This window comes from Microcoleus sp. Pol8_D6, assembly GCF_036700965.1.
Taxonomy (GTDB): domain Bacteria; phylum Cyanobacteriota; class Cyanobacteriia; order Cyanobacteriales; family Microcoleaceae; genus Microcoleus.
In genome coordinates, this window is the sequence record NZ_JAUBPW010000011.1 from 57,672 (window position 1) to 113,706 (window position 56,035).

Sequence of the window (56,035 nt, forward strand, 5' to 3'; positions counted from 1 at the left end):
GGGACTTGGATTGCTCAATACAAATAGGCGCTAATTTCGGGCTATTAACCGAACACAATCTCAGATCGTATTTTGTAAACCAACGGTAATTTTCGTAAGTTAGTAATAATACCATTATGAAAAAAATAATGCCACTTTAGGCAAGCTGGACACGGCTATTTAAAATCTAAAGTTTCAAAGGCTATCAGCAATGCGAATCCTGATTACTCCGCGCTCTTTTGACTTGCCTCTTGCTATTCCCCTGCCAAAGGTTGTAAATTAAAACATAGTTGAGTTGCAATATTGGTAAGAGTATGATATTTTTGGGCCACTAGGTTTGGGGCGAGGCGGAAAACTTGCAGCGAACAACTCAATTCTACAAAAAAATATGCGGGGTCGGCAAGCACACAGCGCACTCTCAAGCGTGGGGTTCAAGTTACCCAATCATGAGATAGGTAGCTGCATCTGCTGCTGAGATTTTATAATTAGTAAAAAATAGCAAAAGGATAGCAGCAGTAAAAAAATGTCACTGTACGCAAGAACCAAACTGCTATAGTCATCAGTCATTCCAAATCTCAAATATAAAATATAAAATATAAAATGGTATGACATCTGTTTTTGAGTCAACTTTAAGGCGTGCTTGTTTAAAAATTCTTTTAGTAGAAGACTCTGCAGAAGATGCAGAACTCATTCAAGAACTGCTGTCTGACCGCCAACTAGGACAATCAATTGATGTCACCAGTGTAGTCCGCCTCCGGGAAGCGATAGAAATTTTAAGCGACAAAATTTTTGATGTAATTTTATTAGATCTTTCACTTCCTGACAGCCCAAAATTTAATACTTTTTTCCGACTTCAAGATTGCGGTATAAATACTCCGATTGTCATTCTGACAGCCGCCGATGACGAAGAACTGGCTGTCGAGCTAATTGCCGCCGGCGCCCAAGATTATCTGGTGAAAAGACAGGTAGACAGCCGGCTGCTGGTACGGACGCTCAGGTGCGCGATCGCCCGCCAGAAACGGCAAGCAGAATGGCAAAAAAGTCAAGAAAAATACCAGCAGGTTGTTGGCAATATCAAAGAAGTCGTTTTTGAAACGAATACTGTTGGAAATTGGACTTTTCTCAATCCGGCTTGGACGGAAATTACCGGATTTACCGTTGATGAAAGCTTAGGAACTTCCTGTTTGAGTTACATTCATTCTGAGGATCAACACCAATATTTAAATTCGTTTAGAGGTCGGAGACCAAACCAACAAATATCCTGTTGTTATCAAAGCCGATATGTTACCAAAAATGGGGAAATTCGGTGGGTGGAAGTGCAAGAATTTTTTATTTTTGGCAGGAACGGCGAAGCGCAGGGGACGACAGGAACTATCAATGATATTACAGATAAGATTTTAGCACTTTCCGAACTAGAAGCTAGTAAAAAGTTTTTGAATTATACAATCGATGCAGTTGCAGACCCACTTTTTGTCAAGGATGAACAGCACCGCTGGATACTGTTAAATGATGCTTTTTGCAAGCTGATCGGGAAGCAGCGCGAGGAACTGCTGGGCAAATCGGATTATGACTTTTTCCCAAAACAAGAAGCTGAGATTTTTTGGCATACTGACCAACAAGTGTTTAGGACGGGGAAAGAAAACGAGAGTGAGGAAATATTTACTGACGCCCACGGTGCAAAACATATTCTGTCTACTAAAAAAACAGTCTTTGAAAATACCGACGGCAGTAAAATTCTCGTCGGGATAATTCGAGATCTCACTGAGGATAGGCGCAAACAATTAGCCCAGCAAGAAAGCGAAGCTAGACTGCGGCAACTTGCTGCCAATTTACCGGGAATAATTTATCAATTTCGTCTCTCAACCGACCGCAAAAAAAGTTTTCCTTATATTTCGTCGGGCAGCCGCGATTTATATGAATTGGAACCAGAAATTATTCAGCAGAATCCTCAATTACTTTTTGATTTGATTCATCCAGATGACCGTCAAAAATTTGAAGAATCTATTGCTGTTTCTGTGGCAAATATGCAGCCCTGGCAGCAGGAATGGCGCACCATTGTACCGTCGGGAAAACTTAAGTGGATGCAAGGCGGTTCGTCGAGACCGGAACGAGTTGATTGTCCCACAGAAATAGGGCAGGAAGGGGATATAGTTTGGGAAGGCATGGTGCTAGATATTACTGATTTAAAACAGGCCGAGGCAGCTTTGCGGGAGAGCGAAGCCAGATTTCGATCGCTCGTTGAGAATATCCCAGGCGCTATCTGCCGCAGCTTGTACGATGCTGAGTGGACGATGGTATTTATTAGTGATGAAATTGAGGTCATTAGTGGGTATCCTGCTGGGGATTTTACTGGCAACAACAGCTTGAGTTTTGCCAGCATTGTCCATGAGGCAGACAAGGAAATGGTCGATCGACAAATCAGCGCAGCAGTAGAGTCGAAACAGCCGTACAATCTAGAATACCGGATTGTTCGCGATGACGGGACGGTGCGGTGGATGTCGGAAAGAGGTAGGCCAACTTACAATCTAGAAGGGCTTGTTTTGTGGCTCGACAGAGCGATTTTTGATATTACCGATCGCAAACAAGCCGAAATGACTCTGTGCCTGGTAACTCAAGCTGTAGACAGCGCTAGTGATGCGATCGCGATCGCCGATTTGGATGGTTATTCCGTTTATCACAATCAAGCATTTATTCAGCGCTACGGCTATACAGTTGATGAACTAAATAATGCCGGAGGCCCAGCAGTAATGTACCCCAAATCTCAAGATTTGAGAAAGTTATTTAGGGTACTGCGGAAAGGTTTTTCTTGGGAAAGTGAAATTGAAGTTAAGAGTAAAAATGGCAATATTATAGAAACTTTCTTGCGAGCCAACTGCATTAAAGATAGCGCTAGTCAACCGATAGGAATGATAGCCATAATTGCTGACCTCACAGAAATAAAACGCACCGAATCGGCATTAAAACTCAGTCAAGAGCGATTGCAGTTGGCGGTTTCAGGCAGCTCTTTGGGGCTGTGGGATTGGAATATAGCTACTGGCGAAACTTATTTCGACTTTTATTGGAAATCAATGCTAGGCTATGCAGAAACCGAAATTGAAAATAACCTCAAAGGTTGGGAAAGTTTGGTGCATCCCGAAGACCGAGTGAAGGTAATGGAATGTTTAAATGCCTATGTGGAAGGTGAGACTGATATTTATGAATTTGAATTTCGGATGCTCAACAAAGCGGGCAATTGGCAGTGGATTCTGGCGATGGGCAAGGTAGTTGAGTACGACGAATGGGGTGCGCCGTTGCGGATAACAGGCACTCACAAAGATATTAGTGCCCGCGTTGCAGCAGAAGCCGAAAAAACTCAGTTGATCGCATCTTTGCAACAACTTGCCGAACAGTTGCAAGCAGCGCAAAAAATAGCCCGCATCGGCAATTGGGAATTCGATAGGGAGGCAGGAGTTATTACTTGGTCGGAAGAACTGTTTCGAGTTTACGGCCGAGAAGTGAATCGGCCGCCGACAATGGAAGAACTTTTAGAGCAAATTCATCCCGATGACAAAGAAAGGTTTTCAGAAGTTGTGCAAAACGCAGTGACTGAAGGGACAGCTTACGACATCGACCACCGCATCTATGTTCCATCAGGAGAAATCAGGCACGTTAACGCTAAAGGACAATCTGTTAAAAATGAGTTGGGTCAGGTGGTGCGGCTGTTTGGCACGGCAATGGACATTAGCCATCGCAAAAAAGCAGAAATTGCTTTACAAGAAAGCGAACAGCGATTTCGCGCTGTATTTGAACAAGCGGCTATCGGCATTGTGAAAGTGTGGCCAGACGGTCAATTTTTGAATGCCAATCAAGGGTTTTGCAATATTGTCGGATACTCAGAATTGGAGCTGAAATCACGAAATGTTGGGGATATTTCTCACCCAGAAGATGTAGTAGCCGATGTCGAGTCGCGCGACAGACTTTTAGCTGGGGAAATTTTTAATTATTCCCTTGAAAAACGCTTTATTCGCAAAGATGGTTCATTTGTTTGGACTAATATGACTGTATCTTTAGTGCGGGAGGGGTTTGGGGAACCTAGCTATGTAATTGGTGTGATTGAAGATATTAGCACTCGCAAACTTGCCGAGGCTATATTGCGCCAGCAATTAAAGCGAGAACGCCTGGTGGTAGGAATACTGGAACGCATTCGCTCTTCTCTCAATTTAGCAGAAATTTTGACAAAAACTGTTGCTGAAGTACGGCAATTTTTACAGACAGATCGGACTATTATTTATCAGTTTAATCCCGATTGGAGCGGTTTTGTAAATGTCGAGTCGGTGGGCAAAAATTGGCTGGCTATTCAGGGAATAACTATTGACGATTCCTGCTTTGAAGACAGCTATGCTTCTGCTTACGAACAAGGTCGTACTGTAGCTGTGGATGATATTTACCAAGCTGATCTTTCCGAGTGCTACATTAATTTATTAAGTCAATTTCAGGTGCGAGCTAATTTGGTAGTGCCAGTTTTGCAAGGCGAGAAGTTGTGGGGGCTATTGATTGCTCACGAGTGTGCGGGCCCCCGTCACTGGCTGGAAATTGAGGTCGAGTGTCTCAAACAAATTAGCGTGCAGTTGGCGATCGCGATCCAGCAATCAATGCTGTTTGAGCAAGCACAAAGTGAAATTGCCGATCGCAAACAAGCCGAGTCAGCTTTGCAGGAATCGGAAGCGCGAGAACGTTCAAAAGCGCTAGAGTTAGAAACCGCTATTAACAAACTCCGAACGACTCAAGCTCAGCTCGTTCAAAATGAAAAAATGGTGAGCTTGGGTCAGTTAGTTGCTGGTGTTGCTCACGAAATTAATAACCCTGTTAGCTTTATTCACGGCAATCTCAATCCGGCTCGCAATTACACTTTAGATTTGCTGGAATTGATTAAAGTTTACCAGCATTACTGTCCTCATCCTCCCGCCCAAGTCTTGCAGAAAATTGAGGAAATAGACTTGGATTATATTGCTGAGGATTTCCCGAAATTGTTTAATTCGATGCAAGTAGGAACCGAGCGAATTGTCGAGATCGTGAAATCGTTGCGTAATTTTTCCCGATTGGACGAGTCCGCAGGGAAGTCGGTTAACATTCACGAGGGAATTGATAGCACTTTGATGATTTTGCAAAATCGGTTAAAATCTCACAGCAGTCCAGGAGAAATTCTGATAGTTAAAGATTACCAAATATTGCCACAAATTGAATGTTTTCCGGGCGAGTTAAATCAGGTATTTATGAATATTTTAATTAATGCGATCGATGCTTTGGAAGAACGGGACAAGCAGCGTTCGATCGAGGAGTGCGATCAGCATCCCAGCACGATCACTATTTGCAGTTATCAGGCTGGTGCGGGCTTCGTAGCAGTATCGATTGCGGACAACGGGCGGGGGATGCCGGAGTCAGTGCGATCGAGGCTGTTTGACCCGTTTTTCACGACTAAACCTGTGGGCAAGGGCACGGGTTTGGGATTGTCGATTTCTCACTCGATTATCGTCGATCGCCACGGCGGCAGATTGAGCTGTATTTCGACACCGGGCGAGGGAGCGGAGTTTTTGATTGAAATTCCAGTGCGGCCGAATTTAGCTGGTAGAAATTCAAATTTGGGGCAATAAATTAGCAATTGGTAATTGGAAATTGGGAAGCGGAAATGGGTAATATCTCACATCTTGCACCATCCTTAAGAACAGGCAAGATGCCTGTTCCACAAGAAAATTCACTCTTTGTGGAACAGGCATCTTGCCTGTTCCTAAACAAGTAATTGAGAATGGTGCAACATCTCAGTAATATCAAATACCGTAGCATCGGAATTCTACCCTGAAAGCGAGCATTATCCTTGCTCCGGGTCACTGGATCGCATCCCGCTCGCACTGCCATCGGAAAATTATTATTCCAATGGAAAGGTCAACAATATGAGTTATTAATTATGAATTATGAGTAAAAAAATAAACACGATATTACTAATTATAATTTACTAATTACCTTGAATTATTACATAAAAATCGGAGAAGATTCCGAGTTACTGCTGGCGTGACAAATGCGATTTTTGCCTTCGGTTTTGGCTTGAAAAAGGGCGCTGTCAGCGCTGCGAATTAGGGTGTGGGGAGATTCTTGGGCAGAAGGAATCGCTGTCGCAATGCCGCAACTGAGAGTAACGTAGGGGCAGATCGACGATCGCGCGTGGGGCAGTTTCAAGCTGGCGATGCCATCGCAAATTTTCCGGGCGACAGCGTTTGCCCCTTCGGCGCTGGTGTTGGGCAGCACTAGGGCAAATTCTTCGCCACCGTAGCGGGCAGTCAAATCCCCAGCCCGGTTGGTGGCGCTGGCGATCGCCCCCGCCACTTGGCGCAAACAATCGTCCCCGCCGAGATGCCCATAAAACTCGTTGTAAAGTTTAAAAAAGTCGATGTCAAACATAATTAAAGACAGCGGCAGTTCCTCTCTTGCCAATCTACGCCACTCTAAGCTCAAAACGCGATCGAACTGGCGACGATTGGCAATGCCAGTCAGTCCGTCAGTAGTTGCCAGTTGCTGCAATTTTTGATTGGCTATTGCTAGCTTGCGGTAAAGTTGAGATTGCTCGATCGCGATCGCCACTTGATTTGCCAAGTGCTGTAAAAAATCTATTTCCCACTGCTGCCATTCCCTGACACCGCTACAATTGTATGCTGTCAGCATTCCCCACAAACTATTGCCATTTTCTGCGATCGAATCCGGCAAATTTTTACCCTGCGCCTGCGGTTTGCCACTCGCGTGGTGCCAGATATAATTTTCCGCTGCATCTTGATTGTTCTCGACTTCCCAAACAGTTGCTTCTTGTGTTTCTTTTGCTGTTTCCCAGTCGCCTGATTGCCAAATTGGCACGCTGATAACTGCTGCAATTTCACAATCTGTCAACAATTCTTTGCAACTGCCAGCCAAGGGGGCCGTGTTAACATCTGCTATTGCTTGTACCGACTGGGATTCGACTAAAACAAAGCATGACACCGCCAAAGCAGCATTAATATTTTGGTTTTCAATATAACCTTCTGGCAAACCGTCACCTGCGATGATCGCACCTTTTTGCTCTTCCCCGTCCAATTGAGACACCCAATCCTGACAGCGATAAATTAAAACGCGGTCTGTTTGGAGAAATTGGCGCACTTCTGCAACGGTACTTTGGAGAATGCTTGCCGGATCTATTGACGATCGAATATGTTCGATCATTTTGCCCAACAGCCGCTGTCGCAGAGCCTGCTGCCGCAATTGTTCTTCGATTTCCTGGCGTTCGATCGCGTAATGGATTGCCCGCACCAGCAGAGTTCGGTGAAATCTTCCCTTTACCAAACAATCTTGAGCGCCCCAGCGCAATACTGACCGGGCAATATTTTCATCGTTGATATCTGTTAGCACCACAATTGGCAATGTGGGCCATCGCCCTTTCAAAACTGCGATCGCCTCGCTTCCCTTCAAGCTGTCTGACAGTGACAAATCTAATAGTACGGCGTCAAACTTGTCTACTTCCAGACGCCCAACTCCTATCTCCAGAGACTTAACAGTTTGGAGAAGAAATAGAGACTCGCTGAATGACCCTAGAAGGTCTTCGATCATTGTCGGATCTCCGAGGTCATCCTCAACCAACAAAATTTTCAGACATTGGTTACGTGTTAACACAACTATAGCGTTCGGAGCGAGTCGAAGGCAACTTTTTTGTTTTGATAGCGATACTTGCGATCGGCAAATATTTCAGCTTATCAAATTCACTATACACTCAAACTAGGCATTTAGCGCTCCATTAAAGCTCACATATCTGGTGGGAGTGAAACGATCTCAAACCAATACTCACATAAAGTCTTCATGACTTCCAGCAATCCTTCAAAAGTTACTGGTTTGGATATGAAAGAATTTGCTCCCAAGCGGTAGCAAAGTAAGACATCTCCTCTGCGGTGGGAAGTTGTGAGCATTACAACCGGAATTTGTTGCAAATGGGGGTCAGCTCTGATCAAAATTAGTGTTTCTCGCCCGTCCAGCCTCGGCATATTCAGATCCAAAAGTATCAAATCTGGCTGATGCCAATTGCTGGTACCAAGATATTGACCGCGACGGTACAAGTAGTCTAGCACTTGTTCTCCATTTTCCACAAATTCGCTCGTAATTGCTAATGAAAGTTCTCGCAGTGCTTCCTTTACTAAAAAGCGCGTGTCCTCGTCATCGTTTGCTATTAAAAGAGTAAATTTTTTCTTTTGATAATTCACGGCTTTGTCTCACTACGAATGTCTTTTGTGAGGTTGCGGGACTTTGAGCCGTGTCTGAGTACCTGCAAAGAATCTCTTCCCATCATCCGGTAAATCTGGCTGAGAACACTGAAATTGTGTTGCAGTAATTTACCGTTTTTCTCTATTTGCAAAGGTTTGCGAATCATGCTTGTTTCACTTGGCAGTCTGTCCGAGAACCTGCAAACTGCCAACACATCACAAATCCTTCTGGGCGAACTACTAGGGAAACTATTGCATCCCAAAGCAAGATGCTCTGGATACACTTGAAAAAAATTAACAAGTCTTGCGCGCACCGCTGATTTATAAGTTGTGTAAGGATAGAGCTAATAGATTTATATTGATAGATTTATAGCTCGATGTCATCAGTGAATATGCTACACTTTATAAGCATTTTTGTAAAGGACAGATAAAGATATTTAAAGCTTAAGTAAAGGACGGCTGACAATCAAGCAATTTGCTCACAAGCCTCCGGATTCATCCCTGGGGTCGCTTTCTTAAAATCTCAAATCTCAAATCTCAAATCTCAAATCGATTGACTGATTCAGGCGGACTGCTGACTTCACTTTGGTATAGGAATAGAAAAATAAAAAGTCGAGCCTCGATTGGGTTCTGATTCTACCCACAGGTTGCCGCCATGCCGATCGACAATTCTTTGACAAATCGCTAAACCGATACCGGTTCCCGAATACTGTTTTTGGGTGTGCAAGCGCTGAAAAATCTGAAAAATTCGCGGATGGTGCTGTGAGGCAATCCCAATACCATTATCCTGCACGGAAAACACCCAGCTATCCCCCTGACGCGAAGCGTCCACCTGCACCACCGGCGCCTCACTGCTGCGGTACTTAATGGCGTTACCAATTAAATTTTGAAACAGTTGCAGCAGTTGAAAACAGTCACCTGTTACCCTTGGCAAATCCCCCCTAGTAACAGAAGCTTGATTCTCGCGGATAGCCAACTGCAAATTAGCACAAGCATCCTCAAAAACCAGATTGCAATCTATGACATCAAAAGGTTTCTGACTGCGACCGACCCGCGAATACTCCAGCAAGTCATCAATCAGCGCCTGCATCCGCCCGCAAGAATTAACAATATTGCGGATAAATTTATTTCCTTGGGCATCAAGTTGGTTGGAAGAGCGTTTTTCTAATAGTTGAGCGTAGCCAGCAATCGTGCTCAAAGGCGCTTGCAAATCGTGAGAAGCCACGTAAGCAAACTGTTCTAGTTCGGCATTAGAACGAGTTAATTCTTGAGCGTAGCGGGTTTGAGTCTCTAAACTCTCTTGCAGCAATTCTTGTACCAGCTTGCGTTCGGAAATATCCTCGATCGCACAAATCAAATACTGCAGCGTCCCCTTGACATCGCGCATTGCCGAAACAGTAACATTTGCCCAGCGCACAGCTTCATCTTTGCATACCAAACGCTTTTCCACAGAAAAAGTTTGAATCTTCCCGGATAACAGCGAGCGCAGGTATTCTCGGTCCGCTTCTCTGTCATCTGGGTGAGTAATTGCCTCCCAATTTTGCTGTAACAATTCGGATTGTGCATAGCGGACAATTTGACAAAAGCCAGGATTTACCCGCATAAATTTACCACAAAGTGCGGTTTTAGCTATGCCTACCGCAGCTTGCTCGAATATCGCGCGGAAGCGTTCTTCGCTGTCTCGTAGGGCAATTTCTGCTCGTTTGCGATCGGTAATATTGCGAAATGTTACTGCCAGACCGTCGTTTAATTTCACAGCCACAATGTGCAGCCAAACAATAGTATCTCGCTCCTGTTCGTAATAAAATTCTTGGTCTAGAGTTTCTCCTGTTTCTACTACAGAGATATACAAATCAAATAACCCGTTATTGCTAACTTGGGAAACTTTGGCTAACAAATTCTTGCCAACTATGTCATGTAATAGCAGACCATAAAATTTTTCAGCGGCCGGGTTGATCAAGAGCCACTGGAAATCTACAATATTTCCCTCACTGTTGCGGACTGCAGAATAAGCCACCACACAGTCTAAGGAACTATTTAATATGCTAGCAAGCAGCGACTGTGACTGTTGCAGTTGATAATTTTGTTCTTTTAATTGCTGTTGCAGTTTTTGCAAGCGGACTTGCTTGTCGATGCGTGCTAAAACTTCTTCAACTTGAAATGGTTTAGTAATATAGTCAGAACCTCCTACTCGAAAAGCTTGTAATTTATCGTTCATTTCATCTAATACGCTTAAAAAAATTACCGGAATTTGTTCAGTTTCTGGTGTCGCTTTCAGTCTCCGACAAACTTCATAACCGTTCATTTCTGGCATTCTAATGTCGAGCAAAATTAAATCCGGGCAATGGGCGATCGCAACATTCAACGCCAGTTGACCGCTAATAGCTCGGTAAACTTGATAGCCCTGGGATATTAGCAGTTTGGATAAGAACCGCAGATTGCTTGGTTGGTCATCAACCACCAATACTTTAATTTCGCTATTATCCATTTATTTTAAACTCGATTGAGTTAAATCCATTATCTTGTCGAGTCGGTAATCGGCAAGCAAATCTTTTAAAGCCTCAGCTAAGGTTGGATGACTTTCCCAGATGCGATCGACAAGTTGAATCGCCAGCTCTTCATTAACATCATTAGCTGCGTCATGGAGTTCCTTCACCCAGCTTTGAGGCATCTGAGCCAGCAGCCCTCCGAAAAATGAATCGGGTTTTTCGTTCACGCAATAACGCCGTAAAGCCCCAACTGGGAGCCGGGGCAACTCTTGATAAAGATAGCGCACTCCCAAGTAGTAAGCCATCTTATCAAAGAGGATTTGTTCTTGAAAAGGTTTCCGCACAAAATCGTCGCAACCTGCGGCGATAATTTCGCCTTTTCTTTCCTCAAAAGTGCTAGCAGTCAGAGCAATAATTACAGTTCGTCGCTGACTTTGTTTCTCTTTAGCTCTAATTTGTCTGACAGTTTCAAAACCGTCCATTACTGGCATTCGCGTATCCAGCCAAATTAAATGAGGCTGCCAACTTTCCCAAATTTCAACCGCTTGGTAGCCATTTTCCGCTTCTCGGACTTCAAAACCAATTGGTTGCAACACTTTAACCAGCAGGAGCCGATTGTCTTGATTGTCGTCAACTGCTAAAATCCGATAAACCGGTTGATCTGCTTCTAGTGCGATCACCCGCTGCAATGTCGCCATTGTTATTTCAGACGAAATAGCGGCAAATACTCGGATATTAAATTTAAAACTTGTTCCCTCACCTAAAACACTTTTTACTCCAATATCCCCACCCATTATCTGCACGTATTTTTTAGTAATTGTCAAACCCAACCCTGTACCATCAGCCGCTTTTCTCCCCGCTTGTGTTTGGACGAAAGCATCAAATAAAGTATCAATTTCTGCTGCTGCTATGCCAATTCCCGTGTCTTCAACTTCAAACAAAATTAACAATGGCTCCACTGAGGTAGAGTTAGGATGGCTTTCAGATGCTGCCGGCTGTTGCTGGTTGCTTTCCACGCTCACGCGCAGCCAAATACGGCCCCCGTCCTCAGTAAATTTCATGGCATTTGCCAGCAGGTTAATTAAGCAAACGCGCAGCTTTTTTTCGTCAGTTTTTATATATTGGGGAACATTAGCCTCGACCGAAAATCTCAGTTGCATTTTTTTTGTTTCAGCTTTGATTTGAAACATTTCTTCGAGAGTGTCGAGGAGTTGATAGAGGTCAAAGCTGCGTTGATCTAAGCCAATTATCCCTGCTTCTATTTTCGACAAGTCTAAAACATCGTTAATTAGTTCCAGCAAATGTTGACCGCTGCGGTTAATAATTCGGAGATTTTCGAGATTTTCGTGGCTGAGCAAAGAGTCGCGGCTCATGACTTGGGTAAAACCAAGGATGGCGTTCAGGGGAGTCCGCAATTCGTGGCTCATGTTGGCAACGAATTGACTTTTTGCGAGCGATGCAGCGGCCGCTGCTTCTTCGGCTTTTTTGCGTTCTATTATTTCTTCTTGCAGTTCTTTATTGCGATCGAGCAATTGTTTTTTTAGCCTCTGGATAGTCAGTTGGTGTTCGATTCGCGCTAAAACTTCTGCTACATGAAACGGTTTTGTGACATAATCTACCCCTCCCACTTGAAAGGCGGTTAGTTTGTCCAATACTTCATCTAAAGCGCTGATAAAAATAACTGGAATTTCGGATGTCTTAGAATCTTCCTTGAGCTGGGTGCAGACTTCGTAGCCGTCCATTTCCGGCATTTTGATGTCGAGCAAAATTAAATCGGGACAACCAGAGCGCGCGGCCCTGATTGCCATTTTGCCGTTAATTACGCCGCGGACTTTGTAGCCCCGATCGCACAGTGTTGCTGATAAAACTTGCAAATTTTCTGGAGTATCGTCAACAATTAATATGTTGCCTTTATTTTCTTCTATTTGATTGTTGGTCATCGCTGGCTATTTTTTGTTAATTTAAGAAGTGTTGAAATTAGAAAAACTTGTTAAATAGTCACTATAGCACTCCCTCTTCAATCAACTGCTTTGATATTTACATAACTTATCGTAGTTGAGATTTTAGATTTGATATGTGAGATTAAAGAATTGGGAATGACTGATGATTAGCAGGGTGTGGAGCTTGGCTACAGGTAAATTAGTCTATCGCCCGCAGGCGAGTTTACAAATAGGCGATCGACCTACACGATCAATAATCCTGAACCTGCCCCTATTATCCCTTCTTCTTTCATCCTTCAACAATTTCTAAACTCATCAATCAAATCGATAATCCGATCGCACCGGAAGTTATTCGCCAAATCGGCGATCGCGCTGCGGAAACTAGAATTAATAGGAGGAATCGACAACAACAGCCGAAAAATCTCCTCGTTATCAACCGCATCTGCCGCAGAATATAATTCATCAACCCATTCAGCAGGCATAGCTTCCAAAAATGAAGTATTGAGCGTAAAAGCCAAATCAGCCGTTTCAGTTACCGTGGAAACCTCCGCGGACACCGCAGCATCAGAACTTAGCGAAGCTTCTCGATCATAAACATAGCGGACTCCCAGATACTTAGCCATCTTTTCCAGAATCACTTGCTCCCGAAAAGGCTTCGCTACAAAATCATCGCAACCAGCAGACAAAATCAGAGATCGCTCCTCATCAAAAGCACTTGCAGTCAGAGCAATAATCACCGTTGCTTGACCTTTCAAATGCGCTTTAATCTGTTTAGTAGCTTCGTAACCATCCATCACCGGCATCCGCATATCCATCCAAATCAAATGAGGTTCCCAACTCGACCACATTTCCACAGCTTGAACGCCATTTTCAGCTTCCTGCACCGCAAAGCCAAGGGATGTCAGCATTCTGACCAACAGCAAGCGGCTTTCCAGGCGATCATCAACAGCTAAAATCCGGTATTCTGGCTGTCCGGGTTCCAGACCCACCACTCGGCGAGCTGTTTGAGCCACCTGAATTTCCACGGCATTAGGGAGCGAAACTTTAACATCAAATCTAAAAATGCTGCCGCGACCGAGGGTGCTTGTTACCGTCATCTTCCCTCCCATTAACTGCACAAACTGTTTGCTGATTGGCAAGCCCAAACCTGTTCCTTCTTGAGCTTTTTTGCCGCTTTCTGTTTGCGCGAAAGGTTTAAACAAATTGTTCATTTCTTCGGCAGAAATTCCTGAACCAGTGTCTTCCACTTCAAATAGCAAAGAGCAATTCTCACTTGGCGAAATTCCTGGGGAAGTTTTATTTTTTACCAGTTCATGCTTGAGTCTCAAATTAACACCACCTTCCGCAGTAAATTTAATAGCATTTCCCACTACATTTATCAATACTTGTCGCAACTTACTTTCGTCAGTTTCTATATATTGAGGTAGATCTGCTGGGCAATCAAAAATTAACTGCAACCCTTTTTTTTCCGCTTGCAGCTTCAGCATATTTTCAGTATTTTTTAGCATTTTGTGCAAGTTGAAGGTGCTGTTATTAAGTGTCACCAGCCCAACTTCAATTTTTGACATTTGCAGAATATTGTTGATTAGAACGAGCAAATGTTCCCCGCTCTGGATAATAATTCCTAAGTATTGCTGTTGGTCGGCACCGAGGTCTGGGTCGCGGGCCAGCAGTTGGCTGAAACCGAGAATTGCGTTGAGGGGAGTTCGCAATTCGTGGCTCATATTCGAGAGAAATTCGCTTTTTGCCCTGTTCGCTCTGTCGGCTTCTTCTTTGGCTTTTTGCAGGACTATTTCAGCTTGTTTACGTTCAGTAATATCGCTAGCAGTGCCTGTTGTGCCGATGATATTTCCTTCAGCGTCCATGCGCGCGATCGCCTTCGTATTTACATCAATCTTTCTGCCGTCTTTTCCTAATACTATGTTTTCGTACTGAAACACAGTTTTGCCCGTCAGCAAGCGCTGCTGAAGTTCCCATTTCCAGTCTATTTCTCCTGGGGCTAAGAAATCGCTAAAAGAACAGCCTAGCATTTCTTCAGGCTCGTAACCGTAGATTTGTTTAACTGCTTGGTTCACAAAAGTAAGGTGTCCTTCAGCATCGCAAGACCAGATAATATCTTGGGAAGTTTCAACTAAATGACGGTATTTTTCTTCGCTCTCTGCTAGGGCTATTTCTGCCCGCTTGCGGGGGGTAATGTCCATCAACGTTGTGAATAGTTTTGTCACTTTACCTTGTTGATTGACAACTGCTTCTCCTCTGGCTTCGATGTAGCGGATGAAGCCGGCTTCACTTGTTTGTGACTGGCAATTATCCGCACCCCTTGTCGGTTCCAGCCGCAGGATTCGATATTCCAAACTGTAGGATTGCCCATTAGCAATAGCAGCGTCGATCGTTGTTTGCCACTTTTGTCGATCGTCCGGATGCACGTATTGCGAAAACTCAGTTAGTGTTGGCGCAGGTTGGGTTGGCTCGATCCCAAAAATCCGAGATAACTCTTCCGACCAAGTAGTTGTGTTGGCAGAGAAATCGCATTCCCAATTACCCACACGGGCGATTCTTTGCGCTGCTGCTAAAGAAGCCGCTACAGATCGGAGTTTTTCTTCGGCTAATTTGCGATCGCTAATATCTTGAATCACAGAAATCACGCAGGTTTCGCCATGAATGTCAATGATTTCTGCTGACAGCAGCCCGGTTCTGAGTCCCCCTGTTTTAGTGCGAAAATCAAATTCATAGTTGAGAACAATTTTTTTTTCGTCTAACATTTTAAACAACTCAGCGCGGGCTTGTATATTTTGCCAAAGATTCAAATCAAGCGCCGTGCGATCGAGGATTTCTGCGGCAGAATAACCGATTGTCTGGCAAAAAGCCTCATTAATTTCTAAATAACGACCGTCATTAAGTCGGGTAATAGTAATCGGGTTGGGAGAAGAACGAAAAGCTTTAGCAAACTTTTCCTCAGACAAGCGCAGTTGTGCAGTCCGCTCCTCGACTAAAGTTTCCAATTCTTGATTTAGCTTTTGGAGTTGAGTATTTTGTTGGGCTAATTGCTTCTCCCTAAAATAGCTATTAATCGCTTCTTTTACCGTCAACTTCAAATCTTCTGACTGCCAAGGTTTCGATATGTATCGGTACAATTTAGCATATTTAATAGTATTCGCCACTGCTTCTAGGTCTGCTTGCCCTGTCAGCATGATTTTGATAGTTTTTGGCGATATTCTGTGAATCTGCTTCAGTAATTCGTCCCCTTTGATATTCGGCATCAGATAGTCGGAAATCACTGCTACGATTTCGCAGCCATCTGCCAGTAATTCCTCGATTAACTCTAAAGCATCTTCACCGCCTTCAGCGGTTTCTAATAAGTGTTCTTCCCCCAGGGTTTTTTTTAACTCAATTTTCAAACTTTCAAGAATTATCGGTTCGTCATCCACACAAATAATCACAGGTTTATTGTTCATATTTTTGTCCAACCAGATTTTATAGTTTCTACTAATTCTTTGCGTTCCCACGGCTTGTACAAACAACGGTGCAAGTTTGCTTGCTCTTTCACCCGTGCTATTGCTACTTCGTCTGCTTGCCCGGTCAGCATAACTTTCACAATTTTAGGATATTTTTGGTGAACCATAATCAAAAAATCATCTCCTTTAATCCCTGGCATTAACCAGTCAGATACTATGACTAAAATATCACTTTCATCTTCTTTTTGAATTTCCTCCATAATTTCCAGAGCTTCCTCTGCATTTTCTGCTACTTCATAGAGGTAAGCATCCCCAAATTCTTTTTTAAGTTGAATTTTTAAACTATTTAAGACTACAACTTCATCGTCAACGCACAAAATTACTGGTTTAGACATAAAACTTTACTTCTATTAAATTTTAACAATTGGGGCATTTCCCTCTTTTTTTTATTGCTATCAAGGGATTCCGACGGGCAAGAATATAGTAAATTTTGTTTGACCAGGCACGCTTTCTACTTGCAGTTCACCTTGGTGTTTTTCTAGAATTTTTTGAACTATATCTAATCCCAAACCGCTACCTTCCCCTGGAGGTTTAGTTGTGAAAAACGGCTCAAAAATTCTCGGCATAATCTCTGGAGGAATGCCGGGACCACTGTCGGTAATACTGACTGATATTGCGTTCGCTTGGTGTTTGACATCAATTTTTAACACGCCTTTATTGCCCATCGCTTGTAAAGCATTGTGAACTAAATTTGTCCAAACTTGACTGAGTTCATCAGGATAGCATAGCACAGAGGGCAAATTAGTACCATAGTTTCTGACTACTTCCACACCGTGTTTGATTTGGTAGTGGTAAAGCGTTAAAACAGTATCAATACCGTCGGTGATATTAGCGATTACTTTGGTACCCGACTGGTCGTAACGAGAGTAGCTTTTCAAAGCAAAAACGATTTTGGCTGCCCTATCTGTGGCGGTAGCAATATTTTTAGTGCTTTTTTGTACTGTAGCAAATTGGTAGGCGGTTTGTACAATATTTCGACTTTGGCTGTCTTTCAACAAAGGTAAAAAAGGTTCTACATTATTGCCGATGCCGATATCTAATAAAGTACAGGCAAGACTGGCAGCGTCGTCAATCTTTTCTGATTCTAATTGCCCCTGCAAAAGTTTTTTTAACTGACGTTTTTCTTTACTAGATAATGTATCTGTTTCTTGGCTGGACTTGTGTAGCAAAGCCAAGAAATCCTGCCGCCGTTCCGGGGATAGTTGTTGAAAAAATATCGGCAACTGCTGCAATTGTTCCGTCCAGAAGTCGGCGATGTTCTGCACAGAAGAGCGAATCGCCCCTAAAGGAGAATTTATTTCATGAGCAACTCCGGCAATTAACTGTCCGAGGGCTGCCATTTTTTCTGATTGAATGAGTTCTTTTTGAGTCCGCTTCAGTTCTTCTAAGGTATGAGATAACTCTGCATTTTTTTTGCACAGCGCTGACTCGGCTATTTTGCGGGCATTGATGTTGCGGGCAACCCAAATGACTGCATCTTTTGAGAACAGAGAAATGCAGGCGGAAAACCAAATTTCCCGGTCACAAACTGTTAAGCTGTAGTCAAAATTGAGAGTTTGTTGTGTTTCTAACACTTGCTGAACTAACACCCACCAATCATCCGGGTTGTCGTCGTCAAAAAAATGTTCTATAGTCAAGCTGACTATATCACAATCTGGTTCAGAAGCGGCTGCCACATTCGTTGGCAAAACTTCTATGTTCCGCTGAATGTCTAGCACGAGAACGATGTCGGTCATCGCTTCAAAAACGGCGCGCACTTTCCTTTCAGAAAAGTGCAATTTTTCTTCGAGCAACTTTCTACCACTAATTTGTTGCTGCAATTCTTCGTTACTGGCTGCTAGTTGAACCGTGCGGTCTAGAACTCGCTGTTCGAGTTCGGTGTTCAGGCGGCGAACTTCAGCTTCAGCGGTAGTGCGGTCTTGTATTTCCTTTTTTAACTGACTGTTGGCATTAATTAATTCTAAAGTTCGCTGTTTGATTTGTTCTTCCAAATTATCATTTAATATTCGCAATTTTTCTTCTATTTCTGTTCTCCGCAACGCTTCTTTTTGCAATTCTTCGTTCATTTTGTTCAACTCCTGAATTTTGTCGGCAACTGTTTCCTGCAAAAGCTCGACATTTGCGTGCATTTCTACCGGATCTAAGGCCTGCAGCAGGCTAATTTCAGTCACAATTCCAGCTAAATATCCTTCCTCGTCCACCACCACCAAGCGCCGGATGCGGTGCTGCTGCATTAACTGGTGAGCCTGCCACAAGGTGGCTTTTACCTGCAACGGTATCAGCGGAAAACTCATCGCGGCGGTGACGGGAGTACCTGCGAAATCTAGTCCAGAAGCTTGGAATTTAACAATGTCGCGTTCTGTAATTATGCCCACAGGTTTCTGATTTTTGTTGTCGCTGTCAGTGCAAATGACTATGCAGCTTTTTCGCTGGGTTCTCATCTGTTTTGCGACTTCTAAAACTGAGGCGCTGCTTGAGGTAACTATTAATTGTCTAGTCATAATTTCTTCGGCACGCCACATTTTCAGCAAGTCTGCCGGTTTGAGGATTTTACGGATGCTTTCGCAGGTGATGGCGCCTAGTAAGTTCCCACCTTCGTCTAGGAGGGGTAAATGACGGATTCTTTTCGATCGCAATATGCTCAATACCTTGAAGATATTCCCCGCTTTATCGACGGAAATGGCGATCGGGTTTTCAGTCATCACCTCAGAAATTGCTACCCCTGCTAGCGGTATTTCGCTAGCAGTTATTTTCACAACATCGCGTTCTGTAAAAATTCCGAGCAATTGCTGCTCAAACGCGATTAAAATACAACTGGCACTCGCCTCAGTCATGGCAGCAATTGCGACTTTCACAGGTGTGTCTGGAGGCAGCACTGGTGGTTTGGGGTCGATCGCCTGTTCTAGCAAGCTTTGGGTATCAGAAACTATTGTTGACATGGGCAAATCAAGGGGGATAGATGCAGGCGGAACCGGCACTTAATACCATTTTAGATTTCCGATTTTACAGTCGCGGTAGGCTAACCGCCATCCTGGTTTGACATCGGTCTAGAGGTGCATTTTTAGTCGCGCATTGGTATAATTTTTAGTGCGATCGCGCTAAACGGCGATCGGAATTGACACCATACACGTCCTTTGACCGATAACTGATGTTACTTCTATGTTACCCGAATGTTTTTCCACACTTTTTTTAATAATCTCCCGTCCCCACCCGCTGCCTTCGTCGGCGGGTTTTGTGGTAAAAAACGGATTACAGATTCGTGGTAAAATTTCCACGTAATTCAATTCCCACTGACGAGCAGGCTATGATTTTCTGCTCTGACCTTTACTTTTAAAACTCCGCAATTCTCTATCGCTTGTAAACCATTGTGCATCCTATTTAGGGAAACTTGTTTGAGTTCGTCTGGATTACACAACAATTTAGGCAGTGTAGCTTGAGATTCTCTGACAATTTCTACTCGGTGTTGTAGTTTTTTAATCAAAATTTAATCGAGTTTCAAGGGGTCATTAATAGTGGCAATTACTGTTCTACCATACAGTTACATCGAGAATATTTTTGAAACTAAAAATTACTTTTTTGGCTCTCTGTATACCAGATGCTTTTCTTGGCAAGCTGTGAATAAATGGCAGAGACTATCTGACTGACTCAGCAAGTTAAGCACGCTTTGATGAAATATGTGATTGCAGGGCAAATTTGTGGATTCCTTATGTTGAGCAAGCAGGATGCTCGATTCAGAAGTTTCGCGTTTTATTTTTGTAAGTTCTTGCCCTGAAAAATAGGAATATTGCGAGTTTTGGCACAATAACCGACAACTTCAAACTCAGCGTTTTGGAGAACACTTTAATAGCTTTCTCGGAACATTGGGCGACTTTCCCTGAGATGAAACTTGCTGTGAGCGATACGGGAGCATCCCGGTTTTGTAAATATCCCCAAATCAGCATAAAATGAGTAAAATCCAAAAAAACGTTAAAAAAGAGTGGAGAGAAAGAGCCATGACCCCTGAAGAACTAGAGCGATTGGAAAGCTGTACGTCAGAAATTGCTAAAATTTTTTATAACAATACACCCCCCAGTGAACTGACAAGTTTGGAAAATATCGAAAAGCATCTCAGGCAGCAATGGCTGGTTCATGTAGGTCCCCAAATAGGTTTTTTTTTATCAAACAGGCAACGGGAACAGAACAAGGACGACCCCGGACAGTAAAAAGCTGTATTGGTGAACTAATAATTACTGAAAAACAGGCAGAAAAATTAGAGGTCAAGAAATCCACCCGATTATCTCCATTATTTGAAAAATGCTGTCTCCGTCAAATCGCTAATATTTCCTACTCCAAGGCTGCCCAAGAAATGGAAGTTCAGACAGGAGTAAAGATGGGACACACTTGTTTACATCGATTGGTAGAAAAACAAGAATGGTCAGAACCGATAGCCTTCTTGGAGGTTGAGGAAACTAGCATAGATGGAGGGAAAGTCCGTCTGAGAGGGAAGTTGGGAGAAGGGTCTCATTGGCAAGATTATAAGGCCGTGCGGTTACATGAAAGTTATTATGGGGCTTTTTATCAAGATAATGAAGCGTTAATTAACTATATAAACCATCAGCCTTTAGCCGATATATTAACTTGTCGCTTGTGATGGACATGAGGGAATATGGAACATTATTAGCCAGTTGAATCCTGGTAAAACCAGACGCGAAATTTTAGATTGGTATCATTTAATTGAAAATCTATATAAAGTGGGAGGGTCGTTGAAACGTCTAGTCCAAGCCAAGGAATTTTTGTGGCAAGGCCGGGTCGAGTCCACTCTAGATTTATTTAAGTATGCTCGCAAAAAAACCGCCCAAAACTTTTGTAAGTATCTAGAAAAGCATCGCTCTCGAATTGTTAACTATGAGCAATTATCACAAGACAAGATTTGTTCCATCGGCTCGGGAGCGGTGGAATCGACGGTCAAACAAATAGATAGAAGGTTGAAAATTTCTGGCGCTCAATGGTTGAAAAAAAATGTCAATCAAATGCTCAAACTTCGTTGTGCCTACCTCAACGACCTCTTAGCCATTTGAGGCTTTTGCAAAACCGGGATGCTCCCGAGCGATACAAGCTGCTACTAAGTAGCATATCCTGCCTCAGAGGCTGTTGGCATTGAACATCGATAACTTTAGCTATGTGTTGCAGTAACTAGCAGCCAAAAAAATCACGGTGCCCGCAATTATAAATAATAACCCTGCCTTTGCGCGCAAGCATTCAAGGCAGGGTTATTATTGAGTATTCCGAATTCTCAAGGGTGAAGGGAGGACGCTGCTGCCGACTTCGGCTGCCCAGCAGTGCACTACTCGCCCAATCGAGTTATTTTAGCGCTGCGTTCGGCCAACATCAGCACTACATAAATAGTCATTACATAGCCGGCGGCCAGAATGGGAATAATTAGAGGAATATCGCGATAAATCATAATTAGAACCAAAAGTCAAGGACGAGGAGGAGCAGGACAAGTTCAAGACCTACTACATTAAGTCAGCACGCAAGACCATGCCTTGGTTCTGAAGGCTGTTTTTCCATATCAAGCCTGCGGGAACATTTAGGCGTTCCCGGTCATCAATAATGATTTACTGCTTTACAGATGCTTAAACAGCCTAAAACCATCCACTTTAGCTGCTTTGAGCTACCGTGCACATAAGATGCGCTACTCTTAACTTCTGATAACTTTTAGCCGCGAGGAACTAAAAATCTGTACCAGAAATTTTGGCTGCGATCGACTAACAAGGCTGGCTCTACGAAACTTTTACAGGCACCTAAAAGCTACCTGCCAGTCTGGCTGTACTTAATGTATAGAATTGTTTAAATCCTTAATACCCATAATAACACAGGGTTTTTGGGATTTAGAGATTTTTTGGCAGTGTCCTTAACAATTCGATACAATAGGGGCAACCCCTCTGAGAGTCGGCAACTCGCCGATGGCAGTCGGGTGACTCCCATCAGGCGGCAGATGACAAATAACTGCCGATCACCTAGATTTTTCTTTTCTATTGCAGAGAATTACCTTAAAATAAAGATATGATATGTAAAATTTTGTTACTTTACGGCTTGAGTCGGCGTATCCATGATCTCTAGCACTCTCCTATTTTCCTCGGTTGAAGAAGACCTGCGACTGTTGACAGAAAACTTAAAACAGTTAGTGGGTGCCCGTCATCCCATCTTGTACGCGGCTGCAGAATACTTATTCGGCACAAAGGGAAAACGAGTGAGACCCGCAATCGTTCTGTTGATGGCCAAGGCGACTATGCCCGATCGGGAAATCACGGAAAAACACCGCCGCCTCGCTGAAATTACGGAAATGATCCACACAGCTAGTCTAGTCCACGACGACGTGGTGGACGAGTCGGATCTGCGGCGGGGAGTGCCGACGGTTCACAGTCGGTTTAACAACCGAGTGGCAGTATTGGCGGGAGACTTTCTGTTTGCTCAATCTTCCTGGCATTTGGCAAATCTCGACAACCTGCCAGTAGTCAAACTGCTTTCAGAAGTGATTATGGATTTAGCTGAGGGGGAAATTCAACAGGGACTAAATGGATTTGACACCAGCTTGTCGATCGAAGCGTACCTCGAAAAAAGTTATTACAAAACAGCGTCTTTAATTGCCAACAGTTCCAAAGCAGCGGGCTGTTTGAGCGAGGTTTCAGCGGAAATAGCAGACGATTTGTACAACTACGGTCGGGACATTGGTTTGGCATTCCAAATAGTAGATGATATATTAGATTTCACCGCTTCAACGGAAACTTTGGGGAAACCGGCAGGCTCGGATCTCAGAAGCGGTAATCTGACAGCACCCGCACTATTTGCCCTAGAAGAAAAACCTTACTTGGAAGTTCTCATAGAACGCGAATTTGCCCAAGAAGGAGATCTAGAGCAGGCCCTGGCACTGGTAGAAGATTCTAGAGGCATAGAGAGAGCCCGAGAACTAGCCACAAACCACGCACAGAAAGCCGTCGAATACTTAGCTGCGCTGCCCCATTCAGAGTCCCGTCAAGCTTTGATTGATTTGGCTGAATACGTTTTGAGTAGACTTTATTAGAGGTTAAAAAGTTACATTTTATTGGTAATGGGGAATTGGTAATGGGGAATGCCCAATGCCTAATGCCCTGTTACCAATTAATAGAAAATTGAATTGTTTAGGCAATATCTGGCGGTGGAGCCGATCGATACTGTTGCAAGTAAACGTTAATTAAACTTTGTACTTGCTCGCGAGGGATTTCCGTCCCGACTTCCTGATTTCCGGGACTTTCAAAAAAAACAATGCTGTCAAGACCTTCCAGAGCTATCATCTGAAATAAAAGGTGAGTAACAGGCAAAAGCACCGGTCTGAGGCGATCGCCCCCAGCAGCCGCAGCCTGCGACGCATCTTTAATACTTGTCCAAGCATAAATCACCTTCTTCTCCCGTCCCGGTTGCTTGAGATTGCTCAAAACCACGATCGCCCAACTTTGGTCTACCGCTTGCAGGATCGAGTATTCGAGGTGCTGTAGCTGTTGGGCAATTAACACCAGGGCCGGGGCGATCGCCTTTAAGATTTGTGGCGTCGAACCGTCGGGCGGAGCTTTTTCGATTAATGCTTGAATCTGTTGGTCTAAATCCATCAGTCAGTTCTTTGATATCTAAAATTAAAAATTTCAGGTTAGCAGGTCCGCATCCAAGTATATATTACCCAGCACTGCCCTATTAAAGATAAGCTGACACCCCTCTAAATTGAAGATTTTGCAGCCTAGAGTCCTTGTAGCGAGCATTTGGGCCAAAAAATTAAGTGCGTAACACCTTACACAATGTCATCCAAAAAGTCTAACCATAGGGTGCTGAGCGCTAGCGCTGTCCAGGGGTGTTAAATCTGAGCCCGATCAAAAGCCGAAAACTGCTATTTCACGTTCGGATTTTTCAAACTTAAAGCAATAAAAACTGCTTGGGAGAGTTTGGTTTCAAAATCAAAACGCCCAAAGTTAGTAACTTCGTTGTGTACTGAGTCCCCCGGCGCTTACGGCGCACTCATGAGCGGGCTGGGTGCTGAGGGCGCACCTTACCCCAGATGGCGACTCAAAGAATTTGTTGGCCCCACTCCTATATATCTATTGTTCATATTTATAGTTGGTCGATCGTCCTTGACCCTACCCATACCTGCCGCTGCACCTCGGACTCATCAGTTACACCCCTAACTTTTTCGTTGTTAACTGCCCCAGATTTACCTCAAGTGTAACGAAATATTACAAGATGACGCTAAAGCTGCATAGAGGCTTGACAGCAAAGAATTAAGCGGCTAATCTGATATACATACCCGGGTAAGTCAATTCACTGTCATATGCAAGAAAAGCAAAAAGTTACATTGTATCTTCCACCAGAACTGCATCGCCAGCTCAAAATCCGAGCCGCAGTCGAAACTGAACCGATGTCATCAATTGCAGAAAGGGCAATTGTCTTCTACCTAGGAAATCCCGAACTGGTTGACGAAGTAGAAGCCTCCTACGGACAAACCCATCGGGTATACAACTGTCCAGAATGCACGGGTTCAGTAGTAATGCGAGATGGAGAACTGGCATCCGTAACAAGTCAGCCGAGCGTATTGGCTGAACAGGATCTTCCAATAAAGCAGGTGTCGGGCGTCAGTGCCAGCACCGCCAAACCGGGAGAGGAAGAATTGGTTCCCTGCTAAGAATGCCTTGCTTCGCCAAAAAGCTAAAACTGAAATTTTCAGCAGTAAGAGGGCTAAGGGCAGCATTGAGATTCAGCAAAGATAGCACCGTCTCTAGTGGGTCGAGGACTATGCAAGAAGAGATCAGTATTCTAATCCAAGCTCAATATCCTCTGATCTACCTCGTGACATCCGAGGAAGAGCGGTGTGAGCAAGCAATTTCGACAATAGCTCAAGCCAAACCACAGCGACGAGTATTTATCTGGACTGTAACTCACGGCATTGTGGAGTATGGTCAACCCCGCACCACCACCCAACACAACACCGTCTCGCCAGAGGCAGCAATTGAATGGGTGATCAGGCAGCGAGAACCCAACAGTAACGCTAGCATCTACATTTTCAAAGATTTGCATCCTTTTATAGATTCTCCTCCGGTAACGAGGTGGTTGCGCGATGCGATCGCCCACTTCAAAGGAACGCAAAAGACAATTATACTGATGTCTCCTTTGCAGCAAATTCCGATCGAGCTAGAAAAGGAAGTAGTGGTATTAGACTTCGCGTTGCCAGACATGAAGGAACTAAACCAAGTATTGTCTGGTCAGTTGGAGCAAACGCAATCGCGACGCATTACCACAGAAGCGCGAGAAAAACTTTTAAAAGCAGCTTTGGGATTGACCAAGGACGAAGCTGAAAAAGTTTATCGCAAAGCCCAAGTTTCGACTGGGCGCCTCACAGAAGAAGAAGTAGACATAGTTCTTTCGGAGAAAAAGCAATTAATTCGGCGCAACGGCATTCTAGAGTTTATTGAAGAAGACGAAACCCTGGATGCAGTCGGCGGTTTAGAAGAGCTGAAGCGGTGGCTGAGACAGCGTTCCAACGCCTTTACAGAAAGGGCGAGAGAATACGGCCTGCCCCAACCAAAAGGGATGTTAATTCTCGGCGTACCGGGATGCGGAAAATCGCTGATTGCCAAGACCACCTCCCGCCTCTGGGGACTGCCCCTGCTGAGGCTAGATATGGGTAGAGTCTACGACGGCTCGATGGTGGGTCGATCGGAAGCCAACCTCCGCAATGCCCTCAAAACAGCAGAATCCATCTCTCCAGCCCTCCTCTTCATCGACGAACTAGACAAAGCCTTTGCAGGAGGCACTGGTTCGGCCGACTCAGACGGAGGCACCTCCAGCCGCATTTTCGGTTCCTTCCTCACTTGGATGCAAGAAAAGACTTCCCCAGTCTTCGTAATGGCAACAGCCAACCGAATCGAGCGGTTGCCGGGAGAATTCTTGAGGAAAGGCCGATTCGACGAACTGTTCTTTGTTGATCTGCCTACCAAAGAAGAACGCCAAGATATATTTAAGATTCACCTGTCAAAGCGCCGTCGGGAAATTACTCGCTTCGATTTAGAGCAACTTTCCAATGTTTCCGAGGGCTTTTCAGGTGCAGAGATTGAGCAAGCGCTAGTAGCCGCCATGTACGAAGCCTTCGCTCAAGATCGAGAGTTTACGCAGCTAGACATCATCGCGGCCATTAAATCTACAATGCCACTGTCTAAAACAATGACCGAACAGGTCACCGCCCTGCGAGATTGGGCTAGACAGCGTGCAAGGCCCGCTGCGTCTTCCGTCGCTGAATACCAGCGAATGGAATTCTAAAAGCTTTCTCCTGGTCCAAACAGGAGCAAAGGCTAGCAACAGCTAGCAGTTCGATTCAAGAGCCGCCCAGCGGCACCGTTAAATCCAGACCGTTGTTGTTTCTCTCTCAGTTTTATTAGGAGGAAATCCAATGTCTCACTTTAGCACTCTGCGTACCAAAATCACCGATGCCGAAATCCTGAAAGCTTCCCTGCGCGACTTGGGCATTTCAGTCAAGTCAGAAGCTGATGTTCGTGGCTATAACGGTCAGCGCGTTCGCTCCGACATCGTGGCGATTCTCGAAGGCGAATATGACCTGGGTTGGTCTCGCAATAGCGATGGTTCTTTTGACCTGATTGCCGACCTCTGGGGCGTCGCCAAAAAGCACAATCAAACTGAGTTAATCAACTCCATCAACCAGAAGTACGCAGTTAACAAGACCTTGGCAGCAGTCAAGCAGCGCGGTTTGCAAAATGCCAACGTTAAGCTGGTAGTGCAAAACTAATTGATCTGCAAATTTCCAAGCTCGCGGGTTAACCAAACAAACGGGTTAACCCGTTTTTAGATCGCTAGGATGTAGAGGGGGGTCTTTAGGCCGCCACATACTTTTTTAGCACCCCCAAGCAGCAGCTTTCAACCTGAAAGCTGCTGCTTTATGCTTTAATGGTCAGCTACCTAATGCTTGGGGCAATCGTTGATCGTTTGTTGATAAATTTCAAGTATTCGATCGACTTTGCGTTCCCAATCAAAATGCTGCCGAACTCGTTCCCGTCCCGCAGAACCCATACTCTGCCGCAATTCTGGTGAATGAGCCAGCTTGAGCATCGCATCTGTCAGTCCCTGGACAAATCCTTCTTTAGAAGTCGGTTCTACTAAAATACCGCAAGTGGAATTCAGATAATCTGCCGGGCCACCCCAGTTCGTTGCTATGACAGGCAAGCCCACTGCCATTGCCTCCATCACCACTGCCCCCCCGCATTCCCGCAAACTGGGAAAAACCATTGCATCAGCTTGTTGCATTTTGAGAGCGCAGTCTTCCTGAGACAGCCAGCGACTAAATACAACGTTGCTGTCGATGCCTAAACGAACTGTTTGAGCTTCGAGTTCCCCTCGGATGTGCCCATCACCGATGATTTCCAAGACTGCATCCGTTTGAGCGACGACGGGTGCGAAGGCTTCCAGCAGCAAATCTACAGCTTTCCAGCCGATCAGCCTGCCTAAAAATATAAAATGAACCTGCCCGGTCGCTGCTCTTGATAAGCTAGAGTCCGATCGCCACACCGAGAAATCCACGCCGTTTTCCACAAGTTCAATAACTTTACCCTGCACTCCAGATGCCAGTGCGTGCTTAGTCCGAGCGTTTGCCACTAACAGCGTCTCCGCTTTGATTTTACCGGGAAAAAGACGATTGAAGAAATCGACGCACTGGTAACCGATCTCGATTAAAATATCAATGATAGGACTTTGGCGCGATCGAAAAGCCAGAGGAAATTTAACCGACGTGTTCATCGGCCCGATAACTACCGGAACTCCCAATCCGAACATCAACGAAGGAACTGTTGCCGAGACTGGTGTCGGTTCGTGTACAATATCAATCTCGTGTTTGCTCACCAGCCGCCGGACAATGCGACGCTGTAGCACTTGGGTGTAGAGGTGACTGAGCAGCCCAAAAGTAAATTCATTCACTCTTGCAGGGATAAATCGCCCGCAATTGTGAAGCAGTCGGTGCAGCCAAGTGTCCGGTACAAAGTGCATTCGATCGCAGTCTTCTGGAAACAGCCCTGTGAGTTCTTCCTGGGTGCGGGCGTGCGCCACTAACCATGTCTCTATTTGGCGCGATCGAAGTATCCGGAAATAGTTGACCGGCAGCAATGACTCGCCACCGAATTTAGTTGAAGCGTTCTGAGCAACAATTAAAATTCGCATAACTTGTTTGGACTCAACTGGATTTATGTAATCTGAGATTAAATTTGTTCTTTGGCATAACTAAGACGGGTTAGTTTTTCCAAGTTTTTCCAAACACTGAGCTAAAGTTTCTGCACTGCGGCCGTGGCTAAATTTAGCCATAATTTTTTTCCGGGATTCCTGACTGAGGCTCAAAGCAAGTTCGGGATTTTGCAGTATATTGACGATCGCATCGGCCATTTCTTGGGGTTTTTCTGATTGGACTAATAGAGCATCCATGCCGTCATTTACTAGCTCAGAAGTTCCGCCTACATTAGTAACAACCGACGGCACTTCCATCGCCATTGCTTCCATCACAGCAACCGGAACTCCTTCATTCAAACTTGCCAAAGCGAAAATGTGAGCTGCTTCTAGACCTTGGCGAATTCGCTGTTCCGAAACAGCCCCAAGTAGCTCCACGCATTCGGACATCGATTTATCTTCAATGATTTTTTGTAGCTCTTGGTGATACCCGCTGCCCCCTTGTTCATCCTCGCCTGCAATTTGCAGCCTCACGTCAAATCCCCGATTTCGCAGCAATTCTACAGTCTCAATCAAGTATTTATGACCTTTCACCGGGTTGAGGCGGCCGCAAGCAAAAATATTGCACGGACTTCCTTCTTGCCAAGGCTTGTAAGGGCTGCTGCGTTCAATTTCTGCAGTATTAACTCCCATGGGAGCAACAGCTAATTGTTTGGGAAGAAAGTTCGCTAATTTATTTTTGACATCATTGAGAAGCAGTTGAGATATGACGATCGCAAAAGCAGCATTTTTCCACTTTTGTTCCTGATTTGACCCGTACACTTCTAAAGTAGGCCCGTGAAGAGTTATACTGTAAGTACACCCTGTAATAATTGAGTTAAATAAGGCTATATTGGCGGAATTGGCACAGGAATGAACGTGGATATGAGACCAACCTTTTGTTTTTGTTAACCCTGCTAGTTTGCCAGCAACCAAAACCAGTGCTAAGAGTTTAACTTTTTCAAATAACGATGTATCTCTCGCTTTGGCAATAACTGCTAGGCACTGCCACCATGCAGCGGGACCTGCTTTGAGAACCTCTAGGAATGAGTTAATAAAATCTTTCGCAGCAAAGGGAAATAGATAAACAGTATTTTTTTGAGCTTCTTCTGCCCATACGTGAGAAGCGATCGCTCTGGGTGGCGGTTGAGTTGATACTAAATCTGTTTCAATTCCAAGTTCTGCAAGAAATTGTCGCTCCCGCCACAAAAAGATGTGTGTTTGTCCGGGAAATTGGGGAATAAAGTATCCGATTTTTGCCTTCATTTCTTACCTACTTTCTAATTTTTACTTCAAGGGTATTTATCTACTATGCCGATGCACGAACACCTTTCTCACCGAGCATTTTTTCGTAAATCTCGACGATTTTTATGCCCTTGTTCTCCCAGGCAAATTCTCTGGCTTTTTCGATCGCCTTCGCTGACATACTTTCCCGCAGCCTATCATCTTCTACTAACAGCTTAATTTTACTTATCAACTCCTGTGTTAGATACTCTCTAGAAATCGGCTCGATCTTAAAACCAGTTTCTTCATTGACGTATTCACCAATACCGCCGTTATTGGCAACTATGCAGGGGAGTCCGCAAGCCATAGCTTCCATTACCACTGCGCCCCCGAACTCTCGGATTGAAGGGAAGCAAAAAATATCTGCTTTCCTGTAATAATCCAAAGTTTCTTGTTGATTCACCCATCCGGCAAAGCTAACTATTTCCCCTAGATTAAGCTCCTTTACTCGGTTTTCCAAGTTATTTTTTTCTGGCCCGTCTCCTACTATAGTTAAGCGGATTTTACTTTTAATTACCTGCTCTAATTTCCCAATAGACTCAATGACAATATCGGCACATTTGTAAGGCACTAATCGACCCACAAAAAGCAGATTGATATGGCTAACATCTTTAATTGGGATACTTGTCTGGTTTAAAAAATCCTCCGAAATGCCATTTTCGTAGAACAAATCAATTCTTGGGTCAGGGATTGCAAACAAATCTTTTAGCATATTTAAAGTATATGTTGAACCTGCTAAAATTTTGTCGGCTTTTTTGTAAGTTTCTACATAACCGGGAATTAATGCTCGACCAACTGCTCTCAAAAAGTTGAATTGAGCAAATTCTTGTTTTGCCGTTTCTTGAAAACCTGGTGGAAAGGGAATGCCCCCATTCACAGGGCCTAGAATAAAAGGAGTCTGCTGGCAAACACTGACTACCTTAAACGGATACCGCGGCATCATCGGGGTAATTGCATGAACTATGTCATAATCTCCGTTGAGGATTTTTCCTTTGAATTTTTCATATACTTGCTGATTAAATTCTTCATAAATTGGGTAGCTCAAGGTATTATAAAGAGGCCAATTTACTCGCCCGTTTGCGGTGAGTTTTTCGACTATTTTATAATATTGCTTGGTTAACTTTCCTTCTTCAAGGTAGACAACTTTTTCGTATTCTGGGTGTTTTTCGAGAGCTGGTTTATTTCTAATATGGGTGACGAGGGTTACATCAGCTAAATTATTGATTTTTTGGAAAAAATTGTACCCCACCAAAGGTACTGATGCCCAGTCAGGATTGCACTGCTCTACAATTAGTAAAACTTTTAATTGTTGATGGCTCATTTGTTTGCTACTCACGGGTGGACTTTCTGGGACGTTAGCTCTAATTCTAGCTGGCTGAATGAATAGAGTTGGTTGTTTTGTATTCGATCAGCTTGCTCTGCTGCCCCAGCAATCGGCGCTGGTGAAACTGGATTTGACCTTGTAGCTGGGGAAATTTGGCTAATACGCAAGACAAAGCGTAGATGGCTGAGTCTTTAGTTGTGAGAGCCCGATGCTTTAGATAATAGTTATAGGTGCGATAGGTTGCTAAGGGGTAGCCACTCAATAGTAACAAGCTCCAGCCTTTTGTCGGCCATATCATTGCCAAGGCTAGGGCTGGCAAGACTAAGCCCCAAAACCAGGTGCTGCGGGTTTCTTTGACCCAATGGCGCTCTGGTTCGCTTCCGTGCATCCAGGAACCCTCGGCGTAGGCGTAACCAGCTCTTTGGGCGCGCTTCCACCACTGAACAAAACTGGTCATTTGCGCGTCGTGCAGGGTCATTTCTGCGTCTAAGCGAAGGATTTTCCAATCTTTTTGGCGCAGCCGCAAGCACAGTTCGGGTTCTTCGCCGGCTATGAGTGCGAGATTGAAACCTTCCACTTGCTGAAATGCTGTGGCGCGCATCATGGAGTCGCCACCGCAGGCTTTGGTTTCGCCAATGGGGGTATCCCACTCGATGTCGCACAATTGGTTGTAGATGCTTGCTTTGGGGTATCGTTCGCGCCTCCGCCCGCATACTGCTGCTAAGTCGGGTTTGGCTGCGAGTTCGCTGTAGGCTCGATCGATCCATCCATCAACTACTTCGCAGTCACCGTCCACAAATTGGACAAATTCGATTTCTGGTGCTATTTCCAGCAAGCGGGCAAAGCCTTCATTTCTGGCGCGGGCTGCGGTAAACGGTATAGATAAGTCTAGTTCTACTGTATCGGCTCCGAGCGATCGGGCTAACTCTAGGCTACCGTCTGTTGAGCCGGAATCGACGTAGACGACGCGCGCAACTTTGTCTGTGGCTGAGACTAGGCACTGGCGGAGGCGCTGCCCTTCATTTCGTCCGATCGCCACTAATCCAATTTGTTTCAAGTTTTACCTTTTGAATGCGACTACTGAGCAGTTCCTTTTATATTTTAATAAAAGTCCAGCTAATTTCATAATTTTTCTGCGACTTCTAGAAATTATTTGTCAGACTTCCTGGGTTGTTTTTCGATTATTTTTGCCGGTATTCCCACTGCGGTTGCACCGGGTGGCACGTCACAAATCACCACAGCATTGGCACCAATCAAAGCATGATCGCCGATCGTTACGGAGCGAATAATTTTAGCTCCTGCACCAATATCGACATGACCGCCGATTTTGACATCAGCAACAATTGTCACCTGCTGAAGAATCAGACAGTTAGGGCCAATGGAAGCACTGGGATGAATGACAACGCCATTAGGATGAGTCAGCAGCAGTCCTCCTTGTATTTGGCAGTTCAAAGGGATGTCTGTTGCAGTGACAACGCTCCAAAATCGATGCTGGATCACGTTCCAACGGCATAAAACATATCCTCCAATGCCACCCTGCTGCTGCCACTTTTGATAGTTGCGGATAGATTTGAGCAGTTGGCGACTGGGTTCCCACCACTTGCTAAGTTTTTCGCGGCTCCAGTCTGGTTCTGTAGCAGAAATGATTGACTTAGTGATTGACTCAACCATTGTTTGTACAATTTTTTGATGATGTAGACAATTGTGCTTATTTGTGCGGTTTATCTGAAGATGAATCTCTAACTTGACTAGGGAGATTTATTGAATCTCCGCAGAGTTATAGCAGAATCCATAAGGAAGAAAATGATTTAAGCGTTGTTTTCAGCAGGCCGGGATTTGATAATTTTGGCAGGGATACCAACGGCAGTTTGACCTGCGGGAATATCTGATAAAACTACAGCATTGGCACCGATATTTACGTCGTCTCCTAGGTTGACCTTGCCGAGGATTTTTGCACCAGCGCCGACGTTAACCCGATCGCCCAATTGAGGGGATTCTAGCGGTTTGTCCAAATAGCGGTTTCCCAAGGTTACACCTTGGCGGATAATGCAGTCGTCGCCGATCGTACAATATCCGTGAATAATAATAGCGTTTTGATGTTCAATCACCACGCGACGACCGAGCTTCACAGTGTAAGGCAAGTCTATCCCATAACTATTGCGGACTTTTCGGTAGAGTGCTCGATAAATAATGCTCAAAGGAGCTCGCAGTAATTTCGGTTCTACCTGCATTCTCCAGACGCCAAAACGCTGCACTGCTACGGCGCGAAATCCCGGTTTTGTCCAATCTCGACCATGAGCAATCCAGTCTTCTTTAATTTGCTGCCACAGTCCCAGGCCGGGGTTTTCTACTTGATTTTCACTGGTGATTAAGTTTTGCTCAGTTACCATAAGCTCTAATTCACGCTATTTCTTGTTTACTCTATTGCTAGATGCCGACGATATTAATGGGTCTGTCAGGTTTTTGAGGAAGGAGCAATCAGGTTTTATCGATCGAGAATACTAATTTCTCGGCTGCATCATAAAATATTTTGCTTGCCTAGGTTAACCTGGTTTAGTTGGCTTTTACCGATTTACCAACTCCCTTTAAAAGTTTTTGGATTTTTCAATCTTACCCCCCTTAAAAAATACACTATTTAATACAAAATCCCTCAGCAATTGTGGTGGATCGCCATCGGGTTTGCCTTGAAGTACGCGGCGAACCCTCCACACTGCAAAACCCGAAGCCCAGGATATATCAGTTAATGCTGTGTAAACCAAGCCGTAGTTTTTGATAAAGTACCTACGCCGGGAATCAAACCAATAGGTGGGCAGCCGCTTGGCGGGCTTTTTGGTGTCAGTGACGCCTGAGCTTTGGCCGACTAAGTGGACAACACGACTTTCGGGTACGTACCAGCAATTCCAGCCAGCTTTGTTCGCTTGCAGACAAAAGTCCATTTCTTCGCAGTACATGAAATAAGCTTCATCCATCAAGCCAATCTTTTCAAATACTTCGCGACGGACGATCATGCTGGCTCCAGCTACCCAATCAGTTTGACAGGTTTTTTGAGAAATGGGAGGCGCTGCGGCCCAGTTGGCTAATAACTTGGATATAAAGCCTGTCCGCCAACCAAAATCGATTTCGGTGAAGATGTTGTGAAACCGAAAAGCTGACTCCTGGGGCGTGCCGTCGGGGTCTTCCAAGCGGCTGCCGGCGATGCCGGCTTCGGGGTGGGAGTCCATGAAATCGACGAGGGCTTTTAAGGCACCGGGGCGAACTATGGTGTCTGGGTTGAGCAGCAGGAAGTAAGGGGGAGGATTGGTGGATTGGAGGGTGGGACGGATCAGGGCGTTGTTGCCGAAGGCAAATCCGCCGTTGCGGTTTAGGGGAACGAAGGATGCCCATTCATTCCAGCCTTCTGAGGCGATCGCACTACTAATTTCTTCGACGGAGCGATCGCCTGAAGCATTGTCGCCAACTACAACTCGCATACCGGGCAGCGATTGAACTTCGCTAACTAGAGAGCGCAAGCAGTCTATTGTCAAACTAGAGGTTCGGTAGTTAACAATGACAACCAGCAGTGGATAGGGGTGATTGGACTCGCTGGCCTTCGACATAAGTACCGTTGTTGGTTTAACAACTTTTTAGCTCAAGTTGTACCCATCTGGCAAGCTGGAGCGATCGCCAGGAGTGCAGGTATCGCCTACTTTTTTGATTGCTCCAACATAATTGACAAAAGCTGCCACCGCTGCCGGTGCATTTCTTCGTGAGTCAGGCGGCGAGCATATTTCAGACCTGCCATGCCCATATTTTGAAGTAGGTTCAAGTTTTCTCCCGACTGTTTGAGCAAGTTTGCTAAATCAACTGGGTCATTGCAATTACCGATCAAGCCTGTGATGCCGTTTTCGATACAGTCGCGGAGTCCGGCTGTGTTGTTTGCCAGTACCGATACGGCCTGGGAATAAGCATCGTATACTATTCTGGGCTGTTCGTCTGAGGTACTGGGAACGACAACAGCATGATATTGTTGCAGCCGCCCGAAGAATTCTCTGCCGTAAGGAATAGTTCCCAAAAGTTCTATCTGTACCGATTTTTGCATTGCCTTGCTGGCTGCTTGGCAGTTGCTTAACAGTTCGCCTTCACCTAGTATGTCCAGCTTGACGGGAATGTTTTCCTCCTCCAAGATTTTCATTGCTTCTAGGAGAACTAACAGGCCTTTCTCTGGAACCAATCTGCCCGCAAATAGAATTTTTAGTTGTTTGGGCGAGGCTGACAGTTTTTCGTGCCATATTTTAGTCGCCTCTGCTTCCGAAATAATATTTTCTTCATCTATCCACGAAGCATGAATTATCTGACTTTGTTTGTGTCGTTTTTTTAATAAACTTTGCTGATATTCTGCCTGTGTAAAGATTGTCAAGTCGGCGCTGTTGATGCACCAGCGATTAAATGTTTCGTATATGTAAGCTTGAATTTTGGCTTTAATGCTGGCAGGGGTGCCCGGCAGCAGCCGCCACGGTGCGGACTCGACTATGAGCAGGTATGGTTTCCGCTGTATCAGGACTATTGGCGTCACTAACCATGCCATCGGAATCGGCCAGCCTGCTACGCCGCTATGTACGATATCTGAAGATGCGATCGCGCCCCAAAGCTGGGCAACCGTTGCCGGCAGCAGCAATATTGCTTTGGCCAAGCTATTTGGGGAGGGAAGGTCAATAAATTTAGCATCAGCAAATGATGTTTCCGAATCCACGTCTATTGTATCTTCGGGGGGGGTTTCTCGCACGCACGGACATGCTAGCGTGAAGTTTTTCAAATACTTGAAGTGTTGGGTTAGGTCTTTAGCCCACATTAAATCGAGATACCTGCTGCCTTTGGAGTCGCAGAAAAATGGGATGTTGAGGACTAGCAGGTAGCGCTTGTCTATGGGCATCAAAGTCAGTTCTTTAGCCCCATCTTCTGTGATATTTAACGAGTTGGAGTCCATAAAATACACTACGATTAAATGTGATATATCTATTTTAATGCCACTTTACAATAGTCAGGACAGTTTTTATATGGCCCAATGGCTTATTCTGTAGGACTTTGAGCCACTGTGGATAATTAAATCAATGTCAGCTCCACCCCGCTCGTTGCATTTAATTGGACTTTATTTATGATCCTTGCGCTGTAAAGCTTTTAGTCTCGTTCCAAAAACTGTCCGGAGTATTGACTTTAGCCAGTTTTTAGTATTAATTGACACCCTAAACAAGCAATCATATCGCCAAACAATACTGAAGTCAATTTTAAATCTCGCCGCTCTGGATCAAAGTCGATACTGCCTGTAGGCTTGACTGGCGGCTCGGTGCAGCAGCGAATGGCGGTAAACTAACCCCTTAGCGTCATGGGAATAGCCCCCGCCAATCACGCAGGCCACGGGATAGCCGCCAGCCAAACACGCCATCAAAACTTGCATTTCCCGGCGAAATAAGCCCGTATCAGTTAAAGCTAATTTTCCTAGTTTGTCACCGTGATGAGGGTCTACTCCAGCATCGTACAAAACTAAATCTGGCTTGACATTTGAAAGCAAATCTGGTAAGAATTTATCCAATGTTTGTAAATATTCGTCGTCCTCCATACCCACAGGCAAAGGTACATCTAAATCGCCCTTTTGTTTAGTGCCGGGAAAATTGACTTCGCAGTGCATCGAGAAAGTAAAAACGCTACTGTCATCTTGGAATATTACGGCGGTTCCGTCTCCTTGGTGGACATCTAAATCAACAATTAAAACTTTGCGAACTAAACCATTTTTTTGCAAGACGCGAGAGGCGATCGCCAAATCATTAAAAATACAAAAACCCGACCCAAAACCAGGGAAGGCGTGATGAGTTCCGCCCGCAGTATTGCAAGCCAAACCGTAGTCTAAAGCGAGCTTGGCAGTTAGTACAGTTCCTGCAACCGCAGTGCAAGTGCGATTAGCAAGAGCCCGACTCCAAGGCAGACCAATTCGCCGAGTAGCTTTGTTATCGAGCGTCCCGTTGCAGTAAGCTTGAACATAAGAGTGGTCGTGGACTAATTCAATCCATTCTTGAGGGGGAAGTTCGGGAGCGTGAAATTGCGATTCATCTGCTACCCCGTCCGCGAGCAGCATCTCGTAAAGCATCCGAAACTTTGCCATCGGGAAGCGGTGATCCGGTGGCAGAGGTGCAACGTAATCTTCGTGGTAAATAATTGGTAAGTCCATTAAAATTATTGTATAACGAATGAATCTCCAATTGAAAGCCTGCAATCTCAAATTTAAATTCGCTGGAGAACCTGTATATGCAACAACTAAAAACAGTCTGGCAGTCCGGCAGCAGCCACCCCGAAAATGCTGACAATCTCGATAATATCAGTGAGTGGTGGGCAAACCTCAACGGCAAAGAAATTAGCTGGGTAGAGCGACTGATTCCACAAATCGGCGGTCTGAGCGAAATTCACTGGCACCCTCAGCGTTTTGACGAAATATTTGTGATAGTCAATCCCGAAATCCGTGAAGATACTCTCTATTGGTACAAACGCGGTTCTCCTGTCCAACGTAATAACACTGTTGACAAACTAGAGCTTGACAACTTGCAACAGCAATTGTACATCTATCCTCAGTTGGAAGCGGAACTGGTAATTCGCGTAGGAATTCCCGAAGTTAAATATCAAACACTTGAATTGAACAATCCAGAAATCGCCTTGGGTGAAGATAATATGCTGCTGTTATGGGAGGCTGACCAAGAACTAGAAATTAAGATTTACTTCAGCAATGAAAATATTGCTAAACTTAAGGAATTGCTGGCATAGAAAAGACCGAGACAATAGTTTATATGGTAGGCTGTGGGTGCCAATGGATGGATCGCATCTATACTCTTAGTTACCTATAAATATCTTAAGACTGATGGGCAGGTGGGTCAAAACCGAGGTTTTTCACAGCCATACTTTGTTGCAGCGACAAGAGTAAAAAAAAGGTTTCTTCGCCTCGTGGTATGTCCAGGTGTGTATCTCGGCTAAAACCCTTTGAATGTGGCAGCAGAATGTCCAGAAACTTGCGTTATCCTCCTGGGAGTTTCAATCCTAAAGTCAAGCTAAAAACTTTCCTGGGCGCATCAACCGCGTTATACGAAAATACTTGGTCGCAGCCATTGAACAAAGTTAAAAAACCTGGTTGCTTTGCTCTGGAGTGCCTAAGCGAAGATGGTTTTTTGGCAGACTTAATTTGTACAGCAAATAAGGCGATTCTTGGGGACCATAAAATGTGGTTAACTACGGTTAGTTTGAGTGGCAAACTTAAGACCAGCAACCAATAAGTTTAAAAAATAGAAGGTGTGTTAGTTGATGGCTACTATCTAAAGTTAATCCTCTATTTGCTGAGCTTGAAAAGGTTTAATAAATAATTAGAATCGGAAGGAATCGCTAAATTTATTAAATCATCAATCTGCTGCTAGCACTAAAAAAATCACCATGACCAGACAAAAAATGATATTTGACAAAGAAAGTATTCACATTTTAATTATTGATGATCAGCCCCAAAACCTGCGCTTTATATCAAATATATTGACGAAAGAAGGGTATAAAGTTCAGCGGGCGATTTCGGGAGAAATGGCGGTCAATGCTAATTTAACCGTTCTCCCCGACTTGATTTTGCTAGATATTGCTATGCCAAAAATGAACGGATATGAAGTATGTGCTCGACTTAAATTAAACGAAAAGATGAGGGAAATTCCGGTTATTTTTTTGAGTGTGTTTGAGGAAACTTTTCACAAAGTTAAAGCTTTTGAAGTCGGCGGTGTTGACTACATTACTAAGCCTTTTCAAGTGGAAGAAGTTTTAGTGCGGATCGAAAGTCAACTGACTATACAACAGCTATCAAAACAATTAAAACAGCAGAATGCCCAACTGCAAAGAGAGGTAGAATTCCGCAAGCGAACAGAACAGTCACTCCGGGAAAGCAAAGCGCGTCTGCAGAAATTGGCGGTCAATATACCGGGAGTTCTTTATCAATTCATGAAGAAGCCCGATGGAAGTTTTAAGTTTGAATATATTAGCTATGCTTGTCGAGAGATTTACGAATTAGAGAGTCACGAAATTTTAAAAAATCCCGACTTTTGCTTCGATCAAAATCATCCAGATGACCAAGAATATCTGGTGAAACGAATTGCTACTAGCGCCCAAACTTTAGAACCTTTTGCCTGTGAATGGCGGATTGTTACACCGTCGGGTAAACTCAAATGGCTGCAATCTAATTCTCGGCCAGAAATGCGTGATAATGGCGATATTGTTTGGTATGGCGTACTTTTTGATATCACCGATCGCAAGCACGCAGAAATAGAAATGGCTGGAGCTAAAGCTGCTTTAGAACGGCAAGTTCAGCGAGAATTGCTGATCGCAAAAATAACTAAAGAAATTCGCTCCAGCTTGCAGCCCGAACAAATATTTCAAATAGCTGCGACTCAAATCGGTCTGGCATTCTGCGCCAATCGCTGTTTGATTCATACTTACGTTACTACTCCCCAAGTCGATATTCCTCTGGCGGCCGAGTATCTTGAACCGGAGTGTGAATCTATTCGGAACGTACCTGTTCCAATTTGGGGCAATCCTCACGTCATACAAATGATGATACAAGATATGGCGATCGCCTCCAACAATGTTTATTCAGACCCTCTGTTGCAAGCTGCTCAACCGATTTGCCAGAAGGTTGGGTTAAAATCGATGCTGGCAATTCGCACTTCTTACCAAGGCAGAGCAAACGGTGCTATCTGTTTGCACCAGTGCGATCGCTACCGGGAATGGACTTCCGAGGAAATCGACTTATTAGAAGCTGTGGCGGCTCAAGTAGGGCTCGCTATCGCTCAAACTAAACTGATCGAACGAGAAAAAAACCGAATTCAGCAGCTCGATCGGCAAAATAAAGTGCTGCAAGCAGAAATTCGCACCCGTGTCCGCGCCGAGCAAGCTCTGCAAGAATCGGAAACAGAATTGCGGGCGATTTTTGCCGCCATGACTGACACAGTTTTAGTGAGAAATGCAGAAGGGCGCTGCATCAAAATTGCCCCGACAGCATCAACAAATTTGGTGAAACCTCCCAGCGAAATGATTAACAAAACCGCTCATGAAGTCTTGCCTAAACCTGTAGCAGATTTAGTATTAAATGCCATCCAACAAGCTCTAAAAACTAAGCAAAGCATTAATGTTGAATATAGCTTGAAAGTCGGAGAGCGCGACGTTTGCCTCGACGCTAAAGTTTCTCCGCTGACTGCTGATTCAGTGATTATCGTGGCGCGAGATATTAGCGTTCGCAAACAAACAGAATCCGCACTCAGAGAGAGCCAGCACTTCATTCAAGCGATCGCCGATTCCAATCCCAACCTGTTGTACGTTTACGATCTAATTGAACAGCGGAATGTCTACAGCAATCGACAAATTTCGACGATGCTCGGATACACAGCCCAAGAAATACAAGATATGGGTACAGCAATGATGCCGACGCTGCTCCACTCCGACGATTTGCCAAAGTTTTTTGAAAACCTCCACAAAGTAGATCAAGCCAAAGACGGTGATGTCATTGAATGTCAATACCGCATGAAACACAAAAACGGTGAATGGCGGTGGCTGCACAGTTGGGATACTGTATTTCTTAGAACAGCAGATGGTAGTAAACCCAAACAAATTCTCGGCACTGCTAATGACATCACAGACCGCAAATTAGCCGAAGAGAAACTGCTAGCATCGCAGCAAAGAATCTCGTTTTTATTGCAGCAAACGCCGATCGCAGTTATCGAGTTAAACCTCAATTTAGAAATTATCACTTGGAATCCCGCAGCCGTGGCTATTTTTGGGTACAGTGAGCAAGAAGCGATTGGTCGAGTCGCCTCCGATTTGATCGTACCTGAAAGCTACCACCCGCAATTATCTGAGATTTTCAATCATGACTTGAATGCCAAATCCAGCGGCACTACCGAAAATCTGACTAAAGACGGCAGAATTATCATCTGCGAGTGGTACAATACTCAGCTAATTGACGATAACGGTACAGCGATCGGCATTGCTTTAATGGCTGTAGATATTACCGAACGCAAGCAAGCAGAAACCGAACTGCAAGAAAGTGCTTTACGACAAAGAGCGATCGCCCGCATCATTGAAAGAATGCGGCAAACTTTAGATATCCGAGAAATTTTTCACGCCACAACCCGAGAATTGCGCCAAACCCTGAAGTGCGATCGAGTCGCGATTTACCGTTTCAATCCAGACTGGAGCGGCGAATTTGTAGCCGAATCCCGTGACCAGAAGTGGGTTTCTTTCATCCAAGCACAGGAACTCGATTCTCACCTTACTGAAGGCGCTTTAGACAGCGACCGTTGCGTCGTCAAAGGATTAGATAGCCCCTCACAAGAAGTACGCGATACCTATTTGCAAGAAACCCAAGGCGGGTCCTACAGCCGAGGTACAACTTACCTTTGTGTCCCAGACATTTACAAGCAAGGATTCGATATTTGTTACATCAATTTGCTAGAAAAATTTCAAGCTAAATCTTACATTATTGTGCCAATTTTCTGCGGAAAAACGCTCTGGGGATTACTAGCATCCTATCAAAATTCAGCTCCCCGGCAGTGGAGCGAAGCTGAAATCAACGTTGTAGTTGATGTAGGTACTCAGCTAGGAGTAGCATTACAGCAAGCGGAATTGCTCGCCCGCACTCAAAGGCAGTCCATGGAACTGATTAAATCCAAAGAAAACGCCGAAGTTGCCAACCGCGCCAAAAGCCAATTTCTAGCTTCCATGAGCCACGAACTCCGCACACCTCTCAACGCCATTCTGGGTTTTTCCCAAGTCATGGCCCGCAACAGTTCTATCACGGAAGAACAAAAAGAATACATAGAAATTATTAACCGCAGCGGCGAACATTTGCTGGAACTCATCAATGATGTTTTGTCCATGTCAAAAATAGAAGCAGGTCAAATTACCATCAATCCCAGCCGCTTCAATCTCTACAACCTTCTCAACAGTCTCAAAGAAATGCTGCAACTAAAAGCCAACTCAAAAGGTTTGCACCTAATCTTTGAAAATGCCGATGATTTGCCACAGTACATTCAAACAGACGAAGCTAAATTGCGGCAAGTTTTAATTAACCTACTCGGCAATGCGATTAAATTTACTCAGCAGGGAACCGTGACTTTGCGCGTCAGCAGCCAATCTGAAAAAGACGCCAAAGAAGAAAAAAAATCCCAATTGTATTTTGAAATTGCCGACACGGGTCCCGGCATTTCTCCCTTGGAACTTGCCACATTATTTAAGCCATTTGTACAAACTGAAACTGGTCGAAAATCCATGCAGGGAACAGGTTTGGGGTTGCCGATTAGCCAACAGTTTGTCCGAATTATGGGAGGTGATATTGCTGTTGAAAGTCAACTCGGTCAAGGCACAGTTTTTAGTTTTAATATATGGGTTAACTTAGTAACACAAAGTGATGAACAAGAAAAATCCCCGATTAAACAAGTTATTGCTTTAGAAGCCGGACAAGACACTTATCGGATATTAATAGTTGAAGATGTAGCAGAAAATCGCCAACTGCTGCTTAAGCTCCTGATACCCCTGGGGTTTGAAGTCCGGGAAGCAACTAACGGTCAAGAAGCAATTGCTTTGCATTCAACTTGGAAGCCACACTTGATATTAATGGATATGCTGATGCCCGTGATGGATGGGTATGAAGCGACAAGACAGATTAAGAAAACTCTAGAAGGTAAAGAACCAATAATTATTGCCTTGACTGCCAGTGCTTTTGACGAGCAGCGACAAATAATTTTGTCGGCCGGTTGTAACGATTTGATATGTAAACCGTTTCGGGAAGAGGTACTCTTTGAAAAGATAGCGCATCACCTCAACCTGCGTTATATTTATGAAAAAGAGAACTTATCTACTTCTTTTTCAACACCGACGCTGCTTAAAAGTTTGACCAACGAGGATTTGAGTGTAATGCCCACAGACTGGGTGGTCGAGCTGCACCGAGCAGCACTTTGTGTTGATGACAACCGCATCCTCGAACTCATCGAGCAAATTCCCGAAACTGAGGCAAATCTCGCTAACGCTTTAACAGATTTAGTCGATAATTTTCGGATAGATATCATTATCGATTTAACTCAATTATATTATGATGAACGACCATCCATTACCAGCGACTCCTAAAGACATTCTGATCGTTGACGATATGCCGGATAATTTGCGACTTTTATCCACTATGTTGACATCTTACGGGTATCATGTCAGGAAGGCTATTAACGGACACTTGGCTTTGCAAGGGGCACAAATATCTCCTCCCGATCTAATTTTACTAGATATTAATATGCCACAAATGAACGGGTATGAAGTTTGTGAGCAGTTAAAGCTAAGCGAAAAAACTCAAGATATTCCGGTAATTTTTATTAGTGCGCTAGATGACGTGCTGGAAAAAGTTAAAGCTTTTCAAGTAGGAGGAGTGGATTACATTACTAAACCGTTTCAAGTAGAAGAAGTTATAGCCCGCGTCCAAAACCAACTTTCCCTTCGTTTGCTGCAATCCAAACTGCAACAGCAAGCTAGGGAACTGCACGATCGCAATTCTAGATTACAGGAAGAAATCGCAGAACGGCAGCGGGCTGAAGAATCAATCCGGTTTTTGCTGGAAACGACGCGGGCGATCGGCGAAGCTGTAGACTTTCACTCAGCTTTAGAAGTAATTCTGCACCAAGTTGGCGAAACAATCGGATGGGATGTAGGAGAAGCTTGGATTCCCGATGCAGAAGGAACTGTGCTGCAATCTGCCCGCGGCTGGTATGCCAGCAACCCCAGCATGGAATTGTTCCGCACCCAAAGCCAACAACTGACATTTGCCCGGAATATAGGGCTGCCGGGACGAGTTTGGGCATCCAAGCAACCGGAATGGGTAGAAGATATTTCCAAGGGCTACCCGCATTTTCTCCGAAGTCAAATAGCACTAGAACTCGGATTCAAAGCGGGTTTTGGCGTGCCGATTTTGGTAGGCGATGAAGTATTGGCAGTGCTAGTTTTCTTTAAAAATTCGTCTGGTGGGAAAGACGCGCGATTTATAGACGTTTTTAATGCAGTCGGCACTCAATTAGGTTCTTTGATTCAGCGCAAACGAGCAGAAGAATTGCTGCGTATTGCCCAAGAAAAATATCACAGCATTGTAGAAAATGCGATGGAAGGCATTTTTCAAAGCACCCCTTCTGGAGTCTATCTCAGCGCTAATCCAGCTTTAGCAAAATTGTACGGTTACGACTCGCCTGAAGAACTAATGTCCGAGATTAAAAATATTGCTCAGCAACTTTACGTTGACCCAGAACGCCGCCTGGAATTTGTGGCTGCTATGGATACTGAAAATGCCGTTTCGGGATTTGAATCTATGGTATGTCGCAAAGATGGGCGCCGGATTTGGGTGTCAGAAAATGTTCGGGCTGTTCGAGATTCAAAAGGTGAGCTGCTCTACTATGAGGGTACTGTTTCTGACATTACCGAGCGCAAATTAGCGCAAGAAGCGCTAAAAGTTCAACAAGAACAAAGCGAGAAGTTGTTGTTAAATATTTTGCCCAAACCAATCGCAGAACGATTGAAGGCGGAGCAAAGTACAATTGCCGATAGTTTTGCCCAAGTAAGTGTTTTATTTGCTGATATTGTTGGCTTTACTGAGTTGTCTGCTAGAATGTCTCCCACCGAGTTGGTCAAGCGCTTGAACGTAATTTTTTCGCACTTCGACCAGTTAGCTGAAAAGTACGGTGTGGAGAAAATTAAGACTATTGGTGATGCTTACATGGTAGTCGGGGGATTGCCTACGCCGAGAGACGATCACGCCGAGGCGATCGCCCAAATGGCCCTGGGAATGCAGGCAAAAATAGCAAAGTTGTGCGCCGAGACAGGGGAAAAACTGGCAATTCGCGTCGGCATCAATTCCGGGCCAGTGGTTGCGGGAGTGATTGGTGTGAGCAAGTTTACGTATGATTTGTGGGGAGATACGGTGAATGTAGCGGCGAGGATGGAAGCTACGGGTTTTGCAGGCAGCATTCAAGTTACTGATGTTACTTATGAGCTTTTGAAAGATAAGTATTTGTTTGAGAGGCGAGGCGTGATTCCGGTAAAAGGTAAGGGGAATATGATGACTTATTGGTTGCTAGGAAAAAAGTAAAAATTGGGAATTGCGAAGGAAGAAGGAAGAAGAAAGTTCGGCAACGGATTGTGTAACGGATGTAACGGATGTAACGGATGTAACGGATGTCAGTCCGATGTCCGTCGGAAAAAGGAAGAAGGAAAAAGGGGTAGAAACAAAGAAGTATGTTTATTTATTTAATCTGATATCTTCCATCCTTCTCAAGATTTCAATGTTCGTGTGGGGCGTTGCTCCGAGGCAGCCCTTAGAGGGATTGTGCTGCTATGATTAAAGAAGTTAACGAAAATTTACATTAAGAACCGTGACAGCACAACAGGTAGTATCTACAACGAGTTTTGAAAAGCTAATTTGGACTTGGAAAGGTCACAAAATCCAATATACCGTTCAAGGAACCGGCCGCCCTCTGATCTTGATTCACGGATTTGGGGCTTCGATCGGACATTGGAGGCAAAATATCCCCCCACTCGCAGCCGGCGGCTATCGCGTATTTGCGCTGGACTTGCTGGGATTCGGTGCTTCCGCCAAACCAGCCCTCGATTACACTCTGGAATTGTGGGAAGAATTGCTGACTGATTTCTGGGCGGATCTGGTACAGGAACCGGCGGTATTTGTCGGGAATTCGATCGGCGCTTTGCTGAGTTTGATGGTAGTCGCCAACCATCCAGAAATATCAGCAGGTGCAGTCTTAATCAACTGTGCCGGCGGGCTCAACCACCGGCCCGACGAACTAAATTTCCCGCTGCGAGTAGTGATGGGGACTTTTACTAAATTAGTTCGATCGCCCCTGATCGGCCCCTTTGTCTTCAACAACATCCGCCAAAAACACCGCATCCGCAACACCCTGCGCCAAGTCTACGGGAACCGCGAAGCCATCACTGACGAACTCGTAGAACTTCTGCACGCCCCTTCCTGTGAGCCCGGAGCTCAACAAGTGTTTGCCTCTATTCTCACAGCCCCTCCAGGCCCTCAACCGTCAGAATTGCTGCCCAAAGTCGATCGTCCGTTATTGGTACTTTGGGGCGCAGACGACCCCTGGACTCCAATCGCCGGCAGCCAGATTTATCAACAATTGGCCGCCAACGATAAACCAGTGAAATTTGTTTCCATTCCCAACACAGGCCACTGTCCCCACGACGAGCGGCCGAGTGAAGTCAACGCTCTGATTTTGGACTGGCTGCTGGAATTGTAGTAAATTTTTTCTGCTGAATCCAACCCTGGGGCGATCGAGTCAAACCCTTGTATTGCAAGACTTTTGCCTCGATCCACCGCACCGATACCCCGGCAGCAGCCGACTCAAAAAACAATTTTTGGAAAAAGTATTGACACAATTTACTGAGTCAGCTATATTGATGGACGTGTGAGGAGCGAACCAGAAAAAGCACCGAGACGAAACACGGCCAGTCGTCGGTGCTTTTTCTGTGGGAACCCATTTTTAAGAGTTTTAAATTATCTATAAATTCACATCCAGAAGATCCGTAAGCCCGCCCCGCTTTCTTCAATTCTTCATTCGCGTTCTTAGCGTCTTCGCGGTTCGTTAAATAAATATTCGGATGTTGCAAACAAAGTAATTGACTCGACTTAATCTCGAAAAATCCGAAAGTGTGGATTTTTTTTATAATCAAAACTTGATTGCAGAAAACTCAAAACTAGACAGTTATATAATAATAAATTGTCGCTGTGTCGGGGCGAGTTGATATACATTTTTTCCAAATGTCGCTAAACCCGCCCCTGCGGTATTTGTGCTACAAATATCAACGATCGCTCAAAACAAATTGTTCGATCGCAGCCGCCACCCCATCTTCCTCCACATCCGGGGCCACCCAATCAGCAGCAGCCTTCACGCCATCAGGAGCATTGCCCATCGCCACGCCCACACCCGCATAGGCAATCATTTCCACATCATTAAAATTGTCGCCGATCGCCATCACATTCGCCGCCTGCAAACCCAAAAGTTCCTCCGCTAAATACTGCACCGCATCTCCCTTATTCGCCACAGGATGCGTAGCTTCAAAAAAAGTAGCAACGGATCGAGTCAAATAAAGCTCCGCAGGCGTGTAGCGCAGTCGCATACTGCTGAGCAAGCCGTCGAGTACCCCCGGATTCTCGCACAATGCCAAAACTTTCGTCGGTTCCCCCGGAAGATCTCGCCGCAAATCTTTAATCACCATTGGTTCAATGCCCGATCTTTCGGCATAAATTCGGGTAGCTGCGGTAATTTCCGGCACGTAAAGTTGGTCGTCAATGTAGAAATGGATCGAAAGCAGCGGTCGCAACTGCGGTTCTTCAAAATGGTCTAACAGTTGCAGAGCAGTTTGTTTCGACAGCGGCAAGTGCCGCAGCCGCTTTTGAGTAGCGTGATCTTGAATCCACGCGCCCTGGTAGCAAATCAGTGGCAATGTTGAGCCGATGTCGCGGTGAAAACGCAAAGCTGAGCGGTACATCCTGCCCGTAGCGACGGCCACTTTCACTCCCCGCGACTCCGCAGCCAAAATTGCCTGCTTGACTGGTTCTCGGATGGTATTTGACAAACCTGCGATCGTGCCGTCTATATCCACTACCAGCAATTGAATGTCTGCGGTGCCAAAAGCGCGATCGGTCGCATTAGCTGGATTTGAGGCAGTTATATTCTGCATGATTTTTTTAGATTTTAGCTGTTGATTTGCACGCACCCGTTTATTTTGCCACTGGCGGGATAGCAAAGTGCAACTTCTGATTTTTTGAAGACTAAAATATAGATAACTAAATAAGCGACAAAAAAAGTATCTAGGACGACTCTTTAGGGAGGTATTTAGCTAAGCTATATAATAGTAGCCCGTTTACTGCCGTAAAAACCGCACTCGACCGGCAATGTGTATTTTCACTTACTTAATAATACTTGTGGTCAAAAAGAATGCAACTATCAGCCCGCGCTCCAAACCCTTATATCATCAATCATTCCCAATCTAAAATCTAAAATCTAAAATCTAAAATTGTATAACTGCCTCTTTGAAATTACCCCCAACTATCATGATTTCTATTCCGGGATACCGCATTGACGGAGAACTTTATACAAACTCTCACACAGTTATTTATCGAGGTCAGCAGATTGAGGAACAAAAACCCGTTATCCTGAAAACTCTTACGCCGCCATATCCTAGCCAAGCGCAAATATCTCAACTGCTGCACGAATCTGAAATTCTTAAAAATTTGAATTTCCCCGGAATAGTCAAGCTTTATAAAATAGAAACATACAATCACTTTCCGGTTTTAGTTTTAGAAGATTTTGGTGGGATTTCCCTAAAAGACTTTCTTAGCAACAACCAGCTAGAGTTACAACAATTTCTGCATATTGCCATCAAACTAGCAGAAACTATTGGGCAACTCCACGAGCACCACATTATCCATAAAGATATTAAACCCAGCAATATTATTGTCAATAGTTCGACAGGAGATGTCAAGATAGCTGATTTTGCGATCGCCTCCCTGCTACCGGGCGAAAACCCCGCCCCCAGCCATCCCCATTTACTCGAAGGCACTCTCGCCTATATGTCTCCTGAACAAACGGGACGCATGAATCGGGCGATCGACTACCGCACCGATTTTTATTCTTTAGGCGTCACCTTTTATGAAATGCTTTGTGGCGAATTGCCTTTTCAGGCGATCGATCCCATGGAATTAGTACACTGCCATATTGCCAAAACGCCAGTTTCTCCTTGTGAAAACAGAAAGCAGAAAGTAGAAAGCAGAACCATCGAAGGCAGAATCAATCAAGTAGAAACCGAGGAGATTCCTCAAGTCGTTTCCGATATCGTCATGAAACTCTTAGCAAAAACCGCCGAAGACAGGTATCAAAGTGCTTTGGGACTTTTGTACGACTTAGAAAATTGTCTCGCTCAACTGCAAACAACAGGTAAAATTTCCCACATAACCCTCGGCGAACAAGATCAATCAAGTCACCTGCAAATTTCCCAAAAATTTTACGGGCGAGAAACAGAAGTTAATATGCTTCTCAGTATCTTCCAGCGTATGAGGCGAGGCAATACAGAAATGGTGCTGATTTCTGGTTGTGCAGGTGTGGGAAAATCGTGGTTAATATATGAAATATACAAGCCGATTCTGCGGCAAAATGGGTATTTTATTGACAGCAAATTTGAGCTACTTAAGCGCGATATTCCCTACGCTTTTTTGCTTCAAGCTTTTCAAGATTTGTTGAGACAAATTTTCACAGAAAATACCGCACAAATCCATGTTTGGAAACAAAAAATTTTAAAGGCACTCGGCGGCAACTGCCAAGTAATTATTGAAGCCATTCCCGAAGTAGAACTGATTGTCGGGCCACAGCCCCCCGTGCCAGATTTAGGAGCCAATGAATCTCAAAATCGCTTTAATTTAGTATTTCAAAACTTCATCCGCGTCTTTGCTCAAAAAGAACACCCCTTAGTAATTTTTCTCGACGACTTGCAATGGGTCGATTCAGCATCTCTCAAGTTAATAGAACTGCTAGCAACCGACCTGGAAACTCAATATTTATTAATAATTGGAGCTTATAGAGAGCAGGAAGTAAATGCAAATCATCCCGTAATGCTGACCGCCGAAGCAATTAAAAAAGCAGGTGGCACTGTAAGTGCGATCGCCCTTTCGCCTTTAGATATAAGCAGCGTCAACCAATTCGTTGCCGATACTTTGAACTGCACCCCAGAAAAATCCCTAAATTTAGCAGAATTGCTTTTTCAAAAAACTGGTGGAAATCCATTCTTTTTAACTCAATTAATAAAATTTCTTAACTCAAAAAAATTGCTCCAATTTAAATCTTCACCCTCGCATCATTTGGTCGAACTAGCTGAACCCAACCTTTCTGACTTAGCCCAATCCATCTCAGATCGTATTGTGAAAAAAGGCCAAATCACAGGCGAGTGGCAGTGGGATATTGACCAAATACAAGAAATGGCAATAACTGACAATGTTGTAGAATTAATGATAAATAACATTCAGAAACTTTCAGATAATACGCAGGAACTGCTCAAATTAGCCGCTTGTATCGGTAACAGATTTGATTTAGAAATTCTCTCTGCCATCGCCGAGAAACCTCTGCTGTCGGCACCAACAGACCTCGGTGAGGCACTTCAGTCCGGTCTGGTTTTGCTCGTGAATAACGCCTACAAAATTCCGATCGCACTAGCAGCAAGCACAGAAATAACTGACACAATATCTAGAGACTTTACCGATGAATTGTCCCTACCCGTGGCTGATGTTCCTAGGGCAACTTACAAATTTTTGCACGAGCGAGTGCAGCAAGCAGCTTATGCTTTAATATCCGATTCTCAAAAACAAGAAATCCATCTAAAAATAGGCACTTTTTTACTACAAAACGCACCCCCAGAGCAATTAGAAGAGCATATTTTTGATACCGTCAACCAACTAAATTCAGCCAAAAAAATCATCAGCAGTGAATTAGAAAAATTTCAATTATGCCAATTGAATTTAATTGCAGGTCGCAAAGCAAAAGCAAGTACAGCTTACGAACTGGCCCTCAAATATTTAACCGCAGGTATTGAACTGCTTCCCCTCCAAAGTTGGCAAACTGACTACGACTTGACTCTTGCACTCTACGAGTCAGCAGCAGAAGCTGCTTACCTCAATACCGACTTTGAACCAATGGAAAAATGGGCTGAAATTGTTCTGCAACACGCAAACAATGAACTAGATAAAATCAAAGTGTTTGAAATCAGAATCATAGCTTGTGCGATGCAAACCCAACTCCAAGAATCGGTAAAAATTGGTCGCGAAGCACTAAAAATGTTAGGAATAAACTTGCCAGAATCGCCTATTCCCCTCCACATTCAGCAAGCACTAGCTAAAACCGCCGCTTATTTAACCGAAAAAAAAATAGAAGATTTAATTGACTTGCCGATTATGACAAATCCGCACAAATTAGCAACTATGCGCGTGCTTTCCAGTATGCTTTCAGCTACATTTATAGTTGAACCTGTGCTGCTGCCACTAATTGTGTGCGAGCAAGTTAATTTATCTATTAATTACGGAAATTCTACTTTTTCTGCCTTCGGCTATGCTAATTACGGAGCAATTTTAAAAGGAATAGTTAGAGATATTGAATCGGGCGATCGCTTCGGTCAATTAGCTTTAAGTTTGAGCGATAGATTAAATGCGTTAGAATTCAAAAGCAAAACGCTTAATTTAGTAGCATTTATTTTGATGAACGGCAAGCATCACGTTAAAGACTCTTTGCCGCTATTAGAGGAGGCCTATCAAAGTGCGCTAGAAAATGGGGATTTAGAATGTGTCGGATATTCAGCCGTAAATATTTGTCAGTCTTTGTATTTCATCGGTCAAGAATTGCCACAACTGGAACGGAAAATGGTAAGTTACAACCATTTGCTGTTTCAACTCAAGCAAGAAACTGTATTAACTTGGAATCAAATATATCGGCAAACTATTTTGCAATTGATGGGAAAAGTTGAAAGTCCACACCTTGTATTAGGTGAAGGATACAGCGAAGAAAAATTGTTGTCGCTGCTGTTGAAAGCTAACGATCGGGTAGGACTACAGCACTTTTATTTGCAAAAATTAATACTAGCGTATTTATTTGGAGATACCGCTACAGCGCTAGAAAATTCAGCGCAAGCCGAAGTATATTTAGACGGAGTTGCAGGCTTTATTAATGTTTCTGAATACCAGTTTTACGATTCTCTAGCCCGCCTAGCAGCCTATCCATCTGCCACCAATGAGGAACAAGAAGAGCATATTTTTTTCGCTGTCAGTAACCGAAAAAAAATGCAACAAAAAGCGCTTTCTGCACCCATGAATCTTCAGCATAAATGCGACTTACTTACAGCAGAAAAAGCACGTGTTTTGGGGGATATTGTGAGAGCAATGGAATATTACGATCGCGCAATTGAAGGAGCCCAAGAAAACGGATACATACAAGTACAAGCACTAGCAGCAGAATTGGCAGGAGCATTTTATCTATCCATAGGAAGAGAAAAAAATTCTAAAACTTACTTGACAGAAGCGCGTTATTGCTATCAGCGCTGGGGAGCAACAGCCAAAGCAGCGCATTTAGAATCAAAATACTCGCACTTGCTAACTTCAGGCTCGATTTCAAGTAATATTGAAACTCACAAATCTACCAGCAGCGCTTCCACTACGAACGACAGTGCAGCCGTGCTAGACTTGACCACAGCAGTTAAAGCATCGCAAACCTTAGCCGGGGAAATAGTTCTAGACAAACTGCTGGCAAAAATGATGAAAATTGTTATTGAAAATGCCGGGGGGCAAAGAGGCTTTTTAATATTAGAAAAAGAGGGTCAATGGGTGATTGAAGCATCAGGATCTGTAGATGTCGATCGCGTTGCTGTCATGCAATCAATTCCGATAGATTTTGTAGCCGACGATCGAGAAGTAACTTTGCTGGCAGTTGCAGTTGTGAATTACGTCGCCCGCACCCAGGAAAGTATAGTTTTAAACGATGCGACTCGCGAAGGACAATTTACTCATACACCCTATATAATTGCCGTTCAACCTAAATCAATTCTTTGCACTCCGTTAATTAATCAAGGCCAACTCACTGGCATTCTATATTTAGAAAACAATCTGACTACAGGTGCTTTTACACAAGACAGGTTAGAAATATTAAAACTGCTGTCTTCTCAAATTTCTATCTCCATCGAAAATGCCCAACTTTACGCCAACTTGCACCAATTCAATCAGAATCTCGAAAATTTAGTACAGCAGCGTACCTCCGAACTCTCCCAAACTTTAGAAGACTTAAAATCGGCTCAAAATAAACTGGTAGAATCGGAAAAAATGGCTGCCCTCGGAGGGTTGGTTGCAGGTGTTGCCCACGAAATCAATACTCCCATCGGCATCGGCATCACCGCCGCCTCCCTGCTTGCTGAAAAGGCCACAAAGTTTTTTGAGGTTTACAGTAACGGCCAAATAAAACGTTCCGAGTTAGAAAAGTTTCTGGATACCGCCGTGCAAAGCAGTAATATGATCTTATCTAACCTCACGCGGGCAGCCGACTTGATTCACAGTTTTAAAGAAGTAGCTGTAGATCAGTCAAGCGAGTTAAAACGCACGTTTAATGTTAAAAACTATCTAGAGGAAATTTTGACATCCTTAACAGCCAAACTAAGAAGAACTAAGCACAAAATAGAGATTAAGTGTGATGAAAATATTGTAGTGGACAGTTACCCTGGCGTAGTGTGTCAAATTGTGACAAATCTGGTGTTGAATTCCCTAATTCACGCCTACGATGGAGAAGACAAAGGAGTTCTGGCTTTTGATTTCAAACTAGAGGGCGATCGGCTAATATTTGAATATGCCGATAACGGCAAAGGAATTGACCCAGAAAATCTCAGTAAAATTTTTGAACCGTTTTTTACCACCAAAAGAGGTCAGGGAGGCACAGGATTGGGACTGCACATTATTTATAACCTTGTTACACAAAAACTAAAAGGCACGATTAGCTGCACAAGTCAAGTAAATAAAGGAACAAGATTTATGATTGAATTTCCCGCTAAAATGAGCAGTTAGTTATTAGACCGCCAACATGGATATAAGTTTTATATAGGAGAACGATATATGTCAGAAGCTAGTAAAAACCTGTTGGCAGCAGGCGATGACGAATTAATCGCGGTGGGCGACGATGAATTAATATTTGCGGAGGAAGACGAGGCGGAACAAAAACCGCTAGAAGAAAGTTGGAAAATCTTAATTGTAGATGATGAAATAGAAATTCACAATATTACTAAACTAGCGTTAAACGATTTTAAATTTGAAGGTAAAAGTATCACATTTATCAGCGCATACTCAGGAAAAGAAGCTAAAGAAATCATCCAAAATAACTACGACATAGCATTGATTTTACTCGATGTAGTTATGGAAACAGAAGAAGCCGGCTTGGAAGTAGTTAAATACATCCGCGATATTTTAAATAATCAAATTGTGCGAATTATTTTACGCACTGGACAGCCCGGACAAGTGCCAGAAGATGTAGTAATTGTCAGCTACGATATCAATGATTACAAAACTAAAACAGAACTTACTAACAAAAAGTTATTTACCACAGTAGTCACCGCACTGAGAGCATTTAGATCGCTCAATCAAATCGAATCCAGCAAAAGCGAACTCGAAAAAATTGCCGCCGCATCTGCCCGTTTTGTTCCCCGTGAATTCTTGAAATTTCTCAAAAGAGAAAGCATCGTTGATGCCAGACTAGGAGACTCTGTACAAGCAGAAATGACGATTATGTTTGCCGATATTCGCTCATTTACAAGTCTGTCAGAAAGTATGTCTCCCAGAGAAAACTTTGAATTTCTTAACTCTTACTTAAGCCGAGTTGGCCCAGTTATCCGCGAGTACAACGGTTTTATAGATAAATATATTGGTGACGGAATTATGGCTTTATTTCCTAACAGGGCTGAAGATGCTGTGCAAGCAGCAATTGAGATGCAGCATCAAGTAAAAATTTATAATAGACACAGGCAGAACAGTGGCTATCAACCTATTTCGATAGGAATTGGTTTGCATACGGGGACTTTAATGTTAGGTACTATTGGCGAAGCGGAACGAATGGAAAGTACGGTGATTTCTGATGCCGTTAATTTAGCTTCCCGCGTGGAAGGATTGACAAAGCTTTATGGAGTTGCTATTGTAGCTAGCGTCCAAACCCTTTGCCGGATAGACGATCCTCAACATTACAAGTGCCGATTTCTCGATCGCGTTCAAGTCAAAGGAAAACAAACACCTGTCGCTGTATTTGAAATTTATGATGGCGACTCGGCTACTATGATCGAACTAAAAGCACAAACTCAAACTTATTTTGAACAGGGAATTTTTTTTCACTACCAGCAGCAATTCGCGCAAGCAAGGCAAATGTTTCTGCGCGTTTTGCAAATCAATAAGTATGATAAAGCAGCATCTTTTTATGCAGAACGCTGCGATATGTTGATGAAAAATGCAGTCATTATGACTCTGGAAGGAATAGAGATATAGGTAATGGGGAATGGGGAATTGGGAATTGGGAATTGGGAATTGGGAATTGGGCATCGGGAATTGGGCATTGTCCCGAAAAGAATTAGGAAATGGGCATCCGCTAAGATACTGAACAGTGAACAGTAAACAAATAACTTAATTTATGCGCTTCAAATCCCTTGATGTTTTTCGCGGAATTGCGATCGCCTCGATGATTCTAGTCAACAACCCCGGTAGTTGGGAACAGGTGTATCCACCACTAGAACACGCAGAATGGCACGGCTGCACCCCGACAGACTTAGTATTTCCGTTTTTCTTGTTCATCGTTGGCTGCGCGATGTCTTTCTCGCTGCCTAAATATCTTCAAAATTATCAAAAAACTGGAATAGAAACCTCCAAAATCACACAAACAAAGGAAAAATCCGAATCCGCCAAAAACCCTCTTTCTTCTTCCTTCTTCCTTCTCCCTTCTTCAAATATTTACTGGCGAATTGCGCGCCGCGCCGCGATTCTATTTATATTAGGATTGCTGCTAAATACATCTTCGATCGCCCTTGACGTACTTCTCAACAGCGCCCCAGTGGAAAACTTCAGTAAAATTCGCATCATGGGAGTATTGCAGCGCATCGGCTTAGCTTATTTCATCAGTGCGATCGCCATTCTCAACCTTTCCCCCCGCAATCAAAAACTGCTCGCTGTTGCCGTACTTTTTGGGTATTGGGCTGCATTAACCGTAGTGCCTTTAGGGGGGTACACTGCCGGCGAACTCACGCCAGAAGGAAATTTAGGAGGATATGTCGATCGGCTGGGGGGGTGACAACCCACCCAAAACCCATAGCTAGTAAGGATTGAGCCAACTTGTGGTAAAAAAAGATAGGCAGC

General features: G+C 44.2%; 33 protein-coding genes and 1 pseudogene. 14 read left to right on the forward strand and 20 right to left on the reverse strand.

Annotation, left to right across the window (positions count from 1 at the left end; genetic code table 11):
* Positions 1-584 precede the first annotated feature (584 nt).
* Complete coding sequence (locus tag QUA10_RS07020; RefSeq protein WP_333081959.1) at positions 585-5,609, forward strand: PAS domain S-box protein; 5,025 nt, start codon at positions 585-587, stop codon at positions 5,607-5,609.
* 376 nt (positions 5,610-5,985) lie between these two features.
* Here QUA10_RS07020 and QUA10_RS07025 read toward each other — a convergent pair whose 3' ends face one another.
* The 9 genes from QUA10_RS07025 to QUA10_RS07065 all read right to left on the reverse strand — a co-directional run bounded on the left by QUA10_RS07025 (position 5,986) and on the right by QUA10_RS07065 (position 19,447).
* The gene (locus QUA10_RS07025; protein ID WP_333081960.1) at positions 5,986-7,647 is read right to left on the reverse strand and encodes a diguanylate cyclase domain-containing protein; all 1,662 of its coding nucleotides are present in this window, start codon (positions 7,645-7,647) and stop codon (positions 5,986-5,988) included.
* A 128-nt stretch (positions 7,648-7,775) separates the two neighbouring features.
* A complete protein-coding gene (locus QUA10_RS07030) occupies positions 7,776-8,228 on the reverse strand; it encodes a response regulator (protein ID WP_333081961.1) in 453 nt (150 codons plus the stop codon).
* Positions 8,225-8,395: a hypothetical protein gene (locus tag QUA10_RS07035; protein WP_333081962.1), complete on the reverse strand. Its 171-nt coding sequence runs from the start codon at positions 8,393-8,395 to the stop codon at positions 8,225-8,227. The genes QUA10_RS07030 and QUA10_RS07035 overlap by 4 nt, the downstream gene beginning before the upstream one ends.
* Before the next feature lie 413 nt (positions 8,396-8,808).
* Positions 8,809-10,716, reverse strand: a complete 1,908-nt coding sequence (locus QUA10_RS07040) for a PAS domain S-box protein (RefSeq protein WP_333081963.1) — start codon at positions 10,714-10,716, stop codon at positions 8,809-8,811.
* On the reverse strand, positions 10,717-12,657 hold the full coding sequence (locus QUA10_RS07045; protein ID WP_333081964.1) for a response regulator: 1,941 nt from the start codon (positions 12,655-12,657) through the stop codon (positions 10,717-10,719).
* Positions 12,658-12,953: 296 nt separating this feature from the next.
* Positions 12,954-16,112 (reverse strand): PAS domain S-box protein, encoded by a 3,159-nt coding sequence (locus QUA10_RS07050; RefSeq protein ID WP_333081965.1) that lies wholly within the window; start codon positions 16,110-16,112, stop codon positions 12,954-12,956.
* On the reverse strand, positions 16,109-16,507 hold the full coding sequence (locus QUA10_RS07055; RefSeq protein ID WP_333081966.1) for a response regulator: 399 nt from the start codon (positions 16,505-16,507) through the stop codon (positions 16,109-16,111). The genes QUA10_RS07050 and QUA10_RS07055 overlap by 4 nt, the downstream gene beginning before the upstream one ends.
* Before the next feature lie 60 nt (positions 16,508-16,567).
* Positions 16,568-19,111: a CBS domain-containing protein gene (locus tag QUA10_RS07060; RefSeq protein WP_333081967.1), complete on the reverse strand. Its 2,544-nt coding sequence runs from the start codon at positions 19,109-19,111 to the stop codon at positions 16,568-16,570.
* A 159-nt stretch (positions 19,112-19,270) separates the two neighbouring features.
* Positions 19,271-19,447, reverse strand: coding sequence for a hypothetical protein (locus tag QUA10_RS07065; RefSeq protein ID WP_333081968.1), 177 nt, complete (start codon positions 19,445-19,447; stop codon positions 19,271-19,273).
* 717 nt (positions 19,448-20,164) lie between these two features.
* Between QUA10_RS07065 and QUA10_RS07070 the strand changes: the two are divergent.
* Together QUA10_RS07070 and sds are read left to right on the forward strand one after the other, a co-directional pair.
* A pseudogene (locus QUA10_RS07070) lies at positions 20,165-21,229 on the forward strand (ISKra4 family transposase).
* Positions 21,230-22,263: 1,034 nt separating this feature from the next.
* On the forward strand, positions 22,264-23,235 hold the full coding sequence (gene sds, locus QUA10_RS07075; RefSeq protein WP_333081969.1) for a solanesyl diphosphate synthase: 972 nt from the start codon (positions 22,264-22,266) through the stop codon (positions 23,233-23,235).
* Positions 23,236-23,332: 97 nt separating this feature from the next.
* On the opposite strand, the gene QUA10_RS07080 is transcribed toward sds, so the two are convergent.
* The gene (locus QUA10_RS07080) at positions 23,333-23,797 is read right to left on the reverse strand and encodes a hypothetical protein (RefSeq protein ID WP_333081970.1); all 465 of its coding nucleotides are present in this window, start codon (positions 23,795-23,797) and stop codon (positions 23,333-23,335) included.
* 710 nt (positions 23,798-24,507) lie between these two features.
* On the opposite strand from QUA10_RS07080, the gene QUA10_RS07085 reads away from it, so the two are divergent.
* From QUA10_RS07085 to QUA10_RS07095, 3 genes are all read left to right on the forward strand, one after another.
* Complete coding sequence (locus QUA10_RS07085) at positions 24,508-24,858, forward strand: hypothetical protein (protein ID WP_333081971.1); 351 nt, start codon at positions 24,508-24,510, stop codon at positions 24,856-24,858.
* 110 nt (positions 24,859-24,968) lie between these two features.
* A complete protein-coding gene (ycf46, locus tag QUA10_RS07090) occupies positions 24,969-26,489 on the forward strand; it encodes a stress-responsive protein Ycf46 (protein WP_333081972.1) in 1,521 nt (506 codons plus the stop codon).
* 130 nt (positions 26,490-26,619) lie between these two features.
* A complete protein-coding gene (locus QUA10_RS07095) occupies positions 26,620-26,973 on the forward strand; it encodes a DUF1257 domain-containing protein (protein WP_006635781.1) in 354 nt (117 codons plus the stop codon).
* A gap of 170 nt (positions 26,974-27,143) precedes the next feature.
* Here QUA10_RS07095 and QUA10_RS07100 read toward each other — a convergent pair whose 3' ends face one another.
* The 9 genes from QUA10_RS07100 to QUA10_RS07140 all read right to left on the reverse strand — a co-directional run bounded on the left by QUA10_RS07100 (position 27,144) and on the right by QUA10_RS07140 (position 37,240).
* Positions 27,144-28,394, reverse strand: a complete 1,251-nt coding sequence (locus tag QUA10_RS07100; protein WP_333081973.1) for a glycosyltransferase family 4 protein — start codon at positions 28,392-28,394, stop codon at positions 27,144-27,146.
* Between the two features lie 60 nt (positions 28,395-28,454).
* Positions 28,455-29,699 (reverse strand): exopolysaccharide biosynthesis GT4 family glycosyltransferase EpsE, encoded by a 1,245-nt coding sequence (gene epsE, locus QUA10_RS07105; RefSeq protein ID WP_333081974.1) that lies wholly within the window; start codon positions 29,697-29,699, stop codon positions 28,455-28,457.
* Positions 29,700-29,742: 43 nt separating this feature from the next.
* A complete protein-coding gene (locus QUA10_RS07110) occupies positions 29,743-31,053 on the reverse strand; it encodes a glycosyltransferase family 4 protein (RefSeq protein WP_333081975.1) in 1,311 nt (436 codons plus the stop codon).
* A 31-nt stretch (positions 31,054-31,084) separates the two neighbouring features.
* The gene (locus QUA10_RS07115) at positions 31,085-32,098 is read right to left on the reverse strand and encodes a glycosyltransferase (protein WP_333081976.1); all 1,014 of its coding nucleotides are present in this window, start codon (positions 32,096-32,098) and stop codon (positions 31,085-31,087) included.
* Positions 32,099-32,190: 92 nt separating this feature from the next.
* Positions 32,191-32,712, reverse strand: a complete 522-nt coding sequence (locus QUA10_RS07120; RefSeq protein WP_333081977.1) for a serine acetyltransferase — start codon at positions 32,710-32,712, stop codon at positions 32,191-32,193.
* A gap of 137 nt (positions 32,713-32,849) precedes the next feature.
* Positions 32,850-33,431: a serine acetyltransferase gene (locus tag QUA10_RS07125; RefSeq protein ID WP_333081978.1), complete on the reverse strand. Its 582-nt coding sequence runs from the start codon at positions 33,429-33,431 to the stop codon at positions 32,850-32,852.
* Positions 33,432-33,626: 195 nt separating this feature from the next.
* Positions 33,627-34,637, reverse strand: a complete 1,011-nt coding sequence (locus QUA10_RS07130; RefSeq protein WP_333081979.1) for a glycosyltransferase family 2 protein — start codon at positions 34,635-34,637, stop codon at positions 33,627-33,629.
* Between the two features lie 86 nt (positions 34,638-34,723).
* Complete coding sequence (locus QUA10_RS07135; protein ID WP_333081980.1) at positions 34,724-36,004, reverse strand: glycosyltransferase; 1,281 nt, start codon at positions 36,002-36,004, stop codon at positions 34,724-34,726.
* Positions 36,005-36,322: 318 nt separating this feature from the next.
* The gene (locus QUA10_RS07140; protein ID WP_333081981.1) at positions 36,323-37,240 is read right to left on the reverse strand and encodes a histone deacetylase; all 918 of its coding nucleotides are present in this window, start codon (positions 37,238-37,240) and stop codon (positions 36,323-36,325) included.
* Positions 37,241-37,317: 77 nt separating this feature from the next.
* Here QUA10_RS07140 and QUA10_RS07145 point away from each other — a divergent pair, with 77 nt between their 5' ends.
* The 5 genes from QUA10_RS07145 to QUA10_RS07165 all read left to right on the forward strand — a co-directional run bounded on the left by QUA10_RS07145 (position 37,318) and on the right by QUA10_RS07165 (position 46,367).
* The gene (locus QUA10_RS07145; protein ID WP_333081982.1) at positions 37,318-37,827 is read left to right on the forward strand and encodes a hypothetical protein; all 510 of its coding nucleotides are present in this window, start codon (positions 37,318-37,320) and stop codon (positions 37,825-37,827) included.
* Positions 37,828-38,484: 657 nt separating this feature from the next.
* On the forward strand, positions 38,485-43,203 hold the full coding sequence (locus tag QUA10_RS07150; RefSeq protein ID WP_333081983.1) for a response regulator: 4,719 nt from the start codon (positions 38,485-38,487) through the stop codon (positions 43,201-43,203).
* Positions 43,169-45,196 (forward strand): adenylate/guanylate cyclase domain-containing protein, encoded by a 2,028-nt coding sequence (locus QUA10_RS07155; RefSeq protein WP_333081984.1) that lies wholly within the window; start codon positions 43,169-43,171, stop codon positions 45,194-45,196. Before QUA10_RS07150 ends, QUA10_RS07155 begins: the two co-directional genes overlap by 35 nt.
* A 10-nt stretch (positions 45,197-45,206) precedes the next feature.
* A complete protein-coding gene (locus QUA10_RS07160; RefSeq protein WP_333081985.1) occupies positions 45,207-45,449 on the forward strand; it encodes a hypothetical protein in 243 nt (80 codons plus the stop codon).
* A 30-nt stretch (positions 45,450-45,479) separates the two neighbouring features.
* Entirely contained in the window at positions 45,480-46,367 is an 888-nt protein-coding gene (locus QUA10_RS07165; RefSeq protein WP_333081986.1) for an alpha/beta fold hydrolase, read from the forward strand.
* A 562-nt stretch (positions 46,368-46,929) separates the two neighbouring features.
* Here the strand turns inward: QUA10_RS07165 and QUA10_RS07170 are convergent.
* Complete coding sequence (locus QUA10_RS07170; RefSeq protein ID WP_333081987.1) at positions 46,930-47,811, reverse strand: Cof-type HAD-IIB family hydrolase; 882 nt, start codon at positions 47,809-47,811, stop codon at positions 46,930-46,932.
* A gap of 373 nt (positions 47,812-48,184) precedes the next feature.
* Here QUA10_RS07170 and QUA10_RS07175 point away from each other — a divergent pair, with 373 nt between their 5' ends.
* From QUA10_RS07175 to QUA10_RS07185, 3 genes are all read left to right on the forward strand, one after another.
* The gene (locus tag QUA10_RS07175) at positions 48,185-53,713 is read left to right on the forward strand and encodes an ATP-binding sensor histidine kinase (protein WP_333081988.1); all 5,529 of its coding nucleotides are present in this window, start codon (positions 48,185-48,187) and stop codon (positions 53,711-53,713) included.
* A 48-nt stretch (positions 53,714-53,761) separates the two neighbouring features.
* Entirely contained in the window at positions 53,762-55,174 is a 1,413-nt protein-coding gene (locus QUA10_RS07180) for an adenylate/guanylate cyclase domain-containing protein (RefSeq protein WP_333081989.1), read from the forward strand.
* Positions 55,175-55,316: 142 nt separating this feature from the next.
* A complete protein-coding gene (locus QUA10_RS07185; protein WP_445243561.1) occupies positions 55,317-55,970 on the forward strand; it encodes an acyltransferase family protein in 654 nt (217 codons plus the stop codon).
* The last annotated feature ends 65 nt before the right edge of the window (positions 55,971-56,035 follow it).

Excerpts from the sequence above, each read along its gene's own strand:
- QUA10_RS07170 (WP_333081987.1), bottom strand. The coding sequence starts at position 47,811 with ATGCAGAATATAACTGCCTCAAATCCAGCTAATGCGACCGATCGCGCT.
- QUA10_RS07085 (WP_333081971.1), top strand. The coding sequence starts at position 24,508 with ATGCAAGAAAAGCAAAAAGTTACATTGTATCTTCCACCAGAACTGCAT.
- QUA10_RS07080 (WP_333081970.1), bottom strand. The coding sequence starts at position 23,797 with ATGGATTTAGACCAACAGATTCAAGCATTAATCGAAAAAGCTCCGCCC.
- QUA10_RS07050 (WP_333081965.1), bottom strand. The coding sequence starts at position 16,112 with ATGAACAATAAACCTGTGATTATTTGTGTGGATGACGAACCGATAATT.
- QUA10_RS07185 (WP_445243561.1), top strand. The coding sequence starts at position 55,317 with ATGCGCTTCAAATCCCTTGATGTTTTTCGCGGAATTGCGATCGCCTCG.
- QUA10_RS07020 (WP_333081959.1), top strand. The coding sequence starts at position 585 with ATGACATCTGTTTTTGAGTCAACTTTAAGGCGTGCTTGTTTAAAAATT.
- QUA10_RS07035 (WP_333081962.1), bottom strand. The coding sequence starts at position 8,395 with ATGATTCGCAAACCTTTGCAAATAGAGAAAAACGGTAAATTACTGCAA.
- QUA10_RS07125 (WP_333081978.1), bottom strand. The coding sequence starts at position 33,431 with ATGGTAACTGAGCAAAACTTAATCACCAGTGAAAATCAAGTAGAAAAC.
- QUA10_RS07180 (WP_333081989.1), top strand. The coding sequence starts at position 53,762 with ATGTCAGAAGCTAGTAAAAACCTGTTGGCAGCAGGCGATGACGAATTA.
- ycf46 (WP_333081972.1), top strand. The coding sequence starts at position 24,969 with ATGCAAGAAGAGATCAGTATTCTAATCCAAGCTCAATATCCTCTGATC.
- QUA10_RS07120 (WP_333081977.1), bottom strand. The coding sequence starts at position 32,712 with ATGGTTGAGTCAATCACTAAGTCAATCATTTCTGCTACAGAACCAGAC.
- QUA10_RS07060 (WP_333081967.1), bottom strand. The coding sequence starts at position 19,111 with ATGTCAACAATAGTTTCTGATACCCAAAGCTTGCTAGAACAGGCGATC.
- QUA10_RS07150 (WP_333081983.1), top strand. The coding sequence starts at position 38,485 with ATGACCAGACAAAAAATGATATTTGACAAAGAAAGTATTCACATTTTA.
- QUA10_RS07100 (WP_333081973.1), bottom strand. The coding sequence starts at position 28,394 with ATGCGAATTTTAATTGTTGCTCAGAACGCTTCAACTAAATTCGGTGGC.
- QUA10_RS07145 (WP_333081982.1), top strand. The coding sequence starts at position 37,318 with ATGCAACAACTAAAAACAGTCTGGCAGTCCGGCAGCAGCCACCCCGAA.
- QUA10_RS07040 (WP_333081963.1), bottom strand. The coding sequence starts at position 10,716 with ATGGATAATAGCGAAATTAAAGTATTGGTGGTTGATGACCAACCAAGC.
- QUA10_RS07135 (WP_333081980.1), bottom strand. The coding sequence starts at position 36,004 with ATGGACTCCAACTCGTTAAATATCACAGAAGATGGGGCTAAAGAACTG.
- QUA10_RS07140 (WP_333081981.1), bottom strand. The coding sequence starts at position 37,240 with ATGGACTTACCAATTATTTACCACGAAGATTACGTTGCACCTCTGCCA.
- sds (WP_333081969.1), top strand. The coding sequence starts at position 22,264 with ATGATCTCTAGCACTCTCCTATTTTCCTCGGTTGAAGAAGACCTGCGA.
- QUA10_RS07155 (WP_333081984.1), top strand. The coding sequence starts at position 43,169 with ATGATGAACGACCATCCATTACCAGCGACTCCTAAAGACATTCTGATC.
- epsE (WP_333081974.1), bottom strand. The coding sequence starts at position 29,699 with ATGAAGGCAAAAATCGGATACTTTATTCCCCAATTTCCCGGACAAACA.
- QUA10_RS07055 (WP_333081966.1), bottom strand. The coding sequence starts at position 16,507 with ATGTCTAAACCAGTAATTTTGTGCGTTGACGATGAAGTTGTAGTCTTA.
- QUA10_RS07175 (WP_333081988.1), top strand. The coding sequence starts at position 48,185 with ATGATTTCTATTCCGGGATACCGCATTGACGGAGAACTTTATACAAAC.
- QUA10_RS07095 (WP_006635781.1), top strand. The coding sequence starts at position 26,620 with ATGTCTCACTTTAGCACTCTGCGTACCAAAATCACCGATGCCGAAATC.
- QUA10_RS07045 (WP_333081964.1), bottom strand. The coding sequence starts at position 12,657 with ATGACCAACAATCAAATAGAAGAAAATAAAGGCAACATATTAATTGTT.
- QUA10_RS07130 (WP_333081979.1), bottom strand. The coding sequence starts at position 34,637 with ATGTCGAAGGCCAGCGAGTCCAATCACCCCTATCCACTGCTGGTTGTC.